51 protein-coding genes and 3 pseudogenes (2 of these 54 cut by a window edge) are annotated in these 57,671 nt (G+C 45.6%); 30 read left to right on the forward strand and 24 right to left on the reverse strand.

Features of this window, described 5'->3' with window-relative positions; genetic code table 11:
• The 6 genes in view from aroK to BMX05_RS03660 are tightly spaced (at most 15 nt apart) and all read right to left on the reverse strand, a layout consistent with a single transcriptional unit that may run on beyond the window.
• Window positions 1-386 carry the 5' portion of a shikimate kinase AroK gene (gene aroK, locus BMX05_RS03635; RefSeq protein ID WP_093308597.1) on the reverse strand. 181 nt of this gene lie to the left of the window's left edge, so the window shows 386 of its 567 coding nt (coding positions 1-386); the start codon lies at window positions 384-386; its stop codon lies off the left edge, out of view.
• Complete coding sequence (pilQ, locus tag BMX05_RS03640) at window positions 386-2,515, reverse strand: type IV pilus secretin PilQ (RefSeq protein WP_177166773.1); 2,130 nt, start codon at window positions 2,513-2,515, stop codon at window positions 386-388. Before pilQ ends, aroK begins: the two co-directional genes overlap by 1 nt.
• Window positions 2,516-2,525: 10 nt before the next feature.
• Window positions 2,526-3,098, reverse strand: a complete 573-nt coding sequence (locus BMX05_RS03645; RefSeq protein ID WP_177166774.1) for a pilus assembly protein PilP — start codon at window positions 3,096-3,098, stop codon at window positions 2,526-2,528.
• 15 nt (window positions 3,099-3,113) lie between these two features.
• A complete protein-coding gene (gene pilO / locus BMX05_RS03650) occupies window positions 3,114-3,716 on the reverse strand; it encodes a type IV pilus inner membrane component PilO (protein WP_093308600.1) in 603 nt (200 codons plus the stop codon).
• A gap of 15 nt (window positions 3,717-3,731) precedes the next feature.
• Window positions 3,732-4,292, reverse strand: coding sequence for a PilN domain-containing protein (locus BMX05_RS03655; protein ID WP_093308601.1), 561 nt, complete (start codon window positions 4,290-4,292; stop codon window positions 3,732-3,734).
• A complete protein-coding gene (locus BMX05_RS03660) occupies window positions 4,292-5,356 on the reverse strand; it encodes a pilus assembly protein PilM (RefSeq protein ID WP_093308602.1) in 1,065 nt (354 codons plus the stop codon). Before BMX05_RS03660 ends, BMX05_RS03655 begins: the two co-directional genes overlap by 1 nt.
• Window positions 5,357-5,721: 365 nt before the next feature.
• Here BMX05_RS03660 and BMX05_RS03665 point away from each other — a divergent pair, with 365 nt between their 5' ends.
• Genes BMX05_RS03665 through BMX05_RS03705 form a run of 9 tightly spaced genes read left to right on the forward strand, consistent with a single transcriptional unit; the run spans window position 5,722 to window position 13,705 of the window.
• Window positions 5,722-8,301, forward strand: coding sequence for a penicillin-binding protein 1A (locus BMX05_RS03665; protein WP_093308603.1), 2,580 nt, complete (start codon window positions 5,722-5,724; stop codon window positions 8,299-8,301).
• A 14-nt stretch (window positions 8,302-8,315) separates the two neighbouring features.
• Entirely contained in the window at window positions 8,316-8,621 is a 306-nt protein-coding gene (gene ftsB / locus BMX05_RS03670; protein ID WP_093308604.1) for a cell division protein FtsB, read from the forward strand.
• 12 nt (window positions 8,622-8,633) lie between these two features.
• On the forward strand, window positions 8,634-9,377 hold the full coding sequence (ispD, locus tag BMX05_RS03675; protein WP_093308605.1) for a 2-C-methyl-D-erythritol 4-phosphate cytidylyltransferase: 744 nt from the start codon (window positions 8,634-8,636) through the stop codon (window positions 9,375-9,377).
• Window positions 9,377-9,853, forward strand: a complete 477-nt coding sequence (gene ispF, locus BMX05_RS03680) for a 2-C-methyl-D-erythritol 2,4-cyclodiphosphate synthase (RefSeq protein ID WP_093308606.1) — start codon at window positions 9,377-9,379, stop codon at window positions 9,851-9,853. Before ispD ends, ispF begins: the two co-directional genes overlap by 1 nt.
• 19 nt (window positions 9,854-9,872) lie before the next feature.
• Window positions 9,873-10,964 (forward strand): tRNA pseudouridine(13) synthase TruD, encoded by a 1,092-nt coding sequence (gene truD / locus BMX05_RS03685; RefSeq protein WP_093308607.1) that lies wholly within the window; start codon window positions 9,873-9,875, stop codon window positions 10,962-10,964.
• Window positions 10,965-11,005: 41 nt separating this feature from the next.
• Window positions 11,006-11,755, forward strand: a complete 750-nt coding sequence (gene surE / locus BMX05_RS03690; RefSeq protein ID WP_093308608.1) for a 5'/3'-nucleotidase SurE — start codon at window positions 11,006-11,008, stop codon at window positions 11,753-11,755.
• A complete protein-coding gene (locus tag BMX05_RS03695; protein ID WP_177166775.1) occupies window positions 11,731-12,420 on the forward strand; it encodes a protein-L-isoaspartate(D-aspartate) O-methyltransferase in 690 nt (229 codons plus the stop codon). Before surE ends, BMX05_RS03695 begins: the two co-directional genes overlap by 25 nt.
• Window positions 12,417-13,337, forward strand: coding sequence for a DUF368 domain-containing protein (locus BMX05_RS03700; protein ID WP_093308609.1), 921 nt, complete (start codon window positions 12,417-12,419; stop codon window positions 13,335-13,337). Before BMX05_RS03695 ends, BMX05_RS03700 begins: the two co-directional genes overlap by 4 nt.
• Window positions 13,338-13,366: 29 nt before the next feature.
• Window positions 13,367-13,705: a YkvA family protein gene (locus BMX05_RS03705; RefSeq protein WP_093308610.1), complete on the forward strand. Its 339-nt coding sequence runs from the start codon at window positions 13,367-13,369 to the stop codon at window positions 13,703-13,705.
• A gap of 199 nt (window positions 13,706-13,904) precedes the next feature.
• On the opposite strand, the gene rlmD is transcribed toward BMX05_RS03705, so the two are convergent.
• The 6 genes from rlmD to mreC all read right to left on the reverse strand — a co-directional run bounded on the left by rlmD (window position 13,905) and on the right by mreC (window position 22,852).
• A complete protein-coding gene (rlmD, locus tag BMX05_RS03710; RefSeq protein WP_093308611.1) occupies window positions 13,905-15,290 on the reverse strand; it encodes a 23S rRNA (uracil(1939)-C(5))-methyltransferase RlmD in 1,386 nt (461 codons plus the stop codon).
• Between the two features lie 11 nt (window positions 15,291-15,301).
• The gene (locus tag BMX05_RS03715) at window positions 15,302-19,078 is read right to left on the reverse strand and encodes a YhdP family phospholipid transporter (protein WP_093308612.1); all 3,777 of its coding nucleotides are present in this window, start codon (window positions 19,076-19,078) and stop codon (window positions 15,302-15,304) included.
• A gap of 41 nt (window positions 19,079-19,119) precedes the next feature.
• Window positions 19,120-20,592: a ribonuclease G gene (gene rng / locus BMX05_RS03720; RefSeq protein WP_093308613.1), complete on the reverse strand. Its 1,473-nt coding sequence runs from the start codon at window positions 20,590-20,592 to the stop codon at window positions 19,120-19,122.
• 87 nt (window positions 20,593-20,679) lie between these two features.
• Window positions 20,680-21,294, reverse strand: a complete 615-nt coding sequence (locus BMX05_RS03725) for a Maf family protein (protein ID WP_093308614.1) — start codon at window positions 21,292-21,294, stop codon at window positions 20,680-20,682.
• Window positions 21,295-21,332: 38 nt separating this feature from the next.
• Window positions 21,333-21,815: a rod shape-determining protein MreD gene (gene mreD, locus BMX05_RS03730; protein WP_093308615.1), complete on the reverse strand. Its 483-nt coding sequence runs from the start codon at window positions 21,813-21,815 to the stop codon at window positions 21,333-21,335.
• A 29-nt stretch (window positions 21,816-21,844) separates the two neighbouring features.
• Window positions 21,845-22,852: a rod shape-determining protein MreC gene (mreC, locus tag BMX05_RS03735; RefSeq protein WP_143051937.1), complete on the reverse strand. Its 1,008-nt coding sequence runs from the start codon at window positions 22,850-22,852 to the stop codon at window positions 21,845-21,847.
• A 202-nt stretch (window positions 22,853-23,054) separates the two neighbouring features.
• Between mreC and purD the strand changes: the two genes are divergently transcribed.
• The 11 genes and pseudogenes from purD (at window position 23,055) to BMX05_RS03785 (ending at window position 35,392) form a co-directional block, all read left to right on the forward strand.
• Window positions 23,055-24,347: a phosphoribosylamine--glycine ligase gene (purD, locus tag BMX05_RS03740; protein ID WP_093308617.1), complete on the forward strand. Its 1,293-nt coding sequence runs from the start codon at window positions 23,055-23,057 to the stop codon at window positions 24,345-24,347.
• A gap of 105 nt (window positions 24,348-24,452) precedes the next feature.
• Entirely contained in the window at window positions 24,453-24,875 is a 423-nt protein-coding gene (locus tag BMX05_RS03745) for an acyl-CoA thioesterase (protein ID WP_177166776.1), read from the forward strand.
• A 29-nt stretch (window positions 24,876-24,904) separates the two neighbouring features.
• The gene (locus BMX05_RS03750; protein WP_093308619.1) at window positions 24,905-25,777 is read left to right on the forward strand and encodes a phosphoribulokinase; all 873 of its coding nucleotides are present in this window, start codon (window positions 24,905-24,907) and stop codon (window positions 25,775-25,777) included.
• A gap of 416 nt (window positions 25,778-26,193) precedes the next feature.
• Window positions 26,194-27,939, forward strand: a complete 1,746-nt coding sequence (locus BMX05_RS03755) for a DEAD/DEAH box helicase (protein ID WP_093308620.1) — start codon at window positions 26,194-26,196, stop codon at window positions 27,937-27,939.
• Window positions 27,940-28,138: 199 nt separating this feature from the next.
• Window positions 28,139-29,506 (forward strand): response regulator c-di-GMP phosphodiesterase, NosR family, encoded by a 1,368-nt coding sequence (locus tag BMX05_RS03760; RefSeq protein WP_177166777.1) that lies wholly within the window; start codon window positions 28,139-28,141, stop codon window positions 29,504-29,506.
• Between the two features lie 43 nt (window positions 29,507-29,549).
• Window positions 29,550-32,090 (forward strand): sensor histidine kinase, encoded by a 2,541-nt coding sequence (locus BMX05_RS03765; protein WP_093308622.1) that lies wholly within the window; start codon window positions 29,550-29,552, stop codon window positions 32,088-32,090.
• A 252-nt stretch (window positions 32,091-32,342) separates the two neighbouring features.
• The gene (locus tag BMX05_RS03770; RefSeq protein ID WP_093308623.1) at window positions 32,343-32,927 is read left to right on the forward strand and encodes an ABC transporter substrate-binding protein; all 585 of its coding nucleotides are present in this window, start codon (window positions 32,343-32,345) and stop codon (window positions 32,925-32,927) included.
• A 133-nt stretch (window positions 32,928-33,060) separates the two neighbouring features.
• Window positions 33,061-33,207: a hypothetical protein gene (locus tag BMX05_RS12460; protein ID WP_177166778.1), complete on the forward strand. Its 147-nt coding sequence runs from the start codon at window positions 33,061-33,063 to the stop codon at window positions 33,205-33,207.
• A 115-nt stretch (window positions 33,208-33,322) separates the two neighbouring features.
• A pseudogene (locus BMX05_RS12960) lies at window positions 33,323-33,685 on the forward strand (PAS domain S-box protein); the annotation flags it as partial.
• A gap of 66 nt (window positions 33,686-33,751) precedes the next feature.
• Window positions 33,752-34,188 (forward strand): annotated as a pseudogene (locus tag BMX05_RS12965) (GGDEF domain-containing protein).
• A 148-nt stretch (window positions 34,189-34,336) separates the two neighbouring features.
• A complete protein-coding gene (locus BMX05_RS03785) occupies window positions 34,337-35,392 on the forward strand; it encodes a helix-turn-helix transcriptional regulator (RefSeq protein WP_177166780.1) in 1,056 nt (351 codons plus the stop codon).
• A 96-nt stretch (window positions 35,393-35,488) separates the two neighbouring features.
• On the opposite strand, the gene BMX05_RS12970 is transcribed toward BMX05_RS03785, so the two are convergent.
• The 4 genes and pseudogenes from BMX05_RS12970 to BMX05_RS12975 all read right to left on the reverse strand — a co-directional run bounded on the left by BMX05_RS12970 (window position 35,489) and on the right by BMX05_RS12975 (window position 36,636).
• On the reverse strand, window positions 35,489-35,716 hold the full coding sequence (locus tag BMX05_RS12970; RefSeq protein ID WP_143051939.1) for a transposase: 228 nt from the start codon (window positions 35,714-35,716) through the stop codon (window positions 35,489-35,491).
• Between the two features lie 60 nt (window positions 35,717-35,776).
• The gene (locus BMX05_RS12845; RefSeq protein WP_281246213.1) at window positions 35,777-36,076 is read right to left on the reverse strand and encodes a tyrosine-type recombinase/integrase; all 300 of its coding nucleotides are present in this window, start codon (window positions 36,074-36,076) and stop codon (window positions 35,777-35,779) included.
• A gap of 122 nt (window positions 36,077-36,198) precedes the next feature.
• Window positions 36,199-36,366: pseudogene (locus BMX05_RS12850) on the reverse strand (tyrosine-type recombinase/integrase); the annotation flags it as partial.
• 99 nt (window positions 36,367-36,465) lie between these two features.
• Window positions 36,466-36,636 carry a site-specific integrase gene (locus tag BMX05_RS12975; RefSeq protein WP_449680603.1) on the reverse strand — a complete coding sequence of 57 codons (171 nt, stop codon included), beginning with the start codon at window positions 36,634-36,636 and terminating at the stop codon, window positions 36,466-36,468.
• A gap of 308 nt (window positions 36,637-36,944) precedes the next feature.
• Here BMX05_RS12975 and BMX05_RS03800 point away from each other — a divergent pair, with 308 nt between their 5' ends.
• The 5 genes from BMX05_RS03800 (at window position 36,945) to BMX05_RS03815 (ending at window position 40,859) form a co-directional block, all read left to right on the forward strand.
• Window positions 36,945-38,030 (forward strand): DUF4297 domain-containing protein, encoded by a 1,086-nt coding sequence (locus tag BMX05_RS03800; RefSeq protein ID WP_093308628.1) that lies wholly within the window; start codon window positions 36,945-36,947, stop codon window positions 38,028-38,030.
• 54 nt (window positions 38,031-38,084) lie between these two features.
• On the forward strand, window positions 38,085-39,791 hold the full coding sequence (locus tag BMX05_RS03805) for a hypothetical protein (protein ID WP_093308629.1): 1,707 nt from the start codon (window positions 38,085-38,087) through the stop codon (window positions 39,789-39,791).
• 71 nt (window positions 39,792-39,862) lie between these two features.
• Window positions 39,863-39,988, forward strand: a complete 126-nt coding sequence (locus BMX05_RS12855) for a hypothetical protein (protein ID WP_281246214.1) — start codon at window positions 39,863-39,865, stop codon at window positions 39,986-39,988.
• A 280-nt stretch (window positions 39,989-40,268) separates the two neighbouring features.
• On the forward strand, window positions 40,269-40,637 hold the full coding sequence (locus tag BMX05_RS03810; protein WP_093308630.1) for a hypothetical protein: 369 nt from the start codon (window positions 40,269-40,271) through the stop codon (window positions 40,635-40,637).
• Between the two features lie 66 nt (window positions 40,638-40,703).
• Window positions 40,704-40,859 carry a zinc ribbon domain-containing protein gene (locus BMX05_RS03815; protein ID WP_218138978.1) on the forward strand — a complete coding sequence of 52 codons (156 nt, stop codon included), beginning with the start codon at window positions 40,704-40,706 and terminating at the stop codon, window positions 40,857-40,859.
• 43 nt (window positions 40,860-40,902) lie between these two features.
• On the opposite strand, the gene BMX05_RS03820 is transcribed toward BMX05_RS03815, so the two are convergent.
• Together BMX05_RS03820 and mpl are read right to left on the reverse strand one after the other, a co-directional pair.
• Window positions 40,903-41,517 (reverse strand): flavin prenyltransferase UbiX, encoded by a 615-nt coding sequence (locus BMX05_RS03820; protein ID WP_177166781.1) that lies wholly within the window; start codon window positions 41,515-41,517, stop codon window positions 40,903-40,905.
• 19 nt (window positions 41,518-41,536) lie between these two features.
• On the reverse strand, window positions 41,537-42,907 hold the full coding sequence (gene mpl, locus BMX05_RS03825) for a UDP-N-acetylmuramate:L-alanyl-gamma-D-glutamyl-meso-diaminopimelate ligase (RefSeq protein WP_093308632.1): 1,371 nt from the start codon (window positions 42,905-42,907) through the stop codon (window positions 41,537-41,539).
• A 179-nt stretch (window positions 42,908-43,086) separates the two neighbouring features.
• On the opposite strand from mpl, the gene BMX05_RS03830 reads away from it, so the two are divergent.
• A complete protein-coding gene (locus BMX05_RS03830; protein WP_093308633.1) occupies window positions 43,087-44,346 on the forward strand; it encodes a 6-phosphofructokinase in 1,260 nt (419 codons plus the stop codon).
• Here the strand turns inward: BMX05_RS03830 and BMX05_RS03835 are convergent.
• Entirely contained in the window at window positions 44,336-45,544 is a 1,209-nt protein-coding gene (locus tag BMX05_RS03835) for an MFS transporter (protein ID WP_093308634.1), read from the reverse strand. The two genes, BMX05_RS03830 and BMX05_RS03835, sit on opposite strands and share 11 nt — an antisense overlap.
• A gap of 100 nt (window positions 45,545-45,644) precedes the next feature.
• Between BMX05_RS03835 and BMX05_RS03840 the strand changes: the two genes are divergently transcribed.
• Window positions 45,645-46,556, forward strand: a complete 912-nt coding sequence (locus BMX05_RS03840; protein ID WP_093308635.1) for a LysR family transcriptional regulator — start codon at window positions 45,645-45,647, stop codon at window positions 46,554-46,556.
• Here BMX05_RS03840 and pepN read toward each other — a convergent pair.
• The gene (gene pepN / locus BMX05_RS03845; protein ID WP_093308636.1) at window positions 46,537-49,218 is read right to left on the reverse strand and encodes an aminopeptidase N; all 2,682 of its coding nucleotides are present in this window, start codon (window positions 49,216-49,218) and stop codon (window positions 46,537-46,539) included. The two genes, BMX05_RS03840 and pepN, sit on opposite strands and share 20 nt — an antisense overlap.
• A 175-nt stretch (window positions 49,219-49,393) precedes the next feature.
• Here pepN and ppc point away from each other — a divergent pair, with 175 nt between their 5' ends.
• Complete coding sequence (gene ppc / locus BMX05_RS03850; RefSeq protein WP_245710423.1) at window positions 49,394-52,057, forward strand: phosphoenolpyruvate carboxylase; 2,664 nt, start codon at window positions 49,394-49,396, stop codon at window positions 52,055-52,057.
• Between the two features lie 125 nt (window positions 52,058-52,182).
• Here ppc and BMX05_RS03855 read toward each other — a convergent pair whose 3' ends face one another.
• Entirely contained in the window at window positions 52,183-52,680 is a 498-nt protein-coding gene (locus tag BMX05_RS03855; RefSeq protein WP_093308638.1) for a Spy/CpxP family protein refolding chaperone, read from the reverse strand.
• A gap of 164 nt (window positions 52,681-52,844) precedes the next feature.
• On the opposite strand from BMX05_RS03855, the gene BMX05_RS03860 reads away from it, so the two are divergent.
• Both BMX05_RS03860 and BMX05_RS03865 read left to right on the forward strand, forming a co-directional pair.
• A complete protein-coding gene (locus tag BMX05_RS03860; protein ID WP_093308639.1) occupies window positions 52,845-53,573 on the forward strand; it encodes a response regulator transcription factor in 729 nt (242 codons plus the stop codon).
• On the forward strand, window positions 53,545-54,879 hold the full coding sequence (locus tag BMX05_RS03865; protein ID WP_093308640.1) for a sensor histidine kinase: 1,335 nt from the start codon (window positions 53,545-53,547) through the stop codon (window positions 54,877-54,879). Before BMX05_RS03860 ends, BMX05_RS03865 begins: the two co-directional genes overlap by 29 nt.
• Here BMX05_RS03865 and waaF read toward each other — a convergent pair.
• The 3 genes from waaF to nhaB form a co-directional block, all read right to left on the reverse strand.
• Window positions 54,830-55,891 (reverse strand): lipopolysaccharide heptosyltransferase II, encoded by a 1,062-nt coding sequence (waaF, locus tag BMX05_RS03870; RefSeq protein ID WP_177166782.1) that lies wholly within the window; start codon window positions 55,889-55,891, stop codon window positions 54,830-54,832. The two genes, BMX05_RS03865 and waaF, sit on opposite strands and share 50 nt — an antisense overlap.
• An 86-nt stretch (window positions 55,892-55,977) precedes the next feature.
• Entirely contained in the window at window positions 55,978-56,841 is an 864-nt protein-coding gene (locus BMX05_RS03875; RefSeq protein WP_093308642.1) for a peptidoglycan DD-metalloendopeptidase family protein, read from the reverse strand.
• A gap of 135 nt (window positions 56,842-56,976) precedes the next feature.
• Window positions 56,977-57,671, reverse strand: partial view of a sodium/proton antiporter NhaB gene (gene nhaB, locus BMX05_RS03880; RefSeq protein WP_093308643.1) — the 3' portion only. 850 nt of this gene lie beyond the right edge of the window; 695 of the gene's 1,545 nt are visible here — the last part of the coding sequence; the start codon falls outside the window, past its right edge; it ends in the stop codon at window positions 56,977-56,979.

Genomic DNA, 57,671 nt, shown 5'->3' on the forward strand with positions numbered 1-57,671 from the left:
TCTGGATCAGGGGTTTGCAATAAAGGTCGTTGGCGATCTCGGGCGGTACGTGCTAATTGCTCTTCTACTGTTGTCATTAGGTAAATGACATAACCACGTTGTGCAAGATGCTTGCAGTTGCTTTCTTGCGTGACAGCGCCACCGCCTGTGGCCAGTACTATACCTTGATTGAGGGTTAATTCGTCAATGATTTGCTGTTCGCGACGCCGAAAGCCGGCTTCCCCTTCCACATCAAAAATCCACGGAATATCCGCACCACAGCGGGCTTCAATTTCTCGGTCTGAATCAAAGAAGGGATACCCTAATTCACGGGCTAATCCCTTACCTATCGTGCTTTTGCCGGCCCCCATAGGGCCGATTAAAAAAATGTTGGTGGGTGTCTGCATTAATAGACTGCCAAGGTATCGTCGATGAGTTTAGGGGTAATGAAGATGAGTAATTCTACCTTTTCATGCTGATCAGAGGAACTACGGAAAAGATTTCCAACCACAGGTAGATCTCCTAGGAAGGGCGTTTTATAGAGTTTATTGACGAGTTCGGATTTAAATACTCCCCCTAAAACCACGGTTTCCCCATTGCCGACAAGCACTTGGGTTTCTACGCTGTTAGTATCAATCGCAGGGCTACCATTGGGCAAAATTTCTGCCACTGAGTCTTGGGTGATTTTTAAATCCATAATAATGCGGTCATCTGGGGTAATTTGTGGGGTGACTTCCAGAGACAGGACGGCATCTTTAAACTCGATATTGGTGGCCCCACTTGCGGTGGCTTCTTCATAGGGAATTTGTTTGCCGGCTTTGATAATAGCTTTTTTCTGGTCTGCGGTAATCACTTTAGGTTGTGAGATAATCTCACCACGACCATCGGATTCAATCGCAGAAAGCTCTAAATCTAACAGAATATTTTTACCTAAATAGCCGAAAGTAAAGCTATTGGTAAAACTATCAATAGACACAGGCCCCATCCCAATATTGGCACCATCGACCACAAAGACAGGATCATCTGCTTGGGTACCATCTGGGTTTAAAGGCGTATAGGAAACGTTTTTGCCGATATTGCTTGCGCCCCAGCGTACCCCGAGCTCTTTGTTGACATTGGTACGAGCAATCACTAAACGTGCATCAATTTGTACTTGACGTACAGGCATATCCAGTCTGGATAAAAGTTGCCGTACTTCGCTAAGTTTCTCTGCGGTATCACGAATAATGAGGGTATTTGTGCGTTGATCGACAATCGCAAAACCGCGCCCGGTTAATAAGCCAGAAGCACCATCTGAGCCTTTACCTTCATTGAGTAAATCGACAATTTCTTTGGCTTTCGCATAGCGGATTTGTAAATACTCAGTGATTAAAGGCGCCAGTTCATTGGATTGCTTGTTGGCCTTAACCACTTTTTGTTCCATTTCGGCCAACTCACCCAACTGCATAATCATCAGCACATTGCCAACATCGCGCTTATCAAGCCCTTTGGTGCGTAGCACAATATCTAAAGCCTGATCCCAAGGGACTTCCCTCAGTTGCAAGGTGATATCGCCTTCCACACTATCGCTTACCACTAAGTTTTTCTCTGCGTTTTCTGCCAACAGTTGCAAGATTGAACGCACATCAACATTTTGGAAGCTCAGATTAATTTTCTCACCAGTATAAGGAAAGAGGGCGCGTCGTTCAGCATCAGATTCTTCACGGGTGAGTGTATGTACATCAATGGTTAACTGAGTGTCTGTTTGGTAGGCGAGGTAACTAAAATCTCCTTGATTACGCAGCTGAATCAGCACATCGTTACCAATTTGGCGAATATCGACATATTGCACCGAGGTGGCAAAATCCAGTACATCAAGGCGTTTTTGTAGGTGTTGTGGTAGGTGTAGATCTGGTAAATGGACACTAATATCTTTACCAACACGGGCTACATCCAAGCGCACTTTGGGATCACTTAGATTAATTTTGACTTGCGCTTGTCCTTTTTCCCCGCGTTGAAATGCGACATGCGTGACCTCTGGAACACTTTGTGTCGGCGCGGTAGGCGGAGTGCTTGTCACGGCCTGCTGGGAAGTATCCACTAAGGTGCTCGCTGCGGGTTTAGCCGCGGGTGGGGCAGGCTTAGGCGCTTTGTCAGTAGCCGCGAGTGCTTCAGGCTCACCAATGGTGATCACCAACATTTGCCCAGTAGCACGCAAGCGATAATCTTGGCTTTGATTGAGTTTAAAAACTAAACGTGTCGTATTTTGCGCCTCTAATACGCTAATGCTGCGGACTGTCATGAGGCCAAGCTCAAAATAACGGCTATCGAGTTGATTATCGGTCCCTTGTAAATCTAAGACAATCCGTGCAGGGTCTTTGATCAAATAATCGCTATAGCTAGGTAAGCCTTGGTCAAACTCCAAGCGGACCTCTAATTGATTGCCCGGTAAGGAAATAAAGCGGACTTGTTTAAGTTGGCTTGCGTGTGCCTGATAAGTTGTAAAAACCAGGCCCACAATGAGCATCCAGCGCACCAAGCTTATCTTAGAAAACATACAAAGACGCCTAGTTAGTGTCATTAGGTGTTCCCTCGTTAAGTTGAATTGAGCGGGTTCTTTCAATCCAACCGCCCTGACCATTGGAAACAATTTCCACCAAGTCCACCTGATTGGCACTAATATATAAAATGCGTCCGTGATCTTGACCAATATAGTTATTTAAGGTGACTTGGTGCACGCTGCCTTGAGGATCACGAAAGAGCGCCCAGACGCGTTTTTGTTCGATCATTTCCAAAGTGCCCACAAAGGTTAAATCATGCAAAGCAAAAGCTTCTAAGGTCTCACGAATCCTTGTGGGATCGGGACGCACATTGGTTTCTGGAGGCGTTTCTTGTACCTCAACAGGCACATCAGGCTCGAAAGGACTACGGTACTTGCCCGCTTCATAAGTGAAAGCTTGATATTGAGTAAACTCAGGTAGAGGTTCAATACGTCCGCGCGGTTGTTGACGAATTTGGTCGAGTTCTCGTTCTAGCTTAGTTAGTTCATCTTGATTAGCGCATCCGCTTAAACTCGTGATGAGCAGCATAGACAGCCCGCAACGGCTGATAAAATCAGAGTTAGTCAAACGCAAGCTCACCCCTAAATTCCTCATTTATTTGTCTGTATAGCGGTAGGTTTTGGCTAAGACGCTCAGGGCTAAACGCGAATCCCCTTCTTTCACCGGCTTTAAGGTAAAATCATGCAGAGTCACAATACGTGGTAAGCCGCTGATGCCACTGATAAAAGCCCCTATATTGTGATAAGGACCCCGTACGCGAATCTCAAAAGGTAATTCTGCGTAAAATTCTTTTTTGGCTTCGGGCCGCAAGCTAACCGATTCTATCACTAAATTATTTTCTAAAGCTTTTTGACTAATATCTTCGAGCAAACCAGGGACTTCGGTTTCACCGGGTAACTGAAGTAATAAGGCTTCGAAAGCCGCTTCAATTTGTTTCATTTGCTCTTGGTGTTTATCTAAGTTAGTGGCTTGGAAAGCCCGTTTTTGATACAGGGCTTTTAGCTCACGTTCTTGACGCTCAAGACGCTGTAAATCTTCTTGCATACTTTGCAATACAAGCGCATCCGCCGCCAGCCAAAGGAGCACAGCAATGACAACAAACACTGAAGCTTGTAAAGGCCAAGGCCAAGTGCCTGCGGTGTGAATATCTAGCTCGCTAAGTTCAACGCGTTTTAGGCTATCTAGGGTTTTTTTCACAGTGCATCCTCTTACTTAGCCTGATTTGCGCTTGCGTTTAGGAAATTCTTGTTGCACGCGTAACTCGAAAAAATTACCCACAGCTTTGCCCTTACCTTGTTGTACCTTCAGTAATGCAGGCTCTTTAAACCATTCGGATTGGTCCATATTACGCATAAATTCAGAAACTTGCTTGTTAGAAGCGGCAATACCAGAAATTTGTAAGCGGGTACTTTTGCGTTCCAGATCTACAAGATGCAAGTTGTTCGGAATGGCACGCGCCATCTCATCAAAAATACGTACGATGGCAGGGCGGTTATTTTGTAGTTCACGAATCACACGCACGCGCGAGATGAGCTCCTCACGTCTTTTGCGTAGTTCTTTAATTTCTTTAATTTCTTTATCGAGTTCTGCTGTTCTTGTTTGAATGAGTTGATTTTTTTGTTGCTGTAACTCTATATAGCCTTGCATACGCCACATTTGTCCGCCGATGGCCAAAGCAGCACCTAAAGCGGTGGCAATGCATAAAGACACAAAGGTTTGTTGTTGTCGTGCTCTTAGCTCATCGCGCCAAGGTCTAAGGTTAATTTTGGCCATTAGTCAAAACTCCTTAACGCTAAACCACAGGCGATTAATAAAGCAGGTGCATCACTAGATAGGGCATTGGCATTGACCTTGCTCCCTAAAGACATAGCCGCAAAAGGGTTGGCAATTAAGGTCGGGGTGCCTATGTAGTCTTGCACTTCGTTTACCAAACCCTTGACCATCGCAGAGCCGCCGGCAAGGACAATATAATCCACGTCATTATACTGGCTAGAAGAAAAGAATAGCTGCAAAGAACGATGGATTTGTTGTGCTACCGCTTCGCGGAAAGGTTGTAAAATTTCGCTTTCATAGTCATCTGGCAAGGCGCCTCGCTTTTTAGCCAAGCCAGCTTCTTCACGCGTGATACCATAGCGGTTTTGAATCTCATCTGTGAGCTGCTTACCACCAAACATCTGGTCTCGGCTATATAAAACTTCGCCGTTAAGCATCACACTTAAAGTTGTCACACTGGCGCCAATATCGACAATGGCAACCATTTCCTCTTCGTCTGTTTCCAAAGCAAGTTGGTGGCGGATTAAGGCAAAGGCGCGTTCCACCGCATAGGTTTCTACATCAATAATGGTGGGAACTAAACCGGCAGCAACAAGCACCTCATCTAGGCGTTGGGTGGTATCACGGCGGCAAGCCACCAGTAAAATTTCTTCTTTATTGTCTTCTTGTAGGTGACGTACACGATCGAAATCCATAGCCACCTCGTCCAAGGCGAAGGGAATATACTGATCCGCCTCGACCATGATTTGGTTCTCGACTTCGTCATCGCTCATATGGGCGCGCAGTGTCAGCGTTTTGGTAATCACTGAAGTGCCTGGCACAGCAACGGCCACTTGGCGTGTTGCCGGACGGGCACGTTCTAAAACTTTGCTAATGGCTTTAACCACGCCATCAATATCATCAATGCGACGTTCATTCACTGCATCCGGCGGTAAGGGATACACCCCATAGCTTTCCACACGAAAACGCTGACCGTCACGTCCAAGTTCCAATAATTTAACGGCCGAGGAAGTAATATCCAGCCCTAAAATATTAGGTGAACGCTTATGTAAAAAACTAAACAAGCAAAGTTCTCCCTAGTGAATATACGCCTTAAAGCAGATAGATTGCCCCAAGTTATCGACCTTGGGCCACTGAGCTTGACGATCTTCAGGCTGTTTCCGTGAGCAAAGCCTAAACTTTACCGCCAATAATAACATAAATGCATTAAAATGTTACAAAAAGACACTAAGTGTCCAATGTTCTTAAAGGTGTAAATTGGGCTTATTGTGCCGGTTTCCTCTGACAAAAGGCTGAAAATAACTGACACCCCCAAAAACATCGAAGGGCGACATAAGCCAAAGAGCTTGCGTATAATACCTGCCCTAGTCGAGCATCTAGGTGTTAAGATTTCTTCCTTTACCGCGAGTGATATCGAGCTGATTAAGCCATGAAAATAATGCGTACTTTCTTTCATCTGTTAGGACTTGGGTTTCTTGCTGCACTGGCTGGGGGCAGCTGCCTAGTTTTAGCCGTCGCTTTATATTATTGGCCAGGTTTGCAAGAAGAGGTTGCTAAACTCAGAGATTTAGACCAGCTCCTTGCAGAACAGCTTGAAGTTCCTTTGCGTGTCTACAGCCGAGACCATAAATTAATTGCAGAATTTGGTGAGCAAAGACGTAAGCCGATTCAATTTCAGCAAATTCCCCCTGACTATATCAAGGCCATCTTAGCAGCAGAAGATGCCAATTTTTTCCAACATCCTGGTATAGATCCTAAGGCGCTAGCTCGCGCAGCGGTACAATTAGGAACCACAGGTCATATTCAATCTGGTGGTTCTACTATTAGTATGCAGGTAGCACGTAACTATTTGCTGACTTTGGATCGTACTTTTACCCGTAAGATCCGTGAGATTCTTCTCTCATTGCAAATGGAGCGTTTGTTGACTAAGCAGCAAATCATGGAGCTGTATGTCAATAAAATTTATCTAGGGCATAGATCTTACGGAATCGCAGCTGCCGCAGAAGTTTACTATGGTAAACCCTTGGCAGAGTTGAACCTAGCGCAACTTGCCATGATTGCAGGCTTGCCTAAGGCACCTTCTGCTTATAACCCTTTAACCAATCCTAAACGTGCTTTGATCCGGCGTAACTGGATTTTATCGCGTATGCTGGATTTAGGCTTTATTGATGCGCCACGTTATAGCCATGCAGTGCGCCAGCCTGTCAGTGCTCGTTATCATTCCCCTAAACCAGAGTTAGAAGCGCCTTATATTGCGGAAATGGCACGCACTTATGCCGTTGAACGCTGGGGAAAAGAAGCCTATACCAAAGGCTTGTCTATCTACACCAGCATTGATAGTCAACAACAAGCTTGGGCACAGCATGCGATGGTCGATGGCCTGATTGCTTATGATAGGCGTCATGGCTGGCGTGGTGTCGAACAAGAAGAGATTCCCGCATCTTTGCAGATAGAAGATAAGTTGGATGCAGAAGCGATGGCCGAATTAAAAGCCACTCGGGGATTAGGTCAGGATGCACAAGGGAGTTTAGAAGCTGCTTTACAAGATCCGCGGGCGCGTGTGCTCCAGCAAAGCTTGGGTCAGGATGTTTCTCACTGGCTGAAAGTGCTTGATCAAACCCTCAATTATGGCGGCTTAATTCCAGCGATTGTGACCCAAGTGGAAGAAAAAAGTGCCCAAGTGTTAATTGCTTCTGGGGAGCTTGTAACGCTTGATTGGGATGCAATGAAGTGGGCAGGACGTTATCGCAGTCCGCGTTGGCATGAGGGGACACCCAAAGACGCGCATCAGTTGCTCAAGGTCGGTGACATGATTCGTTTGTGGAAACAACCTCAAGAAGCGAAAGACGATCCACAAGCCCCTGCCTTCCGTTGGCAGTTAGCACAAATTCCAAGTATTCAAGGCGCTTTAGTCGCCATCAATCCCAATACAGGTGCGATTGAAGCCTTGATGGGCGGCTTTGATTTTTATCACAGTAAGTTTAATCGTGCCACGCAAGCTGAGCGACAAGCCGGCTCGATTTTTAAACCTTTTATTTATAGTGCAGCTTTAGCTAAAGGCTATACAGCAGCGACTTTGATTAATGATGCACCTTTTGTGTTGCAAGATGTGCAATTAGAAGATGTTTGGCGGCCACAAAATTCGAGCGGTAAATTTTATGGTCCGACGCGTCTGCGTGAGGGCTTATACAAATCGCGCAACTTAATCTCCATCCGTGTACTAGATTATGTCGGCATAGGCCCTGCTTTGGATTATTTGCAAAAGTTTGGTTTTGAAACCAATAAACTCCCTGCCAATTTATCTTTAGCGCTTGGAAGTGCCAATGTCACACCCTTGCAAATGGCCTCTGCTTATGCCGTGTTAGCCAATGGTGGCTATGCGGTTGCCCCTTATTTCATTGAACGAATTCAAAATGCGCAAGGTGAAGTGATTTTCCAAGCGCAGCCCAAGCATGTTTGCCGTGCTTGCACGGTAGAACACACACATATCAAGGTGAAAGGCCAAATCTATCCCGTGGCAGAGCGTGTCCTTGATGAATATACGGCTTACATTATGCATTCTATTTTGCAAGATGTGATTCGTCGTGGGACAGGCCGCCGCGCACTCGAATTAGAACGTCGCGACCTTGCGGGTAAAACAGGGACTACCAATGATCAAAGAGATGCTTGGTTTTCCGGATTTAACACGGAAAAAGTGGTCACCGTATGGACTGGTTTTGATCAAAATACGAGTACGGCGGAATATGGTGCTCAGTTAGCCTTACCGATTTGGATGGATTTTATGCGTTTTGCGTTGGCACAAATGCCCCCTGCAGAGTTAGAAGCTCCTGCGGATTTAGTGCGTATACGCATTGATGCGAACTCAGGATTAAGAGCACGCGCAGAAAGCGAAAATACCCTGCTAGAGGTCTTTCGTCCCGGTCGGGTGCCGGCATGGCAACCGAATGCGGCTGCTACTGGGATGTCAACCGGTGGTGGCTTGGTACCTGTACCAGAAAGTTTGTTTTAACGGAGTGTGAACCTATGCCTCTTTTGGTTGCGGTCTTGGTGTCTTTGCTTGCATGGCTGCAATATAGCCTGTGGCTTGGTGAAAATGGGATTTTAGAGTATCAAGCCTTACAGGTCCGTTTGCAGGAGCAAACCCAAGAAAATGCACAACTAGCACAGCGCAATCAGCGCCTTGCGGCTGAAGTTGGTGATTTAAAGCAAGGACTAGATGCCATTGAGGAACGCGCCCGTAGTGAGTTAGGCATGGTAAAAAAAGATGAGATTTTCTTGCTACTGGCGACACCAGAACCCAAAGAACCCCGTAACCCTTTGCTGCATTAGCGAGTTAAGCCTGTGAATACGGATGCAAAATTGTGGATTTTAATCCCAGCGGCTGGAATTGGGCAACGCATGCAGGCGGATCGTCCCAAACAGTATTTACCTTTGCTTGGGCGTACCGTCCTTGAGCAAACTCTGGCGCGTTTGCACACCACTTTTGTGGAAGCACCTATCTTGCTGGCTTTACATCCACAAGATACTTATTGGCCACAGCTTGCACCCCAGTATGCGGACTTAACCGCCAGTGGCCAGCTACAAGCTGTCATTGGAGGAAAGGCGCGTTGTGATTCTGTGATGTGCTTGTTACAAGCCTTACAAGGTCGTGCTGCTGCACAAGATTGGGTCTTAGTACATGATGTGGCGCGCCCTTGTGTACGTCAGCAAGACCTTATGGGCCTGTATGCTTTTATTAATGACCCTCAGCAAGGGGCTTTTACCTCAGGGGCTTTATTGGGTGCACCTGTCCGCGATACCATGAAACGCACACATACACAGGATGCAAAAGTGATGACGACCGTGGCTCGTGAGCAACTTTGGCATGCATACACACCACAAGTCTTTCGTTATCAGCCGTTATACACCAGTATGCAGGCCGCCTTCGCTGCGGGCATGCAAGTGACCGATGAGGCAAGTGCCATGGAAGCGGCAGGTCATCCTGTCTATTTATATGCAGGGGCGCATGATAATCTCAAAATCACCCAAGCAGAAGACTTAGCCCTAGCGGCCTATATTCTGCGTGCACAACAGGAAAGCGAGTAATGCGAATTGGCCATGGTTTTGATGTCCATGCCTTTACCCAAGGGGATCATCTCACCCTTGCAGGAGTGAAAATTCCTTATCAGCAAGGGTTTAAAGCCCATTCTGATGGCGATGTGGCTTTGCATGCTTTATGTGATGCCCTTTTGGGGGCCGCAGGTTTAGGAGATATAGGGCGTCACTTCCCAGATACAGATCCTCAATATGCAGGTATTGATAGCCGTATTTTATTGCGTCAGGTGTATGCACACTTGCTGACTTGCGATTGGCAGATTGCCAATGTGGATCTCACGATTGTGGCGCAAGCGCCTAAGTTAGCAGCGTATATTCCGGCAATGTGCGCCTGTATTGCTGAGGATTTACACCTAGCGACGAATGCAGTCAACGTTAAGGCAACCACCACAGAAAAGCTGGGTTTTACTGGACGCGGAGAAGGCATTGCTGCTTATGCCGTGGCTTTATTACTGCCTGCGGGCTAATTTTTAAGAGACCTTTGTTGTGTCGGATACCTCCTTTGCGCAAGCAAACCAATATCAATTACCTTGCACACCGGCTCAGGCGCTGATTCAATTTCGCCAACAGGCACAAGATTTTCAACTACAAGAGTTTTTAGGCTTTACCCCTGAAGGCCAAGGTGAGCACTTGTGGTTATGGGTACAAAAATGCGAGCAAAATACCCCTTGGGTTGCGGAACAAATCGCTCAAGCGGCTGGTGTGCGTGCGCGTGATGTGGGGTATGCCGGTTTAAAAGATCGGCATTCTCTCAGTTGCCAATGGTTTTCTGTGTGGTGTCCCCAGCATCAACCAGAAGAAGTGCTCGCACATTTTGCATGGCCGCCTGGAATTCAGATCCTCAAGATGGTGCGACATGCACGTAAGCTCAAGCGCGGCGTGCATTTAGGCAATCACTTCCAGCTGGAATTAAAGTTAGTTGGTTTAGACGATCAAGCGCGTGCCCAGATACAAGCCAACTTGCAACAAATACAAGCAGAAGGTATGGCCAATTATTTTGGCTATCAACGCTTTGGTCATCAAGCACATAACCTGCTGCAAGCCGAGGCTTGGCGTTTACAACAAAGACGCGCGCCCAAACGTCAACAAAAAGGTTTCTATTTATCTGCTATGCGCGCTTGGTTATTTAATGCGTATTTGGATCAGCAAATCCGGGCGGGCACTTGGTTACAAGCACAGGCTGAACTTACCTATCAAGTGGGGCAAGGTCATAGCCAGTTCCGTGCGCAAACGCAGGACATTGCGGATATTCAGGCTCGTATTACTCAAGGCCAGTTACACCCTTGCGCCCCTTTGTGGGGGGCCTTACCCAAAAGCCCGCTTGCCGCACAGGAAGCAGACTTTTTGCAGCACTATGCACCTTGGTGCACTTGGTTAGCACAACAAGGGCTGCATTTAGAACAACGTGCAACGCGTGTCTATCCACAAAATTTGCAATGGCATTGGCTGGATGAGGAGCGAGCAAAACTGACGGTAAGCCTACCACGTGGCAGCTTTGTGACTGTATTATTACAGCATCTTGCTGCAATTGAAGACCAACACTTGCATCAGCAAGCGGGTATCCACGCAGAAAAATAACATATTGAACTGAGTGATGATCTAGCAAGAGGAATGAAAACATGCATCTACTACTTTCAAACGATGATGGTGTGTATGCACAGGGCTTGCAGACCTTAACTCAGGCATTGGCTCCCTTGGCCACTTCTGTCACTGTGATGGCACCTGATCGAGACCGCAGTGGTGCCAGCAATGCGTTATCTTTAGATCGCCCGCTACACGCACGCCAAGTGGAAGCACACACTTATAGTGTCAACGGGACACCGACGGACTGCGTTAATTTGGGGGTTTCGGGGCGTTTTGGGCCTATTCCTGATCAGGTAATCTCAGGAATTAATCAGGGTGCGAATTTAGGGGATGATGTACTCTATTCAGGCACAGTTGCAGCAGCGATGGAAGGGCGCTTTCTTGGACGTCCTGCCTGGGCGGTGTCTTTAGCTGGACGAACCCATTTTGAAACTGCGGCAACCTGGGTCGTACGCTTACTCAAGCAAGCGCATAAACTCCAGTTACCTGAGCGCACTTTGTTAAATATTAATGTGCCTGATGTGCCTTTAGAGGCCGTTCGTGGTATCCAAGTGACGCGTCTTGGACATCGGCATCCTTCCGGTGCGCCTATTGAGGTACAAGATCCTCGAGGGCAGACACGCTATTGGATTGCGGCTGTGGGCGCGCATGCAGATGCTGGTCAGGGTACGGACTTTGCTGCTATCGCTGCTGGGTATGTTTCTGTCACCCCATTACAGATGGATATGACCCGTTACCCGTCCCTTGATCAGGTAGCGCTATGGTTAAATTCTTGCACCCTCTAAATGATCCTTTAATGTCTGGTATAGGCATGACCTCACAACGTACGCGCAACCGTATGGTCAAGCGTTTACAAGCGATGGGGATTAGCCATCCTCAAGTTTTAGAGGTCATGGCCAAGGTACCACGGCATTTATTTGTTGATGAAGCGCTCGCACATCGTGCTTATGAGGATACGGCCTTGCCTTTAGGATTCGGGCAAACCTTATCCCAGCCTTATACCGTAGCTCGGATGACGGAATTGGTCTTAGCACATCAACCGCGCAAAGTATTGGAAGTTGGTACAGGTTCGGGTTACCAGACTTATGTTTTGTCTTGTTTGATTGATCAAGTCTTAAGTATCGAGCGCCTGACGCCTTTACATACGCGTGCGCAAGCACGTTTACAAGCCTTGGGTTTACAGCAAACCCATTTGCGTTTAGGAGATGGCTTTGCTGGTTGGCCGCAGCAAGCACCCTTTGATGCGATCCTAGTCACCGCCGCACCTGAGTACCCGCCAGATGCTTTATTAAAACAGTTGCATCCTGAAGGCGGGGTGATGTTAATTCCCTTAGGAAATGAACATCAGCAAAGCTTGTACCGTCTTACCCGTGATCAGGATCAAATTCTTCATGAAGAAATTGAACCTGTACGTTTTGTACCTTTGTTGCAAGGAGTAGTTGCCTCTTGAATCCTTTGGGTATTTACGCTCGTGGTTTAGCGATGGGCGCGGCGGATGCCGTGCCTGGTGTTTCTGGTGGGACCATTGCCTTTATCACAGGTATTTATGAGCTTTTATTAGCCTCTTTACGCGCCTTACGCCCAGCGACTTTTCGGCAAGCTTACCATCAAGGTTGGTCTTATTTGTGGGCGGCGGTAAATGGCCGCTTTTTGGTGACTTTATTTGCGGGGATTCTCACCAGCTTATTAGCCTTGGCTCATCTAGTGACTTGGCTGTTAGAAGCTCACCCATTATTACTCAATGGGTTTTTCTTTGGCTTAATTTTGGGCTCAATTTTACTTGTGAGTCGACGGGTACAAGGCTGGAATTTTCGTGCGCTTTTATTTGCTGTGTTGGGCATAGTCTTCGCATCTAGCTTAGCTGAGTTGCTGCCTCATATTAGTGAACCTAGCCCACTGATTTTTCTAATCGCAGGCAGTGTGGCGATCTGTGCCATGCTTTTGCCTGGGGTTTCTGGAAGTTTCTTATTGCTCATGATGGGCATGTATGCCCATGTAATGCAGGCAGTGAAAACCTTTGATGTGCTTGCGGTAGCGAGTTTTGTGAGCGGTTGTGTGCTGGGTATGTTGAGTTTTTCTCATCTACTTGGTTGGTTGTTTCAGCATCACCGGCAAGCGACTTTAGCTTTGATGTTAGGTTTTATTATCGGGTCTTTACCACAAATTTGGCCTTGGAAACATTTGCTACAATATCAATTAACGGCCTCTGGCAAAGTTGTCCCCTTAATTCAAAGCAATATTTTACCTTGGGATTATGCGCAAATTACCGGGGAAGCTTCTGCCTTAGTGGCGGTCTCTTTACTGATGGGGACAGGCTTATTGATGGTGCTCATTTTGGAACAAGTCAGTCAGCCAAAAAAACGTTAAATCTTGTATTGATTTGCTAAGGTGGAAAGATGTCAGACACTCAATATCAGCAAAGCTATTCTGAAGCAGGCTTCTGGGATAAGGCGAAAACCTATGCTGTTAAAGCCGGTGACCAAGTATTAGCCCCTGCATTAACCTTGTATTACGCAGCACGTGATCCACAAACACCGACTTGGGCCAAAAGCACCATGTATGGTGCTTTGGGATATTTTATTTTGCCTGTAGATGCCATCCCTGATTTGGCTCCTGCAATCGGCTATACCGATGATTTGGGAGTTCTCGTTGCGGCTTGTGTCACCGTCGCTGCACATATTACTAAAGAGCATCAAGCCTTAGCGCAGGCTAAACTTGCGCAATGGTTTAATTGACCATGAGCCTGTGTTACGGTGCATTTTAGAATCCTCATGACAGGTAGAAGCCGGCTTGCCACAATCAGGCTATCTTCGCCTTTGACGTCCTCCCCGCCTTAAAAGACGGGGATTTTGCTTGTTGCCACCTGACCTTGCTGGATACCTGCCGGCTAAATGGTCAGGCGATTCTTCCTCGCATTAACAGTGTGAAATTTGATCATGCCGGCACAAAATGCGCAAAGACTTCTGCATGTGCAGTTTGCGGAAACATATCTGCCATAGCCAAAGATTGAAGCTGATACCCTTGTGTTAATAAGGCTTGCGCATCTCGGGCAAAAGTCGCTGGATGACAAGAAATGTAGACCACTTGTGCAACTTGTCGAGGATGCAAATTCTGACACACTAAACGCGCTCCTGTACGTGGTGGATCCAAAACGACGGCATCCCACTGCGTCTTGTTTAACAAGGTCTGCACAGCGTCCGTTTGATATAAATCTGCACAGTGCCACTTGATAGCAAGGTCGTAAGTTTGTGCATTGGCCTGTCCACGTGCGACCAAACTTTCTAAGCCTTCAACCGCTGTCACTTGGGCACCTTGAGCGGCTAAAGGCAAGGCAAAGTTTCCTAAACCAGAGAAAAGATCCAAGACACGCATCTTTGCTTGCGGATTTAAAGCAGCCAACACCGCTTGCACTAACTCTTGATTAATACTCGCATTGACTTGAATAAAATCTGCAGGCTGAAACTGAAGTGCTATCCCATCAAGCACTTGATAGCTTAGAGAGAAGCTATTGTCTGGGTCTTGGGTGACAGCTTGTGCATCTTGCCACCAAAGGGCGACTTGATGTTGTTTTCCCCAAGCACGCCAGGCCTGTAAATCCCTATGGGATAAAGGCTTTAAATGACGTACTAACAGACCTAGATGGGCATCTCCGGCGATCAGCTCTAAATGCCCTAGGGTACGTTTGCATTCTAATTCTGGGATGAGAGTATATAAGCTAGGCAGTAAGGCATTTAAGCGGGGATCTAATACGGGGCAAGCATGAATCCCTGTAAGATGCGCACTTTTGGCCTCACGAAACCCGATCAACAACTCACCTGTCCGTGTCCATTTGACGCCTAAACGTGCACGTCTTCGGTAACCCCACGCTGGGGAAGTCAACACTTGTATTTCTGGGAGCTGACTTTGTAAAGGCCCCATTTTTTTGGGTGGCTTACGTTTGAGGGATAACTGACTAGCAACAACCTTTTGTGTCACTTTTTTACTGAGAGGGCGTAATTGCTGAGCCAAATGCGCTTTTTTATGGAGGCGTTGTGCTTCAATAGCAAGATGTTGTAACTGACAACCGCCACAGGCGGCATAATGTGCGCAGCTCGGTAAAACGCGCTGTGGCGAGGTTTGCTCCCATGCACAAGCGCGGGCTTCTATGCCTTGCGCCTGCTCTTGTAAGATTTTGATTTGTACACGTTCTTGCGGCAAAGCATTGTCAATGAAATAGGGTGTTTTGTGGTGATAGGCAAGGCCACGTCCATCGTGGGTTAAAGCCTCTATCGTAAACCAGGTTTCTGCGGTGATATGCGTTGCGTGCGCGCGTGATGCCATAAAAATTTTCTCTAATCAAACACTTTAATTAATTCTACTTGAGGATTGAGCCAATCCCCTTGAATACGATAGTGGGCTTGGGTGACCTCTTCTAACAGATGGCCAAATAGTTTCTGCGCGACCCAAATCGCGCCCCCTACTTGGGGAGCACCTACCAAAATAGCGGCTAAAGGTAAGCTTTGCCCAATTGGCAAAACGAGGCTGAGCTGTTGATCCAAGGTTTGTGCAAGCAGGTCTGTACTGCCTTGCAGTTGAAAACGTGTCGCGGCACTTTCGACTTTTAAGGGCGTTTGCGAGGTTAAAGTGCCATGTCTTAGCTGATAATCCCCGCTCATCTGATCAAAGCTGATGCCTTGTTTGCTTAAATCCGCAAAATCAAGACGCATACGCCTAAGCAGTGCATCTAGACTAAAGAGGCTAAACAAACGGCTGGCCCCTACAGCCGCATTATTGGCACGCGGGAAATTCCCTTGCGTGAGCTCAAATTGAAAACGTCCTTCCGCGGTAGGCAAAGCAAATCCTAAGGGAGAAGCAGGCCAAGCCAAGGTCATTTCTAATGCATGGCTTTCACTATGTAAGGGCGCTTCTTGTGTCCATAGAGCGAGTAAAGCGCCTGCATCTTGCCCTTGCAAGCGTCCTTGGATTTGGGTGCCTTCTTGCATATGCCACTGCAAACGGCCTTGCCATTGGCTTTGAGCGAGATCAAAACGCCAAGGATCCAATACCAGGCTGTCAGTTTGTGGTTGAATCCGTGCATAGCCATTTTTGATATCCAGGTGTTGCCAACGTAAATGTTGAATCGACACATCGATGACAGGGCCTGGGCTGATCTTGAAATCTTGCCAAGGATCTTGTGTTTGTGGCGTGCTCAGAGGTGTTGATGTTGGGGTTAAATCCAAATACTCAAAGTGGATCTGCCAGGGTTGATGCCCCTGTAAATGCACCTTAGCTTCCCCTTGTGCCTGCTGTGCTTGCCATTGTAATTGCCAGCTTGATAGCGGGCCAGAAGTAGCCTGCACATACATGTTTTGCCAAGTATAAGCCCCTAAGTGGGCTGTTTGTGTGTGCAAATCTAGCTTGATTGGTGGTAGATCAGCAGTATTTTGGCTAGAAGTATTCTGTAGATGCTGGACCCAGGTTGCAAGATCTAGCTCAGGCCAACGGATTTCTAAGGTAATGCCAGGCGTTGTTGGTATTGCCAAAGAGGTGCGCGAATGTGGGCTTAAACGTGCGTAAATCGCAGGCGTCTTTTGGCTTAAATTTGCAACGACTTGTAAATGCTCCCCATACTCTAATTGCAAACTTGGTACTTGATCCAATACCAGATCAAAGGCTAAAGGGCGGGCTTGTGCGGCATCTTTCCCTAAGGGGGGGGGTAGATCTAAGCGTACCCCTTGCAAATCTGTGTTGAATGCCAGTCTTAGCCCTTGTGACAATTGGCTTAAACGTGCTTGATAGGCAAATTCCCCTTGCATATGCGCTTGCCAAGGAAGCGCGATGGCAAGTTTTAATTGGCTGATCTGGGCACGTCCTTGCGCACTCAAATACCATTGTTGGCTGGGATCTAACCCCATCTGCACTTGTAAGGGGCCACCAGCAAATTGACCCTGTAAACCTAAACTCGATATGCCTTGTTGCGAATCAAAGTGTATAGGTCCGCGGATTTGTGTGATTTCTAACCCGTGTTGCGGCCAAGCAAAACTTGCTTGCCGTATTTGTGCGTTCACTTGGACTTGTGGTGCTAACTCAGCATTGAAAGGGAGGTACGCCTTGATCTTGCTTTGGATGCCGCCTTGCAGTTGCCATTGTGCAAATCCATGTGGCAAATAGGGTTGCAGTGGGCTTTGATTTAATAAGGTTTGTACTTGCGCAGCATCACCTTGTAAGTGTGCGTTAAGATTGAGTCCATCTTGTATCGAGTGTGGCCCTTGCTGCTGAGGATGCAAGTTATCAAGTGTAAGATCTGTCACTGTTAATCCGGCAAGTTGTGCGCTTGGGATCATCACTTGCACCTGTTGATTATGCAGGTGTACTTGTGCATCAGCTTGGGTGAGCCTAGGCCATGCGGGATCAAAAGCAAAGCTAGCTTGAGCTAAATCCAAGGACAAACTTAAGGTGCGTTCACTTTGGGTCGCTTGGGCAGCTAAAAGCCCATTATAGACTAGATGTCCTTGAGTTAACTGACCTTGCGCACTGGCTAGAAGGCGTGCCAATCTCTGGTAGAGCTCAGGCGCCAAGGCATGTTGTGGAAGATAGGCTAGCCCATGCGTGATCGGTAATTGCTGTAAGCTTAAATTAAGATATAAACGGTCTGCCTGTGGTGCTGGCGGAATGTGCAGGTGAAACTCGCCTTGAATAGCTTCCCCTTGGGGGCCTTCCAAGACTAAATCACGCCCATAAAAGCGGGCTTGTTGTGCTTCTAATTGCCAACCCAACACGCCAGAAGCGCGTGTAAAATGCCAGCTTTGCTTAAATAACTCTGCAAACCCCAAGGTTAAGGGGGCTTCTAGCAAGCGCACATGTCCGCCTTGGGCATTCATGTGCACCTCAGCTTGTCCGCCTTGCACTTGGGGCACGCCTTGCCAGGCTTCTATCTGTATATCTTGTAGACGTGCTTGAATTTGCCAAGCTTGGCCTGCTTGCTGAACGGCCTGTAATTGGGTAATGCGCCCACGTGGATTAAGCCCTTGGATCCAAGAGCGCACATCAGGTGGCCAAAGCGCCAATTGTGTGAATTGACTAAAGACTTGCAAATCCCATGCACCCTCTTGTGTGAGGTGCCAAGATGAATGGGTGTGATTAAATTGAAACGCGAAATCGGGCAAGGTGTAAGCTTGTTGATCCTGTTGTACTTGCCAAGGTCCGGAATTGATTTGCCAGCGGGTTTGCTGATCTGCAACCACATGTCCTTGTAAATACATAGGCTCAACTTGTGTGATTTCTAGTGCTGCCCAGCGGGCGCGCATTTTTTGTACTTGTACTTGCCAACGTGGTAACCCCAAGCCTTTCCATTGTAGCCAAGCTTGGATTTGGCTGTGCACCTCAAGCTGTGCTATTTCTGGAAAATCTGCTGCTAGCCAAGTTGCCCAAGGCGTCAGGCTAGTTTCTTGCTGGGCATAAGCCAAAAGTTGAAAACTCGGCGTTTGCGGACGGCCACGCATTTGTGCATGGAAACGCATCCCTTGCGTATCTTGAATAACTAACTGATATTGCTTCAAAGGCCGAGAGGTTAAAGGGCTAGTGACTTGCTGTTGATAAGACCAGTGCACCTGCAAGTGTGGACTTGCTTCGCCTTGGGTATTAATTAGTTGGACTTGTTGCAATTGAACCCAAGGATATAAGGTAGCCTCTTGCAACCAAGCATTCAGTTGCTTAGACCAAGGGGGGTCGACTTGTGATTTAGAAGGTGATGTTGTGGTGGTGAAATAACGCTTGAGACCAGCTTGATAGACCTGTAAGCCTTGCACTTGCCCATAAGAAAATACGGCTTGTCCATACCACCAAGAAGCCCACCAATCGAGTTGAATATCAAGCTGTTGAGCCGCCAACAAAGGTTGTCGTTGCCAAGCAATTTGGAAGCTGGAGATTTGTACACGCGGGTTAAGACCCACAAAACTCAGTTGCCAGCCCTGTAGATTAATTTGCCAATCCGTATGCGTTTGCACCCAAGTAGTCAGTTGTGGTTGCCAAAGATGCGGATAAGCCTGTGCGAGGCGTAAGCTAGCTTGCACGCTTAATTGCAGGCCCACAAAGGCCAAACTCAAATACAAAACAATGCGTACTAACATGCAAACACTCGCAAGCTGGGCTTGTGTATCAAACTCGCCGATCAGATTAAGACAATATCGAATTGTTCCTGCGAGTATAAGGTTTCTACTTGAAACTTAATGGTCTTGCTAATAAAAGATTCTAAATCGGCGACAGCGGCAGAATCCTCATCTAATAAGCGATCTACAATCGCTTGTGCCGCCATGACTAAATAAGCTTGGGCACCATAGGCGCGTTCCATCCGTAAAATTTCACGGAAAATCTCATAGCAAACGGTTTCAGGCGTTTTTAATGTCCCTCGACCTTGGCAGACATTGCAGGGTTCGCATAATACCTGTTCTAAGCTTTCACGCGTGCGTTTGCGTGTCACTTGGACTAAACCCAGTTCAGTGACGCCAGTAATTTTGGTTTTCGCGTGGTCTCTTTCCAAACTTTTTTCGAGTAAGCGTAAAACTTGGCGTTGATGCTCGATTTCATCCATATCGATAAAATCAATAATGATAATACCACCGAGGTTGCGTAAACGAATTTGGCGCACAATCGCTGCGGCCGATTCAAGGTTGGTTTTGAAAATAGTTTCTTCCAGATTACGATGACCAACAAACCCTCCGGTATTCACATCAATGGTGGTCATAGCCTCAGTTTGATCAATCACCAAGTAACCGCCAGATTTTAGTTGTACCTTGCGCCCAAGTGCTTTTTGGATTTCGTCTTCAACGCCATAAAGATCAAAAATCGGGCGTTCACCTGGATAATATTCGACTTTGGCTTCTAAAACCGGCATAAATTCGCGTACAAAGTCGCGTAATTTAAAATAATTTTCTCGCGAATCAATACGGATTTTTTCAATTTCCGGGCGGACAAAATCACGCATGGTACGCATAAATAAGGGTAAATCTTCGTAAATGCAGGACGCCAAGGCAGCTTGAGCGCTTTTGCGTGTCACATTCGCCCATAACTGATGCAGAAACTGCATATCTGAGAGAACCTCATCTGCACCACAGCTTTCTGCCGCTGTGCGTAGAATATAACCACCTTTGATTTCTTGGGTTTGCTCCATCAGTTGCTGGCGACACGCTTGAATTAATTGGCGTAGGCGTTCGCGCTCACTATCATCTTCAATACGTTGCGAGACCCCAGTATGTTCCATCTGTGGCATATAGACTAAATAACGCGAAGGAATCGACAGATGCGTCGTCAACCGAGCACCCTTGGTACCTATGGGATCTTTGGTGACTTGCACAATTAAGGCTTGGCCTTCATGTAATAAATAGCCAATGCTAGGGACTTCCTCGCCTGGAGTTAAACTAGGCGCAACTTCTGCAGCATGAATAAACGCGGCCCTTTCCAAGCCAATATCCACAAAAGCAGCTTGCATTCCAGGTAAGACACGCACCACCTTGCCTTTATAAATATTGCCAACAATGCCACGCCGACGTGTGCGCTCGATGTAGACTTCCTGTAATACACCGTTTTCAACCACCGCAACCCGAGTTTCCATCGGGGTAATATTAATTAAAATCTCTTCACTCATAGGTAGAAGGCGTCCTAGTTGGCAAGCCGAATAGGCAAAAAAGATTGCCTGCGTCCCCAGCAAGGCAAGTAAATTAAAGGCACAAGGCTAACAAGCGGTTTCCTGATTCCATAAAGGCACGCCTTGCACATTAAGAAGGCGTGAGGTCTCGTATAAGGGGAGTCCCATGACACCAGAATAACTGCCTTGAATATCCTGAATAAAACTAGCAGCAAATCCTTGGATGGCGTAAGCCCCTGCTTTATCTTGTGGCTCACCTGTCTGCCAATAACGCTGAATCTCCTCATCCCGTAATACACGAAATTTCACCTTGGTTTTGCTCACAGCCACTTGCAAACCAGCACGCCCTGTTACTGCGATAGCAGAATAGGTTTCGTGTACTTCCCCAGATAAGGCCGCTAGCATCTCGTAAGCCTCTTGCTGATTTTTTGGTTTACCAAAAATCCGCTTTTTATGGATCACGGCAGTATCTGCACCAATCACGACAGGGAAACGTCCTTCAAACATGGCATGACCAATACGCGCCTTTTGGCAAGCTAAGCGTTTGACATAAGCTAAAGGAGCTTCGCCCGCAACGGGTGTTTCATCCAAGGTTACAGGGTGTACTTCAAAGAGAACACCCAGTTGGGCTAATAATTCGCGTCTTCGTGGCGATCCGGAAGCCAGACACACAGGTGGAAATTCATGGGCATCATGAAACATCTGGTAGGTATCCAAGGTAAAGCCCTCAACTCAATCAATCACTGAACATAGCGCCGACGCATAGCATCAAAGGTCAGATGCATAAATGGCCATAAAATCGCCGAAGTTGTCGCTGGTAAGACTAATAAAATGGTACTTGCTGTGGCACCTAATGCACTTTGTGTCCATTGAAATACCAGCTGGCTAGTACCGATGAGCACAAACACCATCAAAGATTGTTTTAATAAGGTGTACATACGCATCCTAGAATGTACAAGTAACGCAAGGTAAGCTAAAAACGATAGCATTAACGCATTATGACCTAAAAAGCTACCTTCGATAAGATCGAGTAACAAACCTAACACAAAACCGTGGAAAACCCCCACGCGATAGGGAATTTCCAGACACCAATATAAAAGCAATAAGCTCACCCATTCAGGCCGCCACCACAACAAACCATCAGGCATTGGCATAGCTTGCAAGTAAAGCCCGAGAATAAAAGTGAGGCTGATTAACCAATAACCGCGCTGGCGTTCTGCCATAGATAAAGCCTCTTACAAATAAAAAAACATTAAGGAGAATGGCTTGCTTGTGTGCTGGCGGCCTCTGCTGGTGGCTGCTCGGTCTCATCGGCAAAAGCATTTGCCGGTAAATCAACAGGCTCTGTATCCTCTAAGCGATGGGGGCGACACTGTGCTGAATTAATCGGTGAACGGCAAGCATCTGGTTGCCAAGGTTGGCGCGCATTAGGGAATAAAAGTAATAAATAACGGCTGCGATCGAGTTGAGCCAAAGGTCTGGCACTAACAATTGCAAAGGGCTGGCCTGGATCATGTTGAATATGCGTTACTTGTGCCACAGGATAGCCGACAGGAAAACGCCCCCCCAATCCAGAAGTTACCAATAAATCATTTTCCTCAATGTCTGCGGTATCTGGCACATGCGCCAGTCTTAACTCATCAATCGCCCCAGTCCCTAAGGCAATTAAGCGCAAACCATTACGGTTAATTTGCACAGGAACTGCATGACTGGCATCCGCGACTAATAAGACTCGGCTGGTGTAGGCTGCCACGGAAATGACTTGTCCCATTAAGCCGGTAGCATCAATCACAGGTTGACCTACATAGACACCATCTTCGCGCCCACGATTAATGACGACTTGATGCGTGAAAGGATCTGCATCTAAGCCGATTAATTCAGCGGTAATAAAATTTTCTTCGTCCACAGCAACTGCATGAAGTAGTTCGCGTAGACGGACATTTTCTGCTGCTAAAGCGGCCATGCGTTCAACGCGTTTAGATAAGAGGAGGACTTGCGATTTAAGGGTTTCATTTTCTTCCAGCAAGGCGTTACGGTGCGATAGCAAATCCACGCCCCAACCCCATAAACGTCCCGGCAAATCGGCACTCCATTGCAAAGGTGTGACGACTATCGTGAGTGTTGAACGAACTTGCGCCATCCCTTGCCAGCGATATTCAGCAAGCAAAAGCCCGACAGATAACCACAAGCAAATTAAAAAGCGGTAGCCAATATAAGGCCCCTTTCCAAATAAAGGCTTAATATGCCACCCCCAAAGGATGCTAAGTAAAAAAGAATCAAAATCACTTTAAGTGAAGAAAGGCTATTGTCGGATACTTTTTATGCAAAGTGCAAGACAGGCACCCAGAAGGCGACTCTGGGTTTTCGCGTCTGTCTTATGCAATAATACGGCTTCTTTCCATTTTGAGTGGGCGGGCTTGCTCCGCTGTGGCGCTTATCCTTGAGTAGCGAGAGATTTTAAGATGCATGTATTAGTGATTGGCAATGGTGGACGTGAACACGCCCTAGCGTGGAAATTGGCACAATCCTCTCAAGTCAGCCGTGTATTTGTCGCCCCAGGCAACGCAGGCACTGCACTAGAAGAGAAAGTAGAAAATGTCGCTTGTGATCCTTTGGATTTTGATGCCTTAGTTGATTTTGCGCGTACTCAAACGGTGGCCTTAACGGTTGTCGGCCCAGAGGCTCCCCTGGTTGCAGGGATTGTGGATCGTTTCCAGGCTGAGGGCTTGGCGATTTTTGGCCCACAGCAAGGTGCTGCTCAGTTAGAAGGTTCTAAAGCTTTCACGAAAGATTTTTTAGCGCGTCATCACATTCCTAGCGCCGCGTATGCCACCTTTACTGAAGTCGAACCAGCACTGGCTTACTTACGTGCACAAGGTGCCCCTATTGTTGTGAAGGCAGATGGTTTAGCGGCAGGTAAAGGGGTCATTGTGGCTATGACTTTGGCAGAGGCCGAAGCCGCCGTGCAGGATATGCTCTCTGGTAATGCCTTTGGTGATGCCGGTGCGCGTGTGGTGATTGAAGAGTTTCTCGAAGGGGAAGAAGCCAGCTTTATTGTGATGGTGGATGGTGAAAATGTTTTACCGATGGCCACCAGTCAAGACCACAAGCGTGTTGGTGATGGAGATACAGGCCCGAATACCGGTGGTATGGGTGCTTACTCGCCTGCGCCCGTCGTCACGGCAGAAGTCCACGAGCGCATTATGCAGCAAGTGATCTGGCCCACTGTTAAAGGTATGGCTGCAGAAGGCAACCCTTACACCGGCTTTTTATACGCAGGTTTGATGATCACCCCAGCAGGTGAGCCCAAAGTCATCGAGTATAACTGCCGTTTCGGTGATCCAGAAACTCAGCCGATTATGCTGCGTTTGCAATCTGATTTGGTTGATTTATGCCAGGCGGCATTAGATCAGCGTCTTGATCAAGTGGAAGCCACTTGGGATACGCGTGCGTCCATTGGTGTGGTGTTGGCTGCCGGTGGTTATCCAGGCTCTTATGATAAGGGGCAAGTGATTACTGGGATTCCAGCTGCAACAGCCAGTACAAAAGTCTTCCACGCGGGGACACAACTGAACTCAGAAGGGCAAACGCTCACCTCGGGTGGGCGTGTGCTTTGTGCCACGGCACTTGGTGAGACAGTGCTAGCGGCGCAGCAAGCGGCTTATCAAGTGGCGCAGCAGATTCAATGGCAAGGTGTATTTTTCCGTCGTGATATTGGCTATCGTGCCATTGCACGCGAACAAGGCGAAATCTAGACCGGCCTATATTTGGGGCGCTTTTGTTGATCTTGGTTTGTTTGGATGCAAAAGAACACAAAAGCGCCTTTTTGGATCATCCAATGCAAGGAGGAGATCTTGCTTATGGCACGTATCCGTTTAGAGTTTCCTACCCCTGTTTGTTTTCAGCATCAACTGAGTGTACGTATTAGCGATTTAAATTATGGTGCGCATTTAGGGCATGATCAGCTTGTTTCCCTCGTGCATGAGGCCCGCGCGCAATGGTTTCGTTGTGCCGGTCACCATGAGCTTGATATTGAGGGTGTGGGTATTGTGGTTGCAGAGCTGGCGGTGAATTATCAAGCAGAAGCTTTTTTTGAAGACCAAATCAATATTGAATTAAGTGTGGGTGAAGCAGGGAGTAAAAGTGTAGAAATTTATTATCGCCTGCGCCGCGTACAAGATGATGTGGTGATTGCGATTGCTAAAACAGGTGTGGTCTTTTTTGATTTTCAGCAGCGTTGTGCCGTGCCCATGCCCACAGCCTTTCGCGCTATGATGGCTTGATCGTCGTCAATAAAAGAAGGAGGTTGGGTATGTCACGAGAATATCCTATTATCGCGGTGACAGGCTCATCCGGTGCAGGAACAACCACAGTCGAAGCCGCGTTTGAGCGTATGTTTACCCGCCAAGGCATTCAAGCGGCGTTTGTTCACGGAGATAGCTTCCATAAATATACGCGTGATCAGTTGGCACAAATTTTGGCTGAAAATCCCCAACAAAGTGATTCTTTATCGCATTTTGCGGTAGAAGCGAACTTACTCGATAAACTGGAATTGTTATTTCATGAATACGCTGCCAAAGGTACAGGAACCTATCGGCATTATATTCATGCAGAAGATAAGGATATGCTGGAAGCGGGTTATCAGGTGGGGACATTCACCCCATGGCAGCCGTTGCCAGAAAATACAGATTTACTGCTGTATGAAGGTTTGCACGGTGGTTTAGTCACCCAAGAGTATAATATTGCCCATTATGTGGATTTATTAGTTGGGGTCGCACCTTCGGTGAATTTAGAATGGATTCAAAAAATTGACCGTGATACGAAAATGCGTGGTTACTCACAAGAAGCTGTCATTGATACCATTTTAGGGCGTATGACAGATTATGTACGTTATATCTTGCCGCAATTCTCCCGTACCCATATTAATTTCCAGCGTGTGCCAACGGTCGATACCTCGAATCCTTTCGAGCAACACGAAGTGCCCAGTGATGCAGAAAGTTTTGTCGTGATTCGCTTTCGAGAATCCCAACGAATTGATTTTCCTTATTTATTGGCCATGATTCAAGATAGCTTTATGTCGCGCCCGCATACGCTAGTGATTCCTGGCGCTAAAATGAGCCTTGCCATGGAAATGATTTTAGGGCCTTTAGTACAAGACTTATTGGATAATCGTCGCTTTCGCTAGCAAAAAATCAGCTTCTCTCAATAAAAAGAGGTGCATTCCACTAGAGACACTGTGAGAATGCATTCTCTTTTGCGCATTGCGCGTTACCAGTTATCGGCTTGTGCCCAAACTGGGCGCTCCTTCTCGTACCTGCTGTATCCGGCGCGCTGGCCGCAAAATCCTTCTCCTGTGACCTTGTCATTTTAACGAGGTGAGGCTGAGATGGCGTTAATTTTTACCGCCACAAGCGAAGACAGGATGATTAAACTTAACAGCGATCTTGTTTCTTTGTGCTTGTTTAGAAGTTAGGGAACCCCTTAGCTTGTGTTTTTATCTTCTGCTCGGTAGTAACTTACTGAAGTGGCGGGAGGCGTTTTCTCTGCATAAACACGCACTGAGTACACACATTTTTCCTATAGGAAATCGGTATTTTGAGCATGTCTGAATCTAATTCTGCGCCTACTTTTACTTCTTTGGGCCTACCTAAGGCTTTGTTGGACACTGTAACAAGCATAGGTTATAGCACCCCGTCACCGATCCAAACCCAAGCTATTCCCTATTTATTACAAGGTCGTGATCTTGTGGGTCAAGCCCAGACAGGTACAGGGAAAACCGCAGCTTTTGCTCTACCTTTATTGGCACGTATTCAAGTCGAGAAAGCCCAGCCACAAGCCCTGATTTTAGCACCCACTCGTGAACTTGCGATGCAAGTAGCCGAGTCTTTAATTCGTTATGGCAGTCAAATGCCTAAGCTCAATGTCGCTTGTTTATATGGTGGCGCTGGCTTCCGTGAACAGCTACAAATGCTCAAGCGTGGTTCACAAATTATTGTAGGCACCCCAGGGCGTGTGATTGATCACATCCGTCGTGGTAGTTTAAGCCTTGCTTCCTTGGCAACTTTGATACTTGATGAAGCCGACGAAATGTTGCGTATGGGCTTTATTGAAGATGTTGAATGGGTTTTAGAACATTCACCCAAAGAACGTCAGATCGTCCTTTTCTCAGCGACTATGCCAGATCAAGTGCGTTCAATTGCACAACGTCACCTGAAAAATCCTGAAGAAATCGCTATTCGTGCACGGACTGCGACCGCAGATACAGTGCGCCAGCGTGTATGGCGTGTTTCTGGTATGCCTAAACTAGAAGCTTTGCAACGCTTGCTGGAAGTCGAGCCAGTCGATGGTGCGATTATTTTCGTACGTACTAAAGCTGCCTGTGATGAGCTGGCCGATGCCCTGCAAGCGCGTGGTCATGCAGCAGCTGCTTTGCATGGTGATATGGCCCAGCCGCAGCGTGAACGTGTGGTTGAGCAACTGAAAAGCGGTCAACTCAACTTATTGATTGCTACTGACGTAGCAGCGCGTGGTCTGGATGTTGAACGCATCAGCCATGTTTTTAACTATGATATTCCTTTCGATACAGAAGCCTACATCCACCGTATCGGACGTACAGGCCGTGCTGGCCGTACAGGGGAAGCTATTTTATTTGTGACCCCACGTGAGCAACGTTTACTACGTGGCATTGAGCGTGCGACAGGCGGGCGTTTGGAAACCTTGCTGCTACCAGATGCAGCAACCTTAAATGCACACCGTATTGCACGTATGCAGGCTAAAGTACGTCAAGTGCTAGATAATACGCCTGAGCTCAACACACGCTTAGAACCTTTTACCCGCATCGTCGATGGTTTATTGGATGAAGGTTGTGATGCGCGTGATGTGGCGATTGTGTTTGCACGCCTTTTCCATGGAGATACGCCTTTCTTTGCACATGATCCTAAGCCGCGTCCTGAACGTGAGTTGGGTTCACGTCGTCGTCGTAGTGATGAAGAAGCTGGAGAGCGTCCACGCCGTCGTGAGCGTGCCCGTCGTGATGAAAACATGCCGATGGAATCTTACCGCATTGAAGTCGGACGTTCGCACGGTGTACAACCAAGCAATATCGTAGGTGCCATTGCCAACGAGGCAGGTTTAGCTAGCCGCTTTATCGGTCGTGTCAAAATTCACGCTGATTACAGTACGGTTGATCTGCCTAAAGGGATGCCAAGCGAAGTCTTCCAAGCTTTGAAGAAAGTACGCATTTGTGGTCATCAAACTGGGGTAACGCGCCAAGAAGGTTTTGCCGCTGGTGCTGGTATGCGTACAGAAGGCCGTGGTCGTCGTCGCAGTAGTAGTGCACACGCCTAAGCTTTGATCTTTTTTTAGCAAAAATCCGCGTAAACCCTTGTCCAATTGGGCGAGGTATTAGCCTGCCACCTACAAAGGTCGCAGGCTTTTTTTGTCTTGCTTGTTGATTGCGGTATATAAAAAGCGATTTTTGTGCTATTGGATATTTATGCGGCGGATGTTTATGCTGGATTCCTGTACACTTCAGGAGCAAATTCTAATGACAAATAACGAGCAAATACCTCACTCCAATAAGCGTGCACCCTCTTTATTATTCGTTGATGATGAAATTTCAGTGCTAGAAGCCATCCAACGTTTATTGCGCCAAAGCGGCTGGAAAGTTGCAGTTGCTCAAAGTGGTGAGCAAGCCCTAGAGTATCTTAGCCAAAATCCTGTGGATGTTTTAGTTTCTGATATGCGTATGCCTACAATGGATGGTGCTACTTTGCTGCATCAGGTGCATCAGAGCTATCCAAGAATTGTGCGTATTCTATTAACAGGCTATGCCGATATGGACTCCACCATTAAGGCGATTAATGAAGGCCATATTTATTCTTATTTAAGCAAGCCTTGGGAAGCAGAGCATTTAAAAGTGACCTTAAAAAATGCATTGCGTATGAAATGGCTGGAAGATAGGCGCTTACATTTAGAAGTTCAGCTGAAGCAGCATAACGAACGCTTAGAGCAAGAAGTACAAAAACGCACCACGCATTTGCGGCAATTATTAAAAAAATTAGATGCAAGTAACCATCAATTAAAAGAAACTTATGACAAAGCTATTCGTATGCTGGTGCATTTGGTAGAAATTAATGAGCCAAGTGCTGCAGGGGTAGCTCAAAGAGTGGCAGATCATTGTGCCCTTTTAGGCGAACGTTTAGGGTGTACACCGCAAGAAATCCAACAGTTATATTATGCAGGGTTATTGCATCGCGTAGGCTTGATTGGTATGCCAGATCACATTCGCCAAGCGCCTTATGATCATCTCAATCCGCGTGAGCGCTTACGTTATCATAGGTACCCACAGCTTGGTGAGGCTGTCTTGATGGATATGGAAATGCTGCAGCCTGCTGCCGCTTATATCCGTGATCATCGTGAACGCATCAATGGTGGTGGCTTCCCGAATCATTTAGCGGGGGACGATATTAGCCTAGGCGCACGAATTTTAGCTGTGGTTAGTGAGTTTCATGCTTTATTAGGGGGATTGGACTCGTTTGCACGTTTAACACTTGATGGTGCACGTACAGAGTTAGAACGCCAAGCGGGCCAATTACTGGATCACAAGATTGTTCAGTCCTTTTTAACCCTGCTGACAGAAGAAAACTTAAGTGTCGATGAAGTCCGCTTACCTGTTGAAGCCTTATGTTCTGGAATGGAATTAGCAGCAGATTTAACCACTTTAGAAGGTTACTTATTGCTTGCGCGTGGTAGTCGTTTGAATGGCCGCTTGCTTAGCCGTTTAAAAAGCCTGCAAGAAGATTTACAAGTTGAATTTTCTGTTTCAATTTTGCGTTCCAGTATTCCCGCAGGTGTGCTAAAAGAAGTCAACGAAACTTTAGCAGCGCAGGCAACACAAGCGACTCCAACCTAAGCCACGCTGTGCACTTTTGATGCTATTGATTTGAGGAGGCCGTATGCCTAAGGCGCCCCCATCTGCCAAGAAGCAGGCTTCGCATAAAAAAAGTGCGCAACGCCCTCCTAAAAACACCCGTAGTTTTTACCAATGGCTATGGCGAATTTATGTACGCACGGCCTTGATTCCCATCTTGATTGTGGAATTACTTTTTATCGGTGGCTATTTTATGGCCAACCACCTGATTGAGGTGGAAAATGCGCGTTTATTACGTCAAGAAGCTTTGCGCACAGCACGGACGTTAGTACGTCAAGAAGCTGATTTACTGAATCGAGAATTACAACAAATGCAACGCCTTTTAGGTATGTTAGGCGAGCATTTTATGCAAATTTGGCGTTATCCTCTGCCAGAAAGTACGTTAGAACGGAGCCGTTACCAAGCAACTGCCAATGGCGGCTACGTCACCCAGCAAGGGTATCTTGGCCAATCGTCTGCTCTGGTCTCTGCTTATGGACGTCGTGGAGATTATGCCTTAAATCAAGCCGTCCACATGGCACACCTTGATCCTTTAATGTTTCGTTTATACCGAGACCACCCTTTAATCGATCGTGTTTATGTGTATACCCAAGATTCTGTGATCCGTCAGCAACCTTTAGCTCCACTATTACCGCGTTATGGTGAATTCTTTGATATTCGCCAACACCCAGATTTCCACTATTTCAGCCGAAGTCAGCCTACCCGAGAACCCCAGTGGCGCGCTGTTTATCAAGATATGCAAACAGATCGTTGGATGACCAGTCTCATCTTGCCCTTATGGCTGAGAAGTGAGCCACAAGATCCCATCGCTTTATTAGGTGTCGATGTTTCTATTAATACCCTAGCTCAGCATTTACTTAATTTACATTTACCTTGGGAAGGCTATGCCCTCTTATTTGATAAAGATCTACGTTTATTGGCCTTACCGGAAGCTGCTCACCAAGATTGGCAAATTGCGATTCCATCGACAGATACGCGCAATTTATTAGGCTATCAACCTCAACGTATTTTGGGACAAGCGCGTGCAGTGGAGACCCAAAGCCAACATGGTAATGCCTTAGGTTTATTAAAGAATCAAGATTCTGGATTGGCACAAGTTTACTTAAATGGTCATAAATTATTAGTTTGGGAGCCGATAGAAGCGACGGGTTGGCAGCTGTTGGTTGTCTTGCCTGAAGAAAATCTCTATCAAGCGGCAGTGGCATTAGCAGGACGTTTTTGGGATTTGTCTTTAATGCTTTCTGTCGTGTTACTTGTTTTTTATGGTGTGTTAACTCTTTATGTCTTGGGTTTAGTGCGGCGTATGGCACAACATTTAACTGCGCCCACCCGCATTTTAGAACAAGCCATGGCAGCAATTGGCCGTGGTGAATATACGCAAGATTTACCGACTTTTAAAATTTCGGAATTTCAAAGTGCACGTAATCACTTATTACATATGAGCCGCATGGTGCAAGCAGGCGTTGCTGAGGTGAATATTAGCCATGCACGCTTACAAGAAGCCAAACATAGACTTGAGGAAATGAATGCCCACTTAGAACAAAGAGTTGCACGCCGTACCCAAGAACTTGAACGTATGAACACAGAGTTACAACATGAACAAGCTGCACAACAAAAGTTAATTACTAAATTAAGGGGTGCTTATCGACAATTAGTCCATGCAGAAAAAATGGCATCTATTGGGCAACTTGCTGCGGGGGTTGCGCATGAAATTAATACCCCCTCTAGTTTTGTGAGTTCGAATCTAGAAGTTTTACAGGAGTATTTAGCTCTCTATGAAAAGCTACTCGGTTTATATGAGCAGTGGCGCTATGCAGATAATGAATATCAAGCCCATCAATTACTGGCGCATTTAGATCACTTGCAACAGGTCGAAGATTTTGATTTTGTACGTGCTGATGTACAGAAATTGCTTAATTCGAGCTTAGAAGGCATTCGACGCATTAGTAAAATTGTGCGCAGCTTAAAAAATTATTCTCGTCAAGTGGAAGAAACGGCTTATCCTTTAGATATGAATGAGGCCTTAGATGAAGCTCTATCTATGGTGTGGAATGAGCTTAAATATAAAGTAAAAGTTGATAAACAATATACGGATTTGCCGAAAATCCTTTGTATCGGCGACCAAATTAAGCAAGTTTTTATTAATTTATTAATGAATGCGATTCAAGCCATTGAGAAAAATGGTCGTCTTTGGATTGCAACAGGTCAACACACTGAGGGTGAAATCTGGATTAGTATTCGCGATAATGGTACCGGAATTAAAAGTGAGTATTTAGAGCGTATTTTTGATCCTTTTTTTACTACCAAGCCAGTTGGCTCAGGGACGGGTTTAGGATTAGCCATTAGTTATGGCATCATTGAGCAACATGGCGGCCAAATCCATGTGCATAGTGAAGAAGGTGTCGGGACTGAATTTATTATCAGCCTACCTTTGCAACCTCCAGTCAAACAGTCTCTGCAAACAGGCCAACTTGATGAAGAAAAAGCGGCTACTTTGGATGCCTTGGCACATGCTTATGCGCCTCATCCAAGCCTATCTCGCGACCAAGAGATGCCATCTCCGTAGCCTAGTTTTATCATTTTCTGCCCTATTAATTACCTGCTCTGGTTACCAAAAATCATCAATTATCAGAGTGGGTACTAGCCTTTGGCTTGGATATGCCTTAGTACATTTGGCGCAAGATTTAGGCTACTTTGAGCAGCAAGGAATCCAAGTACATATTAAAGATTTTGCTGCTTTGGCAGATAGTCGGCGTGCTTTTGAACAAAGCTGGATTGATATTATTGGCGCAACGCCAGTAGAAATGCTGCTTTGGATATGTTTGTGCTGTATCTGGCGTTACAGGCAGCCAATATGCAGATTGAAGAGATTGAACTTTTTCCTCTAAATCAGGGCGAAATTCTGCAAGCTTGGGCACCGCATCAGGTCGATGCTGTGGTATCTTACCCGCTGGTTTCTTTACAATTACAATGTACCTTTGACGATATTTATCAGGTTTTTTCTAGCGCACAAACGCCAAAAAAGATCATTGATTTATGGGTGACATATCAAAAGATGGTCCGGACATCACCACAACAATTGGCCGTTTTTGTTCGGGCTTTAGCTCAAGCAACAGAGTATATACAAACATATCCTCAGCAAGCACTGGCTTGGTTTGTGCAACATTTTCATTTACCTTCTGCTGAAATACAGCAAGGTTTATTAGGGTTGCAATGGCCAAAAATACATGAACAGGCTGACTTGCTTGTGCCTCAAAGCGAGGTAGTACAAAGCCTACACATGGTCCAGCAGAGTTTACAAACCTTGGAGATTTTAACGCCGCTAAATATAAAAAATATCACTTGGTCGACTACAGCTTTTGTGCCTACTAATCAAGCTAAGCATGATGCTGGAAATAGATAAAGGATACAAAGGGGTGAAATTAGATTATTTTCTGAACCAAAAAATACGTGCTTCTTTATCTTTACGTGTGCTGATGCCCTTATTTTTTGCTGGGATTACTATCACCGTAATTTTGACTGGTTTATTCTATTAGGTGTCAAGAGACCATTTAATTGATGTGCAAACAAGCACAGGCTTAGCGCTTTTTAGTAGCACAGATGCCCCCTTGGCGAGTGTACAGCATTTAGATGCTTATCTTTATTTGATTATTGATTTATCAGCGAATTCTACACCCAATTAAAGCCTTATATCAATTAACTTTGGCTCGTGAACAGGGCAAGGAGGATATTTGGGCTAGTGAGGTTCGCCAAGATCAACTTGGGCATTTAGTGCGTGCACTTAATCACTTATTTATTGTGCAACAAGATAAATGCCAATTGTACCAAAAAATGTTTCAAAAAAATGTGGCGCCCAAATTATTAATTGATCCTAGCACAGGTGCAATTGTTGATGCGAACCCAGCAGCATCACGATTTTATGGCTATAGCATACATAAACTACGCACGATTAACATTTGCCAAATTAATACCGCAACTGCGGAAGATGTTGCAATAGAAATGCAGAATGCTGCTAATGAGCAAAGGTGCTATTTTCGCTTTATTCATCGTTTAGCCGATGGTCAACTAAAAGAGGTCGAGGTTTTTTCAGGTCCAGTGCACTATGAAGGGCGCATGTTGTTATATTCTATAGTTCATGATGTGAGTGCGCAACAAGAGCTACAACGTCATCTTTTTCATCTTGCACATCATGATGAGCTTACTTCATTATTTAATCGACGGTATCTGATGAATTATTTAGAAAGAAAATATAAAGAGAAACATAATTTTGGATTAATTATGTTTGATATTGATTTTTTTAAAAAATTAATGACAGCTATGGCCATGATTCCGGTGATCAAGTGTTAAAACAATTAAGTAATCTTGTAAGTGGCTTAATTACAAAAGATGACGTATTAGGGCGTTGGGGCGGTGAAGAATTTATTTTATATGTTAATCAAGCCTTATGTGCCCCTCAACTTGCTGAACGCATTCGTATGCAGGTAGCAACGCATGCTTTTACACAGATTCCTAAGCTCACCTTAAGTTTAGGGGTTGCTAAAGCTCAAACTTATCCTAGTTTAGACAAGGCCTTGCTCGCGGTGGATGCTGTCTTATATCAAGCGAAAGACCAAGGGCGCAATCAAGTTTGTGTTTTAAGTAACGACTTTCAATGCCGTATCTAAGCTTTTTCGTGAATGTGGGTGACAAATAAAAACCAAAGGGTTAAATGTATCCTTTGTAAAGCCTATCCTTTATAATATGCGCTCGAGCTGAAACACTTGATGCATGGAAGCGCTTTGTAAGCGCACAATAAGAAGGAGTCTTATACTTATGGATACCTCTTTGCGTTATATTGCTACCTTGAAAGCCCTGCCGCGTTACCCACTTGCTGTGACTGTACAAGAATTGCACGATCTTTTGTGGGAGCAAGGGTTTGAAGTCGAGTTGCGCACCATCCAACGGGATCTCAATAAATTGGCAAATTTATTTCAGATTGGTTGTGATGACACTTGTAAACCATACCGTTGGTATTTTCAGGCAGAGGCGCCTGTAGAAAGTCTGCCTGCATTGGATGCGAGTGCAGCGTTAGGTTTGCTGATGGCAACACAGCAATTAGAGCAAAATGCACCTTCTAGTGTATCAAAAACCTTTACCCCCTACGTGCAAGCGGCACACAAGGTATTTAACCCTGTCGAGCCTACGACTCCTGTGAACGTACGTCCTACCATGACGCCGCCATCACATCTGCGGCATTTTGTGCGCACGCTACCGACACATTTCCAGCTGCAAAGTGCCTTTGTTGATGTCAGTGTATGGCAAGAAATAGCTCAAGCGTTATTACATAGACGCCAATGCCGGATTTTATATCAAAGTCGTGAAAGCGATACAGTCCGTGAATATTATATCAATCCATTGGCTTTAGTCTTAAAAGGCTCAGCATTTTATTTGTTAGCTACTTTTAAAGGCTATGAGGATGTGCGTCAGCTTGCGTTACATCGTTGCCAACAGGTGCAGGTTTTAAGTACCCGTGCACAAGTGCCGATTGATTTTGATTTAGATATCTTTTTATACAGCCAGCAACTAGGGAATAAGAAAGCAACAAGCCACCCTAGCAGGATGCGCGTCCATTTGCGTTGCCTACGTCCAAAGATGCAACATCTACTGGAAACACCAATCGCTGCTGATCAAATGTTATTACTAAGCACTAAAGATTACTTTGAAATCACAGCCAGCTTGGTCGATAGCGCAGAATTTCGTGCTTGGTTGCTTGCGCAAGGAGAAGATGTACAAGTGTTAGGACCAAGTGAGTTACGCGAACAGATCCAGGCTCGACTCCAAGCCGCACTAGCGCAATATCATAATGCTTGGGATGAAGCATTAGCATAAAAATTGACCAAAATGCGCGACAAGCCCCGTACTTTGAGTGCGGGGAAGGAGAGCACAGGGAGGCGTAGCCTCCCTAATGGGGCTGGGTTTGTTGCTTTATGTAAAGTGATTGACAGTCTGTGCGTGTTTTTTAGCAAGGACTCTTTTTGGCTTCTGGCGATTCTTACCGCCTTTCTTCAATCGAGCCAGCTTCTTTTGCTCAATTGCGAGACTCTGTTGGGACTTGCGTAGGAAGCGAGGGTTTGGTGTTTTGTTGTCCTCGAAGTCGATCAGATAGTGCGACAAGCCCAGATTCATCCCAAGGGTTTTATCCGATTCAATCACCGAATCGCAACGCGACGCAATGCAACTCTGGATGGAGAATTCCGTGCTTTTCGTTAAATTTTATAAGTTCTCTAATGGGCTCATCACACCTTTCCCATCTTGTTTAAGCACATGTGTGTATATCATGATCGTTTCGACATTTTTGTGCCCCGGCAACTCTTGAATGGTTCGAATGTCATAGCCTGATTCTAATAAATGCGTTGCAAAGCTATGTCGAAGCGTATGAGGCGTTATTTTTTTGTGAATGTTGGCGCAACTTGCCGCTTGTCTAATGGCTCTTTGTAATGCTTGTTCATGCATGTGGTGCCGGCGTTTCTTACCGCTTCTCGGATCGGTCGTGATATTTTGGCTCGGAAACACATATTGCCATGCAAAGGTTTTATTTGCGTGTACTGTCGATCCAAGGCATTGGGTAAATCGACCTCACCATAACCATGACTCAAGTCGATATCATGAATGCGTTTGGTTTCCGTTAATTGTGCTTACAAAGCTTCGATGATGCTTGACGGCAGCATAACCACACGATCCTTATCACCTTTACCAGCATGCATAGTAATGGAATGATAACCAAAATCAATGTCCTGCACACGTAAACGAACCAGCTCCATCAAACGCAAGCCACAACCATATAACAACTTCACTTGAAGCTGATAAGAAAGAGATACATTTTCTAGTAATTAACTGACTTCAGTTTGCGTTAAAATGACAGGTAAACGCTGCGGTTTTTTTGCTCGCGTCACATTCTCCGCCTAAGGCGGCTCCATTTGCAGAACTTCTTTATACATAAAAAGCAAAGCAGCTAACGTTTGGCTTTGTGTCGAAGAAGCTAGGTTTCTCTCAACTGCCAAGTAAGTCAAAAATTGTTCCATTTCAAGTTTACCCATTTCAGCAGGGTGACGATTATTATAAAAAATATAAATTTTTTAATCCAACCTACACAAGCTTCCTCAGTACGTATAGAATAATGCTTAGTTCGGATACGTTCACGCACAAGGTCTAAAAAGCGTGGTTTAGTCGCCATAATTTATGCCTTATAAAATGGAAAGAATTAAAAATTAAATTCAATGATAACATGCTGTTAGATTAATTTAACCTACGAAATTAACGATACAAAGCATCAGTTTTATAATTTGTTGACATGCATAATGTGCTTGGTTTAGGATGTCTAAATGTAGTTATAAGTTTTGAGTAAACCTTAATATTTAGTAACTAAATTTAAAGGAGAGTCATGAATAGTAAGGAATCAAAGAGTCAAATAAATCCTTTGGGGTTAGATGCTAAAAGAGAAAAAGCAGGAAGTGACACATATAGAAAATATAATTATCAATATCACTGGGCATTCTGCAGAATGCTCGATGAACATAGTGAGGGAAATGAATACGCTATTTTTATTGAAGAACATGAAGATGTAACACTGGCAAACAGCCTTAATGGCTCATCTGCATTGTTTGAATTCAATCAAATCAAAGAAATAGGAAGTAAATCAACAATCTCTTCATTAACAAAAGATAAAGAAAAAACAGTCTCACCATTAAAAAAGCTTGCAAGCAGTGTGTGCAATAAAAAGTTCTCGGGTAGAGTTTCAAGTGTTAACTTTGTATCTACTGGTGGATTTAGCTTTGACTTGCACAAAGAGGGTTTATCATTCGAGGTCATAAAGGTTGGACAGCTAACAGAAGGTGAAAAAGCTAAAATTCTTAGCTGCATATCTGAAATAGATAAAACCAATATGCTAGAAAGCAAGATGGCATTTATAATACCAGAGCTGCCAGAAAAAGGGTTTGATCTTGCTGTTGAAGGTAAGATTAGTCAATTGATAAACAAACGAGTACCTGGGTGTACTTACAACTCTAGCTCAATTTACAGTTGCATAATTAGAGATCTTCAAAGAAAAGGTGAGAATAGTTTTGATTATCACGATTGGGATGATTCACTGAAGAAGAAAGCAGTTACAAGTAAGCAACTTGATGAAATCATAGACCAACATGTGAAAAGAAAGCCTGATGAGAATTTAACTACGGAATTGTTATATATTCTCAAAGATGAATATAATCTTAATTCTTTAAATCGTAGAAACATTGTTAGTGCATTTGATAGGTATTATACCGCAAAATTGAGTAATCGAGACTCAGAACTACACAAGGTATCAGAAGAAATAAAAAAATTGATAAAAGAAAAAATTGATAATTTTTCTACTGCTGCCGAATTAGATAAATATGTATTTAGCCAAGCAACTGATTTATTAGCTGGCTACTTCCCAAGTAGAGAAGATTTTTCTGGTGCATTTTTATATGAGTTGGTTGCATTAAAATGAAAAATAATGTTTATGCATACAAAAAGCTTATAAGAAATTTAAGGAATAATTTGCATGAGAACCTTGAAGTTCAAAAAACTCACGATAATAAGCAATCTGCAAAAGAAAGCCAGACAATTAGAGTTCTCAGACAGATACAATCTAATTCTCGCTGAGGGTACCAATAGTGTTGGTAAGTCCTCTGTAGTAAAAAATCTATTCTGGTGCTTTGGCTGCGAGCCAAGATTTGACGATAAATGGAATGGTCTGAATTGTAAAGCAATCGTTGAATTTGAAGTTGGCAATAAAAAATACTGGGTTGCCCGAGATGACAACCGCTTCTTTTTATCTGAAGATGGTATTAAATATAAATCATACACTGGTTTGGCTGGAGATTTCTCAAAGAGAATCTCAGAGATTGTAAACTTTAATGCTCTATTACCAGTAAGAAACCAGGATGAAGTTGTCATACCTCCTCCTGCGTTTTACTTCCTCCCGTTTTACATAGATCAAAAACAGAGCTGGTCTAATGCATGGGTTTCATTTGATAAACTCGGACAGTTTGCTGATTGGAAAAAAGAAATTATTCAATATCATTCGGGCATGATCAAAGAGAATTATTTTGATTTGACTAAGGATATTTATGAAAAAAAGAGAGAAAAGGCTGCCATTAAGAATCAGATTGATAAATACGAAACCGCAATATCAATAGTTAGCGACTTTATTCCGAGCATTGAAACAACGGTAAATTTAGAAGAGTTCGATGAAATCGAAGAAGAACTTAAGTATAAAATACTTGAGTTGCACAATTTACAAGAACTTGTCTTTGAAGAGTTTGCAGAACTTAGGGCAGATAAAGCTCACATTCAAAGCCAGCTTGCTATTGCAAATGAAGCTGTAAGTAAGCTTGAAAAGGACTATGAGTTTGCAGAAGAAACAGACAATGAAATAGAGTGTCCAACCTGTGGTGTCATTCACGATAACACTCTAGTCAATAGGTTTGCATTACTTAAAGATAAAGAGCAAGCTGAGCAAGTTGCTAAACGACTAGAAAAGGCATTAAAGAAATATGAGAAAAGTGTCATTAAAAAAGAAGAAGAGCTAAAAGAAATTAGAAATAAAATTGAAGCATTAAATGAGAAATATTATAAAAAAGAAGACAATGGAAACACGATAACATTTCAAAATATTCTTGATTCAGTTGCAGCGCATTCTGTTACGCATAAAGTTAATAGAAGTAAAAGCATCAAGCTTGAAAAATTCTACTCGCTAGAAGCTGATGAAAAAACTTTAGGGAAAGACAGGAGTAGTACATCCAAAGAGACTAGAAAAACTGTCAGAGATAAATTTCTAGAGCTTTTTCCTAGCTATGTTGCCAAGCTTAAAGCATTTGGAGTTAATACTTCCAATATAAAATCTCCAGAAAACCATGCAAGAGTTGCCAAAAGTGGTGGTGCCGCCGAAAGCACAAGAGCCATGCTTGCATATTATGTAAGTTTATACAACCTCATAAGTATGTATAGTGAAGAAATTCTAAGCCCGCTAGTTATTGATACTCCAAACCAGCATGAGCAAGCAGCAAAGCACTATGAAAGCATAGTTTCTTTAATCATGAATAATACCCCTGCAAACTCACAAGTATTTCTATGTGGTATGGATTCAGACAAACTGTCTCAAATGAAAAATCAAGGACAAGTGCACTTTCTAGAGAAAGAACACGCTCTTCTAGAAGCTAGTGAATATGAAGGGCTGAATGAGATATATAGCAGCATCTTCGAATAATCAGGAAAACGTATAATAAATAAATCTAGGTGATGCCTACGGCGCACCTGATTTAGGCGTTAGGTGGCCAGATGGAAAAATCAGCTTTATATAAGTTAATAAATACGAAAAATCCCCAGATAATTGGTATAGATGGAGAGTTAGTATCGGGAGAAACTACTATTTCAGATAAATTATCTGAATTATCTGGTTATTAATGTATTTAGATGATTTTTTGAAAAAAATCAAAGGCATTTTGTTAAACTTCTCCAGCTTGATAATTTAAAAAAATTAGAAAGTATAAATTAGCCTCTTATAATTGAAGGAGTTTGTCTTTTATAATTTTTAAATTTATTAGAAATTTCTCCGAGTTTGCATATATTCATTAATAGACCCATAGATAGTTTAAAATATAGAATCCCTGAAATTGCTTCTGAAGTTGACAGCTATATTTACAACTTTAATGCTCAAGAAATCTCTAATTTGAGGTTATGTATAATGCCAAATGGTCGAACAAATCAACTAGATGTTGATATAGCGTACATTAAAGCAAAAGCCATTGTGAGTGGATTTCTTGCATTTGGAGGTATCGTATCCATCTTTGTGGGAGCTTTCGTGTTCAATGCGGGAATTTCTTCTGAAAACACTACCTTGATTAATATTTTAGGCGCAGAAGTAACTGCAAAAGGAATAGGAGCTGTAATATTATCGTCATCTGTCCCTTGGGCGTATTTTTCATATTTATCAAGACCAAACTATAGTAGAGCAAGGGAAAGTCGTACTAATACTACAGCAGATGGAACACAGGAAGTTTATGAATTTGATAGCTCAACAATGAAGTCGGCTCAACCACGAAACCGCACCTAACTTGTCACTCAAGGCCGACTACCCGCCGTCGGGCTTTTTTGGTTTTGTTTTGAGTTTTGTGGCGCACTGCCCGATGAGAGGCTGCAAGGTATCGCAGGTCTTGGAATAAGAGAATGGACTTGCAGTGCGTGTGGTGTCACGCACGACCGCGATATCAACGTGGCCAAGAACATTCTTGCGCTCGGGCATGAGCGTCCTGTCGAGGGAATCCCCGTCCTTTAAGGCGGGGAGGATGTCAAAGATAAGTGCAAATCACCTTATTAAATTAAGCGCCCCACTTTGGCATGAGATCTTGCTGCAGACCAAGATGGTCTAAAATTCTCGCCACAATAAAATCAATTAAATCTTCAATACACTGGGGTTGATGATAAAACCCCGGACTTGCCGGTAAAATCAGCGCCCCCATTTGGGTAAGTTTTAACATATGTTCAAGGTGTACTTGATGATAAGGCGCCTCTCTAGGGACGAGAATCAATTGACGCCTTTCCTTTAAGGCAACATCGGCGGCTCTCTCAATTAAATTATTACTGGCACCGGTAGCGATGGCAGATAAAGTACCGCCAGAACAAGGGCAAATCACTAAACTTTCAGGCGCACCCGAGCCTGAGGCAACCGGAGCGAACCAGTCTTCGCGGCCGTAGACGGTTAAATAAGGCGCGTAAAGATCCGCATCAGGTGTGAAATATGCAAGCAATTGTTGCTGCAATTTTTGTGGTTGCGCTGCTAGTTTATAAGGGGTTTCTGTAGCGATCACCACATGTGCGGCTTTAGAAATCAACACACTGGTTTCTACTTTAGCGGCGAGTAGGACTTGTAATAAACGTAATCCATACTGCACGCCTGAAGCGCCCGTCATCGCAATACATACGCTGGTGCTCATAATTTCCCCTTTGGGTGATTCAAGATGATAGGTTTGCCAAGGCATCAAGCAAGCGTGTATGCAAACCAGCAAAACTACCGTTACTCATTAGCACCAAAGTATCTTGGGGGCGGCTTTGTTTAACCAAAGCTTCTAATAAATCACCGGCTTGGGTATACACTTGCCCCACTCCTAGGGTATCAAGTGACCATTGTACGCCTTCGCTTTGATACCAATACACTTGATCCGCTGCCTGTACGCTGGTAGCTAAAGCGGCTTTTAAGGTGCCCTGTTTCATCGTGTTAGAACGTGGCTCAATCACCGCGAGCAAACGCCCTTCTGGATAAGTGGCGCGTGCGGCTGCTAGGGTGGTTTTAATCGCTGTCGGATGGTGCGCAAAATCATCAAATACACGACGGCCAGCGACTTCACCGCGCAGTTGCATACGACGTTTTACCCCTTGAAAACCTTGGAGTGCTTGCAAACTGATCTCGGGTGTAATCCCGACATGACGTGCGGCAGCAATAGCAGCTAAGGCGTTATGTTGCATATGTTCGCCGGCATAAGACCAATGACACTCACCAAAGACATGTTCCCCTAAACCCAAACGCCAAGCGCGCCGGCAAGGGGTTAAAGCTTGGCTCCACCAATGTGCTGGTTTTGGCTCATCGTCTGTTGTGAGGAGGCTCAGGCTTTGTGTTGGCGTCCAACATCCTTGAGCAAAGACGGCATCAAGCGCACTCTCTCCTTGTGGATACACAATCAAGCCTTGCGAAGGCAAAGTACGCACTAAATAATGAAACTGTCGTTGAATCGCTGCAAGATCGCTGAAGATGTCTGCATGATCAAACTCTAAGTTATTCATAATCAGAGTGCGTGGATGATAATGCAAAAACTTAGAGCCCTTATCAAAAAAGGCCGTATCGTATTCATCGGCTTCAATCACAAAAAATGGGGTATCGCCTAGGCGAGCCGAAATACCGAAATTTTCCGCAACGCCACCAATTAAAAACCCAGGCGCTAAGCCCGCGTATTCTAAAATCCACGCAAGTAAACTACTGGTGGTGGTTTTGCCGTGCGTGCCGGCCACGCCCAAAACCCAGCGATCTTTTAATAGATGCTCATGCAACCATTGTGGGCCAGAAGTGTAGGCAAGTTGCGAGTTCAGCAGGGCTTCAATACAAAAAGTCCCGCGGGATAAGGCATTGCCTACAATCACTAAATCAGGCTGAAAACTTTGCGGATCATATTGATAACCTTGATGAATTGGGATGCCTGCTTGGATCAGTTGATCACTCATCGGTGGATAAATATCCTGATCACTGCCACTGACTTCATAACCTGCTTGTAGCGCAAGTTGCGCTAAAGAGCCCATAAAGGTGCCGCAAATACCAATAAAATGAAGATGCATTGCGTATTTCTCTTAAAAGAAGGCGTCAATTATGCACATGCAATAACCGCTGCTTTGCGCTAAAATAGCCGCCATTTTACCCCTTGAGAGCCTTGGGGGAATACCCCTAGGGGTTTAGGTGCAGGTACTGACCTGCAAAATTAATCTTTCCTGCAAGTTGCAGGGGTATGAGTTGCAAGATGGCAAAAAAAAACGCTTTTTACGCGCAATCCGGTGGTGTGACCGCTGTTATTAATGCCAGTGCTTGTGGTGTGATTGAGACCTTACGTCAACACCCAGAAGCTTTTGGTACCTTGTATGCAGGTCATAACGGCATTTTAGGTGCCTTGACAGAAGAGTTAATCGACACCTCTGTGCTTTCTGAAGCACAGGTGGCTGCACTTAAGCATACGCCAGGTGGCGCTTTTGGCTCCTGCCGTTATAAATTGAAAGATATAGAAACGCATCAAGCCCAATATGAGCGCTTGATTGAAGTCTTCCGCGCCCATGATATCGGCTATTTCTTCTATAATGGCGGCGGCGATTCTGCGGATACTTGCCTTAAAGTTGCGCAAATTTCCGAGAAAATGGGCTATCCCATTCAAGCCATCCATATTCCCAAAACCGTAGATAATGATCTACCGATCACAGATAACTGCCCAGGTTTTGGTTCCGTCGCTAAATATATTGCCATTTCAACGCGCGAGGCTGCTTTAGATATTGCCTCCATGTGCGCAACCTCAACCAAAGTCTTTATTTTGGAAGTGATGGGACGCCATGCCGGTTGGATTGCAGCCGCAGGCGGTTTAGCAGGACAAGAAGAAGGGGATGCCCCCCATCTGATTATCTTCCCCGAAGTGCCCTTCGAGCGTGAAAAAGTTATGGCACGCGTGGATGAGTGCGTGAAAAATTATGGTTACTGCGTGATTGTCGTTTCTGAAGGCGCACGTTATGCCGATGGCACCTTCCTTGCCGATGCAGGCACAACCGATGCTTTCGGCCATAAACAACTTGGCGGCGTTGCCCCCACGTTAGCTGGCATGGTTAAGCAAGATTTAGGGTATAAATATCATTGGGCGGTTGCAGATTATCTTCAACGGGCTGCGCGTCATATTGCTTCAGCAACGGATGTTGAACAAGCCTATGCGGTCGGTCAAGCTGGGGTAGAGTTAGCCTTAGAAGGGAAACATTCTGTCATGCCGGCGATTATTCGTGAGTCTAATCATCCTTACCGGTGGCATATTGAGCAAGCATCTTTGGCTGACGTTGCCAACGTAGAAAAATTTATGCCACGCGATTTTATCAGTATGGATGGTTTAAATATCACAGATACTTGCCGCGCCTATTTAGAGCCTCTGATTCAAGGGGAAGATTTGCCACCTTTTAGCAAAGGCTTACCGCAATATATCCAGCTAGAATATACCTTTGCGCCACGCTTATTAGCTGAGTTTACACCTTAGATTCAGTAAGCCATGAGTTAGTTGTTGTAGGAGTGCGTTTTGTCTGCTGATGCAAATAAAGCGTACTTCCTAAATTGAAGGCCAGTACTGCCCAAGCGGCCAAGACCACTCCAAGCCATCCCCAAGCCTGCCAAAAATAACCAAGATAAATCCCCCCTGTACTTGCCCCTAGATAGTAGGCTACCGAGTACAAAGCGGATGCACTGGCGCGTGCGTGTTGCGCTTGCTTGCTGACCCAAGCGGAGGCTAATGAATGGCTGAGGAAAAAGCCAAATGCATTGATCAATAACCCTAAAATCAAGGCTTTTATATCAGGGATTAAGGTTAAACCTGTTCCCACAAGGAGTAAGCTAATCCCTAACGCCATCATCAAAGGTAAAGAGCGCCCCTTGGCCCATTGACCAGAACGGCTTGCGGCATAGGTACCACTTAAATATGTCACAAAGAGCAAACCGAGCCAAAATGGTGATAAATGATAGGGTGCCTTGCTCAGTACAAAAGTAATATAAGTATATAAATTAATAAAAATAAAAAAGTTTAACCCACCCACTAAATAGACAAGGCTTAATTCTTTACGGGCCAGATGCTGGCGAAAATCTTGTAGGCTTTGTTTGATCTGAAATGGACGCGCTTGAAAGGCATGAGACTTGGGCAAGAGCTGATAAGCAAGCATCCATAAAATCAGGCTAAAACCACCTAAAATCCATAAACTGGCTTGCCAGCTTTGTAAATAATCTGTTAATGCGCCGCTAATTAAACGTCCACCTAAGCCCCCCAGTGTATTCCCACTAATATATAAACCCACTGCAACTAAAAATTGGCTTTCGGCCAACTCTTCTGCCAAATAAGCGACCGCAATGGCAGGTAAGCCGCCTAAGAAAAACCCCTGTAAAGCGCGTAAAATAAGCAAAGTTTCAAAAGAAGTTGCCAAAGGTAAGATTAAGGTCACTGCGATTGCAGCAAGCATGCTGATTAACATTAGGGGTTTGCGCCCATAAGCATCCGATAAAGGCCCATAGATGAATAAAGCCACTGCCAAGGTAAAGGTGCTGACATTCATTAAGTGACTGGCCTGTGTCGGGCTAAGATCAAATGTCTGCATGAGTACAGGTAACATAGGTTGTAAAGCGTATAAATTGGCAAATACCAAAAAAGAAGCGCATAACATCGCGAAATTAAAGGCTTTAGAGGCTTGCATCTTGCGGCTCCGACCAGTGAAAAAAGCAAGTGACTTAGCCTAACACCGCCTATAAGATAAGAAAAATATATTCCAAGTATACTGAGAATAAGTAAATCTTATGCGTTTAACGGATTTAACCGCCTTGCGGTATTTTATGTTGGTTGCTGAAAGCGGTAGTTTTACCCAAGCAGCGCAACATCAAGGGGTTGCGCAACCGGCTGTCAGTATGGCAATTCGCAAATTAGAAAAACAGCTCGACACCCAGTTACTCGATCGTGGGGAAAAGCGGGTACGTCCTACTGAAGAAGGCCAGGTGTTACTCACCCATTTACAAAAAGTATGGCAGGAACTGATTTATGCGGATCAGGCCTTGCATCATATGCAGGGTTTATTAAAAGGTGAGGTGCGCATTGGCATTCCGAGCATGTTGGGCTCTTATTATTTTCCACCGATTTTAATGGCCTTTAAATCTAAATATCCTGATTTACAACTTTCTGTCTATGAAGCAGGTACTCGGCGTTTACAAGCCTTATTATTAGCGGGTGAGCTTGATTTAGGTGTGATTGTCGCAGATACGCCACCGACAAGTTTGCAAACTCATACATTTTTACACGAAGAAATGTTGGTGTGTGTACCTCAAGATCATGCCTTTGCTGCTATGTTGGCAGTACCTTACACTGAGTTTTTTCAGGAAGATTTAGTGTTATTTAAACAGGGTTATTTTCATCGAGACTATATAGAAGCTTTAAGTAAGGAAGTTGGTATCCAACCAAAAATTGCTTTTGAAACTAATTTAATTCCTTTAACTAAGGCCATTGTACGCCAAGGGTTTGGTATTAGTACGCTCTTACGTATGGTGATTGCTGAGGAAGCAGAATTAGTTGGTATCCCTTTTGATCCGCCGGTGTATTTACCCTTGTCTTTGGCGTGGAAAAAGGGCGCTTATTTATCCCGCGCCCATCAAGCCTTTATTGATTTTATGCTGGCCTCAACACAAACCGAGTCAAAAATTAAACCTGCAATGCCTTAGTGACAATTTCGTACACATCGGCACTCAAGTTCGCTTGTGCTTGAATGCGTTCAAGTTGGGCACGCATCAAGGTTTGGCGTGTGTCTTGGTAGCGTTGCCAGCGAGTTAAAGGGATTACCAAACGGGCTGCAATTTGTGGATTAAATCCATTAAGTTCAATGACCTGATCGGCTAACCAGGCATAGCCAGCCCCAGAGATTTGATGAAATGCCAGTGGGTTTTGTTGGGCAAAAGCACCGATCAAAGCACGTACCTTATTGGGGTTTTTCAGTGAGAAATTTGGGTGCTGCAACAAATTTTGCACCTGTTGCAAAGTGTCTGCATAGGGGCGCGTTGCTTGAATGCTAAACCATTGATCCATGGTTAACGCATCTTGTTGCCAACGTTGCGCAAATTCTGCCAAGGGATCACGCCCCCAACTTGCATCCGGCGCATGAGCTAATAACGTCAAGGCCGCGCGGGCATCTGTCATATTGTCACTGGTGCGCCATTGCGTGAGTGCGATTTGATACACTTCTTGCTGATATTCAGGCACAGCAGCCAAAGCGAGTAAATAATCCAAACAAAGATTTTTGAGACTACGTTGCGCAATTTGTGTTGCCTCAGGGGCATAGGCTTGCTGGCTGATTTGCGCTTGATAGAGGGCTTTCCATTGCGGATAAAACGTACGTGCTAATGCAAATCGCATAGCTTGGCGTACTTGTTCAATAGCCTCGACAGGAATGCAAGCATATTGCTCCGCCAGATAAGCAAAGCTGGGCAAACGTAACATAGAGGCAAGCATGGCTTGATCTTGGGTGTGCTCGGCTTCTGTAAGCAAAGCACGATAAGCTTCTAAAAGCATAGGGGCATCTTGGGCCAAATCAATCTGGGTTACTTGTGCATCAATCAAAGGCATCAAAGTATCTAAAGCTAACCTTTGCCCTGCATCCCAGCGATTAAAGGCGTCCGTATCTTGGGCCATCAAAGTGGCTAATTGGGTCGGTGTATAAGGAAAACTCAATTTTACCGGCGCGGAAAAACCCCGTAATAATGAAGGGATAGGTGCTTCTGTGAGCTCTTCTAAACCGATAAATTCGAAACTTTGCTGAGCTTGGGTGAGTTCAAGTACTCCTTGCAAGCCGAGTGCCTGAATCTCCCCAGAAGCTAATTTTAGCTTCAATGGCAGGGGGCGACCTTGGGCATCTAATAGCCCCATCGTGATCGGAATTAACAAAGGTTGTTTGTTGGTTTGCCCTGGGGTATCTGGCGTTGCCTGTTGAAAATCAAGGCGATAGCTTGCCGTTTGTGGACAATACTGGCCTTGAACTTGAACGTGTGGCGTGCCTGCTTGATGATACCAACGCATAAATTGGCTAAGATCGCGTTGGGAAATCTCTTCCATACAAGCAACAAAATCTTCCACTGTGACCGCTTGCCCATCGAAACGTGTAAAATATAAGTCACACGCTTGGCGGAAGGCCTGTGGTCCTAATAAATTTGCCAACATGCGCACGATTTCCGCACCCTTTTCATACACGGTGAGGGTGTAGAAGTTATTGATTTCCATGTAATGATCTGGACGCACTGGGTGCGCGGTGGGGCTGGCATCTTCCGCAAATTGGGCGCTGCGCAACATGGTGACTTCTTCAATGCGTTGCACACCGGCAAAATTCATATCTGCGCTAAAGGCTTGATCACGATATACAGTAAAGCCTTCTTTTAACGAGAGTTGGAACCAATCACGGCAAGTCACTCGGTTACCCGACCAGTTATGAAAGTATTCGTGAGCAATCACGCTTTCAACCCGTTGAAAGCCTAAATCCGTGGTGGTTTGCGGATCGGCGAGGGCGCAAGCGCTGTTAAAAATATTCAGTCCCTTATTTTCCATCGCTCCCATATTAAAATCATTGACGGCGACAATCATATAAATATCAAGATCATATTCACGCCCATAGACTTCCTCATCCCAACGCATAGCGGCTTTTAAGGAGCGCATGGCATGGGCGCATTTGTGTTGATTTTCTGCTTCTACCCAGATTTGTAAATCCACTGAGCGCCCACTTTGCGTGACAAAGGTGTCTTGAATACAGACTAAATCACCAGCAACTAAGGCAAATAGATAACAAGGTTTGGGGAAAGGGTCTTGCCATTGCACCCAATGGCGTCCATCTGCCAAGGTGCCTTGCGCAATCGGGTTGCCATTAGCGAGCAAAATGGGGGCGTGCTGTGGGTCGGCAATCAGCTTGGTCGTGAAGCGACTGAGTACATCAGGGCGATCAAGGAAAAAACTGATCCGACGAAATCCTTCAGCCTCGCACTGAGTACAATAGAGGGCGTTTGATAAATATAAACCTTCCAAGGCGGAATTTGCTTGCGGATTAATTTCCACTTGGGTGCTTAAACAAAAGGCTGAAGGTACGTTCAATAAGGTCAGTTGGTCGTTTTGATACTGGTATTCATCTGCATCAAGTGGACGCCCATCAATGGCTAGGCTTAAAAGGGTTAAGTCTTGACCATCAAGTACCAAGCATCGGTTTTCGCCTAAAGCCCGTACTTGGATTTCCGCGCTAACTTTGGTCGCTTGTGGGTCGAGCTCAAAAGTAAGATCAATCGCATCTAAGGCAAATTCAGGGGCTTGATAGTTGCGCAAATAAATCGCTTGGGCAGGGCTAGATGACATAAAAACTCCTTTAATGCAGGCGAGAATACAATAGATTGCGCTAACCTAGACCTCCTTCAGGGGGAGGGATTCAGGTTGCATCTCTTTCCCTTCTGCTCTATACAGGGATGAGTGCAGTGCAATATGCACTGGATACAAATCTACCACAAGCCCACGCAAACAGAAGGAGGGGGTGATGAGTGATTTGCATGAATCCTTACGCGAGCATGTACGCATTCTTGGTGAATGCTTAGGGGAAACCATCAGTAGCGCGCGTGGTGAGGACTTCTTACAGAAAATAGAAACCATCCGTAGCCTCGCCAAGCAAGGGCGCAGTGGTACCGAAGAAGACCGACAAGAGTTGCAAGCCTATTTACACTTACTTGATGAACAAGAACTCCTCCCTGTTACCCGCGCTTTCAATCAATTTTTAAATCTCGCCAATATTGCCGAACAACACCACAGAGCTCGTTTACGCACCACGGAAGATTCCCTACCGGATCAACCTGAACTTGATTTGCTGTTAAAACGTGTGTTGGATAAAGGCATTAGCCAAGAAACTCTAGTACATAGCCTGCACAATATGCAGGTAGATTTGGTCTTAACTGCCCACCCGACCGAAGTCATTCGGCGTACTCTGATTCAAAAATATGATGCCTTGGATACTTGTCTTAGTGAGCTAGATAGCGAGGGTTGTCAGCAAGATCCTTGGCGGCGACAAGCGACCCATAGACGCCTGCAAGAATTAATTTCGCAAGCTTGGCATACCAGTGAAATCCGCGAGCAACGTCCTAGCCCAGTCGATGAGGCAAAGTGGGGGTTTGCGGTCATAGAAAATTCCCTGTGGCAGGCGTTGCCCGCTTTTTATCGTCAGCTTGATCAAGCCCTAGTGCAGGCCACGGGTCAATCCTTACCTTTGGATTGTTCACCGATACGTTTTGCTTCTTGGATGGGCGGGGACCGTGATGGTAACCCGAATGTCACGGCGAAAGTGACGCGGGAAGTCTTGCTTTTGTCGCGCTGGATGGCCGCCGATTTATATTTGGAAGATATTGATCAGCTTAGATCCGAGCTTTCCATGTGGCAATGTAATGCGGCTTTGCGTCAACGGGTTGGCGAAAGCATTACAGAGCCGTACCGTGAATTATTGCGCCAAGTGCATCAGCAACTGCAAATCACGTTGGAATGGATTCAAGCCCAATTGGAAGGACAAGCCTATCTGGATGAGGGCATTATTCTTGATAGCGAAGCCTTATATGAGCCCCTGCTAGCCTGTTATCGCTCTCTTTGTGATTGCGGGATGAAATCCATTGCCGATGGGCGTTTGCTGGATATTTTGCGCCGCCTAAGCTGCTTTGGCATGAATTTGGTGAAGCTGGATATCCGCCAAGATGGTTCCCGACATGCGCAGGTCTTTTGTGAATTGACCGAATATTTAGGTATTGGCAAATACAGTGAATGGAGCGAAGAAGAACGCCAAGAATTTTTATTACGCGAGTTGCGAAGCAAGCGCCCTCTCTTGCCGGCGCATTGGCCTTGTTCCGCAGAAACCCAAGAAGTGATCGACACCTGCCGCGTGATTGCTGCAGAACCCTCGCAGGCTTTGGGTTCCTATGTGATTTCTATGGCCAGTCAACCTTCAGATGTGTTGGCGGTGATTTTGCTCCTACAAGAAACTGGGGTGCAGCATCCGATGCGGGTGGTGCCTTTATTTGAAACGCTCGACGATCTAGAAGGCGCGGCGAATGTCATCAATCGCCTCCTAACCATTGATTGGTATCGCCATTACACGCAAGGGCATCAAGAGGTGATGATCGGCTACTCGGATTCATCGAAGGATGCCGGTCAGCTGGCGGCGGCATGGGGGCAATATCGTGCACAAGAGCGCCTGACCGAGGTATGCCGCTTCCATAAAGTGAAGCTGACTTTATTCCATGGCCGTGGGGGGACGGTAGGACGTGGTGGCGGTCCAGCTCATGCCGCAATTTTAGGACAACCGCCTGGCTCTGTGAATGGCACCTTGCGGGTGACTGAACAGGGAGAAATGATTCGCTTTAAATTTGGGCAACCCAACCTTGCGATGCGCTCTTTGGAAATTTATACCAGTGCCGTGCTTGAAGCGACCCTCTTACCACCGCCTGTACCAGAAGACGCTTGGCGGAAGCGCATGGATACACTTGCCCAGGCGGCGTTAATCAGTTATCGGCAAACGGTGCGCCAACATCCACATTTTGTGCCTTATTTCCGCGCGGTCACACCGGAGCAAGAATTAGCACGTTTGCCTTTGGGGAGTCGTCCTGCCAAGCGTAAAAGTGAAGGTGGGGTTGAGAGTTTGCGTGCGATTCCGTGGATTTTCGCTTGGACCCAAATACGTTTAATGCTGCCTGCTTGGTTGGGAAGTGATGAGGCACTTAAGGAGGCCTTAGCGCAAGGTCATCTGGATGAATTAAGAAGCATGATGCAGCAATGGCCTTTCTTTCGCACTTATATGGATATGTTGGAAATGGTGTTAGCCAAAGCGGATGCCGAAATTGCCGCTTACTATGAGCAGCGCTTGTTGAATATCCAAGATCAGGGGTTGGGGGAACACTTACGTGAGCGCTTGCATGGTTTGGTTGCGACCCTGCTACAAATTCGTGATCAAAGCCGCTTATTGGAAAATGCCCCTATGATCCAACAAGCAATTGAAGTGCGTAATCCTTATATTGATCCTTTGCATATTTTGCAGGCGGAATTAATCAAAAGAACACGCGATAGCGCACACAGCGCCAGCGAAACGCCACAAATTCATGCCGCTTTGGAAAAAGCCCTTATGGTGACCATGGCAGGCATTGCTGCTGGTTTGCGCAATACGGGATGAGGTATTTGCACTTGCTTGCTTGAGCAAGTGCAGTTTCAGTCGTCTCCACCCAAACCGCAAGGCGATATCATGCGATTTGGGATGGAGTATCAGCCAAACTTTTCCTTACTTAAAAGCTTGCGATGCTAGTCGTCGCAACGTCTTTCACCTTTATGATGATACCCGCGATTTGAATCGCCTTCTTGCTTATAGGCACCACGCATTTGCTTTTGTGCTGCCCGTGCTGCCTGCCAAGCTTCTAAACGCACTTCTTGCTGATCATCCAAAATCTGATACATGCGTGCGCGTAAATCCGCATGTGCTTGCAACTTCTGTGCGACTTTAGTTTGCTGCGCTTGGATTAAAGCTTGCAAATCCGCTTGATAAGTCGCGCTTTCTGGATCAAGTTGTTGTAAAGCCTGCATAGGTTTTTGTTTGTCTTCACGCGCTTGCTGCTGTAGCTCGCGCTTTTCCTTCATCAAAGCTTGTACTGCTTGGCGCTGCTCATCATTGAGCTGTAAATAATCCATGAAGGCCTCAGGCATGGCTTCTTGTTTGTGTGCCCCCATATGCGGCATTGCCCAGGCACTCATAGCGCCTAATCCCAAAATCCCTGCAAGTAAAATACGGCGACTTGTTTTCATGGTGAATCTCCTTCACTTTGATATCGTTGATGCTTTTGTATTGAACTCAGTATGGCAGGCTTGCCTGCAAACTTGTGTTTGTGGGGCGTAAAGTTAGGTAAAGTCGCGCCTTTTTACTAAAAAATCAGGCAAGCTCGCAGTAAGTAAACCACAAGGAAACTAAGATGTATCCTCAGCCTTTATTACTTGTCGATGATGATCCTGAACTTGGGGAGTTATTACGTGAATATCTCGCTTATGAAGGTTTTGAATTGCAGCAAGCCTTAGACGCAGAGCAAGCATGGCAATCTCTTCATCCAGCACAAAGCCATCCTTATGCCTTAGTGATTTTGGATATTATGTTGCCCAAGCAAAGTGGCTTAGATTTACTGCAACAACTGCGTCCAAGCTGCAATGTACCCATTATTATGCTTACAGGGCGTGGTGAGGATATCGACCGTATTTTGGGGTTAGAGCTTGGGGCGGATGATTACCTCAGCAAACCTTGTAATCCACGTGAATTAGTGGCGCGTATTCGTGCTGTTTTAAGGCGCACGCAAGCCAATAAACCGAGTTTAGTAAAAACTGGCTTTCCACAAGCACCCTTAACGTATGGATATATCCATTTGCATCCTGGCTTACGCGAAGTGAAAGTCCATCAGCAAGTGATTGAACTCACCAGCGCTGAGCTCAATGTTTTAGCCTATTTAATGCAGGCTGCCGGCCAGGTGTTAAGTAAGGAGTACCTCACTGAGCGCGTTTTGCACCGTGAGTTAACCGCCTATGACAGAGCCATTGATGTGCATATCAGCCGAGTGCGCCAAAAGTTACATCAAGCACTGGCAACGGAAACCGAAGTGATTAAAACGGTACGAGGGCAAGGCTATGTCTGGGTTTATGGCTTGGCATCTTAGCAAACAAGTAAAAAGGTTCTGGCAAAAGCTGGCTTTGTTTTGGCAGATTTTTTTGATCACTTGGTTGGTCAACTTGATAGGGATGCTCTTGGTGGCGATGTTAATTACCAAGATGCAGGCACAACGCCATAACCAAGAAATTTTTTTGGCACATGCTCGTGGCCAAGCGCAAGCTTGGATTGAGGCTTATGAAGCTGGCGAACACACAAAAAACGATCATCAACGCCACCATATGGCAATCTGGATTACACGCACAGATACAGGGGAAGCGCTTGTGCAGCGTCGTTACCCACCGCCTGTACAAGCCCTTGCGTTTACTTATACCTCTGAACAAGGGGTGCCCTATCAAATCTGGGTGCGTCCGCCTAGACCACCCAAGTTGATGAATGATTGGTTAGAGCACTGGATGAGTCTTCAACTAGTGTGGCTTGGTTTGTTAGCTGCTTTATCGAGTTTGGTATTAAGTGGTTTGATTATTCGTCCTTTACGCGCATTACAAGCTTATGTGCAAGCATATTACCAAGAGCAAGATTTAAGCTTACGTGTCGCACCTGAATTAAGCGCACGCCATGATGAGTTAGGGGCATTAGCGCGCGAATTTAATACCATGGCAGAGTATGTACAAACCCAAGCTTTGCAGCAGCAGGAGTTATTAAGAGACGTTTCCCATGAATTAAGAGCGCCTTTAACGCGTTTGCAAGTGGCAGTCGGTTTGGTAGAAAGGCAGCTCGGGGCGGAGGCTAGTTTAAGTCAGCGGCTGCATAAAGAATGCCAGCGTTTAGATACCCTGATCAGTGAATTACTCACTTTTAATCGTGTACAGCAACAAAGGTTACAAGGGCAAAACTATCAGCTCAACACCCTGGTAGAGGAAGTGTTAGCCGAGATACAAATAGAACAAAAACCGCGCCCTTGGCAATGGCAAGCCTTATCTACATCTAGCCAGGGCTATACGGATACGCATTTGCTGAAACGAGCGCTAGCGAATGTGCTTAGTAATGCACTCAAGTATACGCCTGAAACCGCTTTAATCCGTGTGTGTGCTAGTGTCCATGCAGGCTATTTTCAGCTGGATATTGAAGATGCTGGGGCTGGGGTGGCGGCAGAACATTTAGCTGATTTATTTACCCCCTTTGTGCGCTTGTATCCTCAGCAAGCTTCCGGACAAGGTTTAGGCTTGAGTATCACCCGCAAAGCGATGCAACGTTTAGGCGGAGATGCACAAGCCTATACCAGTGAGTTAGGCGGCCTGGGGATTAGGCTGAGATGGCCTCAGCAGTTGCCACAGGCGGTGCTTGCATCTTGAGTTGTGCGAGCAGACTTTCTAGGATGCTTTCCGGCTGTAAATGGGTTAAGCACGCCAGCTGAGTACTGGCTTGGCATCTTGGCCGTTGGCAAGGTTGGCATTCTAGGGCTTCATAGGTGAGTAAATGTACTTGATCACCTTGCGGGGCGGCGTATTCCGGATCACTGGCCCCCAAAGGAATCCAAGTCGGACGCGCCAGCCGCGCACTGATATGGGCGAGGGCAGAATCATTACTGACTAGCGCCTGTGCACACGCGATTAAATCAACAACATCCGTCCATGACGTACGCCCAGCCAAATTATCACAAAACTCCTGCTGACTCGGTGATAAGGCCGCGCAGATCTGTTCTGCAGCTTGTACCTCTTTATATGAGGCTAAAATCCAAATACGACACCCTTGATCAATGAGAGCAGCGGCTAAACGGGCAAAATAGGCTATCGGCCATTGACGACTGCTCTCTTGCACACCGGCAGGGCATAAAATTACTAAAGGACGTGTACTCACTTCGGCGTAGGGCGCTAAATCAAGTTGGTCAATGAGGTGTGTTTGATTTTCAGTATCTATGTGAAGGCTAAGGGTCGGTGCCTGCCAAGCAGAAGGTAATTGGCCATGCGGATAAGCCAAACTTGCATACTGATCTGCTAATGCTTTGTATTTGGGAGGTAAACGAATATCCGTTAATAAACCAAAGCGCCAAGGGCCGCGAAAACCCACACGGTGTGGAATTTGTGCGGCCACAGGGATGAGCGCACTTTTAAGGCTTTGGGGCACAATATAAGCTTGTTGATAGTGAGTCTCGAGTGCGACTAGATTTCTGCCTACATGCCAATGCAAACCCAGCCCTTGGCTGGGTTCTGGTGCATTAAATACCTGATTGACCTCAGGAAAACGTGTTGCCAGTGGCGCCAGTAAGCTGGGCACCATCACATCAAGCTCGACGTCTGCATGCCGTTTTTTTATCGCCGCAATGAGCGATTGGCTCACCAAAAGATCACGCGCACAAGTGGGCAAAATAAGTAGCTGCTTCATAAATGTTTGGCGAGGATCTGGGGCACAGATAACGCCACTCCTTATTTGATTAAATCAACCGATGTGCTTTAAGGCAAAAATAATGCAGGATCCACGCGCGCACCGTTTAAAGTCACGGTCCAGTGCAGATGCGGCCCAGTGACTCGGCCTGTCGCTCCCACCTTACCTAGGCGTTCGCCTGCTTGTAATTCAACGCCAACTTGCACTTGTGGGGCAATTTCAGATAAATGGCAATATAAGGTAGTAAAACCTTGTCCATGATCCAAAATCACAGTTTTACCATTAAAATAATAATCGCCAACCGCACGGACTTTTCCTGTTAAAGCCGCAACAATAGGCGTGCCAGTTGGGGCGGCAATATCCATCCCTGAATGCGGTCTGCGTGCTTGATTATTGAAAAATCGCTGTAAACCAAAAGAGCTACTGATTCTACCTTGGGTCGGCTGAATCCAGGTTTCAGGTAAAGGCGTTTGGAAAGGATACCAAGTATCCATGGCACCGCGAATTTCCGGCGTTTCACGACGAATCCGTGCAAGTTGATCTGTATTTGGATTCACATGTTTATTTTTAACTTGTAGATATTGTTTCTCGTATTCCTTGGCTTGGACGTTAAATTCCAGCCCCTTATCCCCTTCTTTGGTGCGCCAGTACAGGGTATGGGTACCGGTTTTTGCATCTAGGGGAATCCCCACCCAAGCCCACCATTGGCCTTGATAAGGTGAAACGTACACACGTTTATTTTGATAATGCACATAGGGAGGCGAGGCTGATTTTTGCGGAATGGCAATTAAGGCGACACCGCCGGGAACGCGTGCTTCTTTAGGACGTAACTCGGAAGCCAACTGAGGCACTTGTGCATAAGCAGCAGGCCCAGTCAAAAGAATCAGCAAGGTTAGTAACAAACCAAGGAAAGCAGAATGCCTGATAAGCATCTTGAATACCTTTGTGTAATCAATTCGGTGGTTTAAGAGGTACCCAAGGTAAACAAAGTCGCTAGCAGGCACAAGTGCTCGCCGGTATAAAACCTGGGGGGTCCGACGAGCCGTTTTTTGTCGCTTTGACAAGTTTTAGATCCAGCGAGTCACTGCAAGTAAGCCTACCACAGACATCACAATCGTGTAAGGCAAGGCCATCCACACCATGCGCCCATAGGATAAACGCACTAAAGGTGCTGCAGCGGAAGTTAATAAGAATAAAAAGGCCGCTTGTCCGTTAGGAGTTGCCACGCTGGGTAAATTTGTGCCTGTATTGACAGCAACAGCCAGCTTATCAAAGTGCTCTCGGCTAATATCACCAGCAACTAAGGCACCTTTAATCTCACTAATATAGACAGTTGCCACAAAAACATTATCACTAATGGCAGATAAAATCCCATTAGCAATAAACAACATACCAGGTTGCTGTTCCAAAGGTAAGTGCAGCACCATAGAGATAAAAGGTTGGAACAAATGTTGGCTATGAATCACCGCAACAACAGTGAAAAAGACCACCAATAATGCGGTAAAAGGAAGGGCTTCTTCAAAAGCTTTACCAATCTGGTGTTCTTCAGTAATGCCATTAAAAGCGGTTTGTAAAACAATAATAGTCAGGCCAATTAAACCGACTTCTGCCCAGTGAAAAGCGAGCGCAAAAATAAGGAAAATAGCAGTCAAAGCCTGCACTAATAAGGCAGCTCTGTCTTTGTCTGTGCGCTTTTGGGTTTGATAAGTATCATAATCATCTAAAATCGCGCGGACACTATCAGGCAGCTCATCGCCATAGC

It is taken from the genome of Allopseudospirillum japonicum, assembly GCF_900108915.1.
GTDB classification, from domain to species: Bacteria; Pseudomonadota; Gammaproteobacteria; order Pseudomonadales; family Halomonadaceae; genus Pseudospirillum; species Pseudospirillum japonicum.

What these genes read in the sequence shown, in the direction of transcription:
- BMX05_RS03725 (WP_093308614.1), bottom strand. Translation starts at nt 21,294, where the DNA reads ATGTTTCATGATGCCCATGAATTTCCACCTGTGTGTCTGGCTTCCGGA.
- BMX05_RS03745 (WP_177166776.1), top strand. Translation starts at nt 24,453, where the DNA reads ATGGCACGTATCCGTTTAGAGTTTCCTACCCCTGTTTGTTTTCAGCAT.
- BMX05_RS03665 (WP_093308603.1), top strand. Translation starts at nt 5,722, where the DNA reads ATGAAAATAATGCGTACTTTCTTTCATCTGTTAGGACTTGGGTTTCTT.
- surE (WP_093308608.1), top strand. Translation starts at nt 11,006, where the DNA reads ATGCATCTACTACTTTCAAACGATGATGGTGTGTATGCACAGGGCTTG.
- BMX05_RS03840 (WP_093308635.1), top strand. Translation starts at nt 45,645, where the DNA reads ATGCGTTTAACGGATTTAACCGCCTTGCGGTATTTTATGTTGGTTGCT.
- BMX05_RS03875 (WP_093308642.1), bottom strand. Translation starts at nt 56,841, where the DNA reads ATGCTTATCAGGCATTCTGCTTTCCTTGGTTTGTTACTAACCTTGCTG.
- ispF (WP_093308606.1), top strand. Translation starts at nt 9,377, where the DNA reads ATGCGAATTGGCCATGGTTTTGATGTCCATGCCTTTACCCAAGGGGAT.
- mreD (WP_093308615.1), bottom strand. Translation starts at nt 21,815, where the DNA reads ATGGCAGAACGCCAGCGCGGTTATTGGTTAATCAGCCTCACTTTTATT.
- BMX05_RS03805 (WP_093308629.1), top strand. Translation starts at nt 38,085, where the DNA reads ATGAGAACCTTGAAGTTCAAAAAACTCACGATAATAAGCAATCTGCAA.
- rng (WP_093308613.1), bottom strand. Translation starts at nt 20,592, where the DNA reads ATGAGTGAAGAGATTTTAATTAATATTACCCCGATGGAAACTCGGGTT.
- BMX05_RS03760 (WP_177166777.1), top strand. Translation starts at nt 28,139, where the DNA reads ATGACAAATAACGAGCAAATACCTCACTCCAATAAGCGTGCACCCTCT.
- pilQ (WP_177166773.1), bottom strand. Translation starts at nt 2,515, where the DNA reads ATGTTTTCTAAGATAAGCTTGGTGCGCTGGATGCTCATTGTGGGCCTG.
- BMX05_RS03860 (WP_093308639.1), top strand. Translation starts at nt 52,845, where the DNA reads ATGTATCCTCAGCCTTTATTACTTGTCGATGATGATCCTGAACTTGGG.
- BMX05_RS03750 (WP_093308619.1), top strand. Translation starts at nt 24,905, where the DNA reads ATGTCACGAGAATATCCTATTATCGCGGTGACAGGCTCATCCGGTGCA.
- ppc (WP_245710423.1), top strand. Translation starts at nt 49,394, where the DNA reads ATGAGTGATTTGCATGAATCCTTACGCGAGCATGTACGCATTCTTGGT.
- BMX05_RS03755 (WP_093308620.1), top strand. Translation starts at nt 26,194, where the DNA reads ATGTCTGAATCTAATTCTGCGCCTACTTTTACTTCTTTGGGCCTACCT.
- BMX05_RS03855 (WP_093308638.1), bottom strand. Translation starts at nt 52,680, where the DNA reads ATGAAAACAAGTCGCCGTATTTTACTTGCAGGGATTTTGGGATTAGGC.
- BMX05_RS03655 (WP_093308601.1), bottom strand. Translation starts at nt 4,292, where the DNA reads ATGGCCAAAATTAACCTTAGACCTTGGCGCGATGAGCTAAGAGCACGA.
- BMX05_RS03800 (WP_093308628.1), top strand. Translation starts at nt 36,945, where the DNA reads ATGAATAGTAAGGAATCAAAGAGTCAAATAAATCCTTTGGGGTTAGAT.
- BMX05_RS12855 (WP_281246214.1), top strand. Translation starts at nt 39,863, where the DNA reads ATGGAAAAATCAGCTTTATATAAGTTAATAAATACGAAAAATCCCCAG.
- BMX05_RS03835 (WP_093308634.1), bottom strand. Translation starts at nt 45,544, where the DNA reads ATGCAAGCCTCTAAAGCCTTTAATTTCGCGATGTTATGCGCTTCTTTT.
- mpl (WP_093308632.1), bottom strand. Translation starts at nt 42,907, where the DNA reads ATGCATCTTCATTTTATTGGTATTTGCGGCACCTTTATGGGCTCTTTA.
- pepN (WP_093308636.1), bottom strand. Translation starts at nt 49,218, where the DNA reads ATGTCATCTAGCCCTGCCCAAGCGATTTATTTGCGCAACTATCAAGCC.
- purD (WP_093308617.1), top strand. Translation starts at nt 23,055, where the DNA reads ATGCATGTATTAGTGATTGGCAATGGTGGACGTGAACACGCCCTAGCG.
- BMX05_RS03770 (WP_093308623.1), top strand. Translation starts at nt 32,343, where the DNA reads ATGTTTGTGCTGTATCTGGCGTTACAGGCAGCCAATATGCAGATTGAA.
- rlmD (WP_093308611.1), bottom strand. Translation starts at nt 15,290, where the DNA reads ATGGCATCACGCGCGCACGCAACGCATATCACCGCAGAAACCTGGTTT.
- BMX05_RS03865 (WP_093308640.1), top strand. Translation starts at nt 53,545, where the DNA reads ATGTCTGGGTTTATGGCTTGGCATCTTAGCAAACAAGTAAAAAGGTTC.
- BMX05_RS03715 (WP_093308612.1), bottom strand. Translation starts at nt 19,078, where the DNA reads ATGTTAGTACGCATTGTTTTGTATTTGAGTTTGGCCTTTGTGGGCCTG.
- BMX05_RS03830 (WP_093308633.1), top strand. Translation starts at nt 43,087, where the DNA reads ATGGCAAAAAAAAACGCTTTTTACGCGCAATCCGGTGGTGTGACCGCT.
- ftsB (WP_093308604.1), top strand. Translation starts at nt 8,316, where the DNA reads ATGCCTCTTTTGGTTGCGGTCTTGGTGTCTTTGCTTGCATGGCTGCAA.
- BMX05_RS03820 (WP_177166781.1), bottom strand. Translation starts at nt 41,517, where the DNA reads ATGAGCACCAGCGTATGTATTGCGATGACGGGCGCTTCAGGCGTGCAG.
- BMX05_RS03765 (WP_093308622.1), top strand. Translation starts at nt 29,550, where the DNA reads ATGCCTAAGGCGCCCCCATCTGCCAAGAAGCAGGCTTCGCATAAAAAA.
- BMX05_RS03705 (WP_093308610.1), top strand. Translation starts at nt 13,367, where the DNA reads ATGTCAGACACTCAATATCAGCAAAGCTATTCTGAAGCAGGCTTCTGG.
- BMX05_RS03785 (WP_177166780.1), top strand. Translation starts at nt 34,337, where the DNA reads ATGGATACCTCTTTGCGTTATATTGCTACCTTGAAAGCCCTGCCGCGT.
- BMX05_RS03810 (WP_093308630.1), top strand. Translation starts at nt 40,269, where the DNA reads ATGCCAAATGGTCGAACAAATCAACTAGATGTTGATATAGCGTACATT.
- BMX05_RS03695 (WP_177166775.1), top strand. Translation starts at nt 11,731, where the DNA reads ATGGTTAAATTCTTGCACCCTCTAAATGATCCTTTAATGTCTGGTATA.